At 66.0% G+C, this 55179-nt stretch carries 57 protein-coding genes and 2 pseudogenes (1 of these 59 only partly in view); 32 read left to right on the top strand and 27 right to left on the bottom strand.

Features of this window, described 5'->3' with window-relative positions; translation table 11 throughout:
- The 6 genes and pseudogenes from ASF60_RS26190 to ASF60_RS12655 all read left to right on the top strand — a co-directional run.
- A pseudogene (locus ASF60_RS26190) lies at positions 1–1302 on the top strand (Ig-like domain-containing protein) (its annotated part extends 5078 nt beyond the left edge of the window); the annotation flags it as partial.
- A gap of 3 nt (positions 1303–1305) precedes the next feature.
- The coding region (locus ASF60_RS25290; protein ID WP_210168779.1) for an Ig-like domain-containing protein at positions 1306–3448 on the top strand (2143 nt) is incomplete at its 5' end.
- 201 nt (positions 3449–3649) lie between these two features.
- Positions 3650–4036, top strand: a complete 387-nt coding sequence (locus ASF60_RS12670; RefSeq protein WP_056185088.1) for a hypothetical protein — start codon at positions 3650–3652, stop codon at positions 4034–4036.
- Positions 4037–4098: 62 nt separating this feature from the next.
- A complete protein-coding gene (locus tag ASF60_RS12665; protein WP_082507932.1) occupies positions 4099–4635 on the top strand; it encodes a TadE/TadG family type IV pilus assembly protein in 537 nt (178 codons plus the stop codon).
- A complete protein-coding gene (locus tag ASF60_RS12660; RefSeq protein ID WP_056185082.1) occupies positions 4635–5165 on the top strand; it encodes a TadE/TadG family type IV pilus assembly protein in 531 nt (176 codons plus the stop codon). The genes ASF60_RS12665 and ASF60_RS12660 overlap by 1 nt, the downstream gene beginning before the upstream one ends.
- A 10-nt stretch (positions 5166–5175) precedes the next feature.
- On the top strand, positions 5176–6180 hold the full coding sequence (locus ASF60_RS12655) for a TadE/TadG family type IV pilus assembly protein (protein ID WP_162241314.1): 1005 nt from the start codon (positions 5176–5178) through the stop codon (positions 6178–6180).
- Between the two features lie 117 nt (positions 6181–6297).
- On the opposite strand, the gene ASF60_RS12650 is transcribed toward ASF60_RS12655, so the two are convergent.
- Entirely contained in the window at positions 6298–6906 is a 609-nt protein-coding gene (locus ASF60_RS12650) for a PAS domain-containing protein (protein ID WP_162241313.1), read from the bottom strand.
- 176 nt (positions 6907–7082) lie between these two features.
- Here ASF60_RS12650 and ASF60_RS12645 point away from each other — a divergent pair, with 176 nt between their 5' ends.
- Entirely contained in the window at positions 7083–7433 is a 351-nt protein-coding gene (locus tag ASF60_RS12645) for a hypothetical protein (protein ID WP_056185073.1), read from the top strand.
- A gap of 55 nt (positions 7434–7488) precedes the next feature.
- Here ASF60_RS12645 and ASF60_RS12640 read toward each other — a convergent pair whose 3' ends face one another.
- Both ASF60_RS12640 and ASF60_RS24455 read right to left on the bottom strand, forming a co-directional pair.
- Entirely contained in the window at positions 7489–7692 is a 204-nt protein-coding gene (locus ASF60_RS12640; protein WP_056185071.1) for a hypothetical protein, read from the bottom strand.
- A 186-nt stretch (positions 7693–7878) separates the two neighbouring features.
- Positions 7879–8220, bottom strand: a complete 342-nt coding sequence (locus ASF60_RS24455) for a hypothetical protein (protein WP_156634073.1) — start codon at positions 8218–8220, stop codon at positions 7879–7881.
- Between the two features lie 202 nt (positions 8221–8422).
- Between ASF60_RS24455 and ASF60_RS23720 the strand changes: the two genes are divergently transcribed.
- A complete protein-coding gene (locus ASF60_RS23720) occupies positions 8423–8989 on the top strand; it encodes a PAS domain-containing protein (RefSeq protein WP_210168778.1) in 567 nt (188 codons plus the stop codon).
- Between the two features lie 236 nt (positions 8990–9225).
- Here ASF60_RS23720 and ASF60_RS12635 read toward each other — a convergent pair whose 3' ends face one another.
- A complete protein-coding gene (locus tag ASF60_RS12635) occupies positions 9226–9819 on the bottom strand; it encodes a PAS domain-containing protein (RefSeq protein ID WP_056185068.1) in 594 nt (197 codons plus the stop codon).
- Between the two features lie 194 nt (positions 9820–10013).
- Here ASF60_RS12635 and ASF60_RS24450 point away from each other — a divergent pair, with 194 nt between their 5' ends.
- The 7 genes from ASF60_RS24450 (at position 10014) to ASF60_RS23715 (ending at position 18837) form a co-directional block, all read left to right on the top strand.
- Complete coding sequence (locus ASF60_RS24450; RefSeq protein WP_156634071.1) at positions 10014–10352, top strand: hypothetical protein; 339 nt, start codon at positions 10014–10016, stop codon at positions 10350–10352.
- A 330-nt stretch (positions 10353–10682) separates the two neighbouring features.
- On the top strand, positions 10683–11285 hold the full coding sequence (locus ASF60_RS12630; protein ID WP_056185065.1) for a TetR/AcrR family transcriptional regulator: 603 nt from the start codon (positions 10683–10685) through the stop codon (positions 11283–11285).
- 284 nt (positions 11286–11569) lie between these two features.
- Positions 11570–12253 (top strand): type 1 glutamine amidotransferase domain-containing protein, encoded by a 684-nt coding sequence (locus tag ASF60_RS12625; RefSeq protein WP_056185062.1) that lies wholly within the window; start codon positions 11570–11572, stop codon positions 12251–12253.
- A gap of 577 nt (positions 12254–12830) precedes the next feature.
- Complete coding sequence (locus tag ASF60_RS12620; RefSeq protein ID WP_244478410.1) at positions 12831–14930, top strand: glycosyltransferase; 2100 nt, start codon at positions 12831–12833, stop codon at positions 14928–14930.
- Positions 14931–15007: 77 nt separating this feature from the next.
- Positions 15008–16054 carry a glycosyltransferase gene (locus tag ASF60_RS12615; RefSeq protein ID WP_244478409.1) on the top strand — a complete coding sequence of 349 codons (1047 nt, stop codon included), beginning with the start codon at positions 15008–15010 and terminating at the stop codon, positions 16052–16054.
- A 190-nt stretch (positions 16055–16244) separates the two neighbouring features.
- On the top strand, positions 16245–17852 hold the full coding sequence (locus ASF60_RS12610; RefSeq protein WP_244478408.1) for a GumC family protein: 1608 nt from the start codon (positions 16245–16247) through the stop codon (positions 17850–17852).
- A gap of 136 nt (positions 17853–17988) precedes the next feature.
- On the top strand, positions 17989–18837 hold the full coding sequence (locus ASF60_RS23715) for a WecB/TagA/CpsF family glycosyltransferase (RefSeq protein WP_082507927.1): 849 nt from the start codon (positions 17989–17991) through the stop codon (positions 18835–18837).
- A gap of 24 nt (positions 18838–18861) precedes the next feature.
- Here ASF60_RS23715 and ASF60_RS12605 read toward each other — a convergent pair whose 3' ends face one another.
- The 4 genes from ASF60_RS12605 to ASF60_RS12590 all read right to left on the bottom strand — a co-directional run bounded on the left by ASF60_RS12605 (position 18862) and on the right by ASF60_RS12590 (position 22404).
- Positions 18862–19446: an NUDIX domain-containing protein gene (locus ASF60_RS12605; protein WP_056185050.1), complete on the bottom strand. Its 585-nt coding sequence runs from the start codon at positions 19444–19446 to the stop codon at positions 18862–18864.
- A 72-nt stretch (positions 19447–19518) separates the two neighbouring features.
- Positions 19519–19782, bottom strand: coding sequence for a sulfurtransferase TusA family protein (locus ASF60_RS12600; RefSeq protein WP_056488419.1), 264 nt, complete (start codon positions 19780–19782; stop codon positions 19519–19521).
- 377 nt (positions 19783–20159) lie between these two features.
- A complete protein-coding gene (locus tag ASF60_RS12595; RefSeq protein ID WP_056185043.1) occupies positions 20160–21527 on the bottom strand; it encodes a glutamate--cysteine ligase in 1368 nt (455 codons plus the stop codon).
- A gap of 124 nt (positions 21528–21651) precedes the next feature.
- Complete coding sequence (locus ASF60_RS12590; protein ID WP_056185040.1) at positions 21652–22404, bottom strand: 16S rRNA (uracil(1498)-N(3))-methyltransferase; 753 nt, start codon at positions 22402–22404, stop codon at positions 21652–21654.
- 285 nt (positions 22405–22689) lie between these two features.
- On the opposite strand from ASF60_RS12590, the gene ASF60_RS12585 reads away from it, so the two are divergent.
- The gene (locus tag ASF60_RS12585) at positions 22690–23151 is read left to right on the top strand and encodes a hypothetical protein (RefSeq protein ID WP_056185037.1); all 462 of its coding nucleotides are present in this window, start codon (positions 22690–22692) and stop codon (positions 23149–23151) included.
- Positions 23152–23214: 63 nt separating this feature from the next.
- A complete protein-coding gene (ubiA, locus tag ASF60_RS12580; RefSeq protein ID WP_056185034.1) occupies positions 23215–24171 on the top strand; it encodes a 4-hydroxybenzoate octaprenyltransferase in 957 nt (318 codons plus the stop codon).
- A gap of 24 nt (positions 24172–24195) precedes the next feature.
- Here the strand turns inward: ubiA and ASF60_RS12575 are convergent, their stop codons facing one another.
- Positions 24196–24693: a DUF6101 family protein gene (locus ASF60_RS12575; RefSeq protein WP_056185031.1), complete on the bottom strand. Its 498-nt coding sequence runs from the start codon at positions 24691–24693 to the stop codon at positions 24196–24198.
- A 311-nt stretch (positions 24694–25004) separates the two neighbouring features.
- Here ASF60_RS12575 and ASF60_RS12570 point away from each other — a divergent pair, with 311 nt between their 5' ends.
- Positions 25005–25832 carry a 3'(2'),5'-bisphosphate nucleotidase CysQ gene (locus tag ASF60_RS12570; RefSeq protein WP_056185028.1) on the top strand — a complete coding sequence of 276 codons (828 nt, stop codon included), beginning with the start codon at positions 25005–25007 and terminating at the stop codon, positions 25830–25832.
- Positions 25833–25969: 137 nt separating this feature from the next.
- On the opposite strand, the gene ASF60_RS23710 is transcribed toward ASF60_RS12570, so the two are convergent.
- Both ASF60_RS23710 and ASF60_RS12565 read right to left on the bottom strand, forming a co-directional pair.
- On the bottom strand, positions 25970–26200 hold the full coding sequence (locus tag ASF60_RS23710) for an AsnC family transcriptional regulator (RefSeq protein ID WP_082504390.1): 231 nt from the start codon (positions 26198–26200) through the stop codon (positions 25970–25972).
- 221 nt (positions 26201–26421) lie between these two features.
- On the bottom strand, positions 26422–26631 hold the full coding sequence (locus ASF60_RS12565; RefSeq protein ID WP_055956856.1) for a cold-shock protein: 210 nt from the start codon (positions 26629–26631) through the stop codon (positions 26422–26424).
- Between the two features lie 289 nt (positions 26632–26920).
- Between ASF60_RS12565 and ASF60_RS12560 the strand changes: the two genes are divergently transcribed.
- The gene (locus ASF60_RS12560) at positions 26921–27310 is read left to right on the top strand and encodes a hypothetical protein (protein ID WP_056185026.1); all 390 of its coding nucleotides are present in this window, start codon (positions 26921–26923) and stop codon (positions 27308–27310) included.
- Between the two features lie 6 nt (positions 27311–27316).
- Here the strand turns inward: ASF60_RS12560 and ASF60_RS23705 are convergent, their stop codons facing one another.
- A complete protein-coding gene (locus ASF60_RS23705; RefSeq protein ID WP_082504441.1) occupies positions 27317–27535 on the bottom strand; it encodes a hypothetical protein in 219 nt (72 codons plus the stop codon).
- Positions 27536–27744: 209 nt separating this feature from the next.
- Between ASF60_RS23705 and ASF60_RS12555 the strand changes: the two are divergent.
- Positions 27745–28260, top strand: a pseudogene (locus tag ASF60_RS12555) (DJ-1/PfpI family protein).
- A 60-nt stretch (positions 28261–28320) separates the two neighbouring features.
- Here ASF60_RS12555 and ASF60_RS12550 read toward each other — a convergent pair.
- The 6 genes from ASF60_RS12550 to ASF60_RS12525 form a co-directional block, all read right to left on the bottom strand.
- Positions 28321–28617, bottom strand: coding sequence for a hypothetical protein (locus tag ASF60_RS12550; protein ID WP_056185022.1), 297 nt, complete (start codon positions 28615–28617; stop codon positions 28321–28323).
- Positions 28618–28984: 367 nt separating this feature from the next.
- Positions 28985–29836 (bottom strand): NAD(P)-dependent oxidoreductase, encoded by an 852-nt coding sequence (locus tag ASF60_RS12545; RefSeq protein ID WP_056185019.1) that lies wholly within the window; start codon positions 29834–29836, stop codon positions 28985–28987.
- Between the two features lie 102 nt (positions 29837–29938).
- Entirely contained in the window at positions 29939–31141 is a 1203-nt protein-coding gene (locus ASF60_RS12540; protein WP_056185016.1) for a pyridoxal phosphate-dependent aminotransferase, read from the bottom strand.
- 228 nt (positions 31142–31369) lie between these two features.
- Entirely contained in the window at positions 31370–32770 is a 1401-nt protein-coding gene (gene cysN / locus ASF60_RS12535) for a sulfate adenylyltransferase subunit CysN (RefSeq protein ID WP_056185013.1), read from the bottom strand.
- A 1-nt stretch (position 32771) separates the two neighbouring features.
- Positions 32772–33713, bottom strand: a complete 942-nt coding sequence (cysD, locus tag ASF60_RS12530) for a sulfate adenylyltransferase subunit CysD (RefSeq protein WP_056185009.1) — start codon at positions 33711–33713, stop codon at positions 32772–32774.
- Positions 33710–34507 carry a phosphoadenylyl-sulfate reductase gene (locus ASF60_RS12525; protein WP_056185005.1) on the bottom strand — a complete coding sequence of 266 codons (798 nt, stop codon included), beginning with the start codon at positions 34505–34507 and terminating at the stop codon, positions 33710–33712. Before ASF60_RS12525 ends, cysD begins: the two co-directional genes overlap by 4 nt.
- Positions 34508–34732: 225 nt before the next feature.
- Here ASF60_RS12525 and ASF60_RS12520 point away from each other — a divergent pair, with 225 nt between their 5' ends.
- From ASF60_RS12520 to ASF60_RS12500, 5 genes are all read left to right on the top strand, one after another.
- A complete protein-coding gene (locus ASF60_RS12520; RefSeq protein ID WP_056185002.1) occupies positions 34733–35239 on the top strand; it encodes an Lrp/AsnC family transcriptional regulator in 507 nt (168 codons plus the stop codon).
- A gap of 109 nt (positions 35240–35348) precedes the next feature.
- Positions 35349–37124 carry a diflavin oxidoreductase gene (locus ASF60_RS12515; protein ID WP_056185000.1) on the top strand — a complete coding sequence of 592 codons (1776 nt, stop codon included), beginning with the start codon at positions 35349–35351 and terminating at the stop codon, positions 37122–37124.
- 180 nt (positions 37125–37304) lie between these two features.
- Entirely contained in the window at positions 37305–39101 is a 1797-nt protein-coding gene (locus ASF60_RS12510) for an NADPH-dependent assimilatory sulfite reductase hemoprotein subunit (RefSeq protein WP_056184997.1), read from the top strand.
- Between the two features lie 215 nt (positions 39102–39316).
- Positions 39317–39514 (top strand): hypothetical protein, encoded by a 198-nt coding sequence (locus tag ASF60_RS12505; RefSeq protein WP_056184995.1) that lies wholly within the window; start codon positions 39317–39319, stop codon positions 39512–39514.
- 184 nt (positions 39515–39698) lie between these two features.
- Positions 39699–40319: a TetR/AcrR family transcriptional regulator gene (locus ASF60_RS12500; protein WP_056185176.1), complete on the top strand. Its 621-nt coding sequence runs from the start codon at positions 39699–39701 to the stop codon at positions 40317–40319.
- Positions 40320–40370: 51 nt separating this feature from the next.
- Here the strand turns inward: ASF60_RS12500 and ASF60_RS12495 are convergent, their stop codons facing one another.
- The 3 genes from ASF60_RS12495 to ASF60_RS12485 are packed head-to-tail and all read right to left on the bottom strand — an operon-like array spanning position 40371 to position 42505.
- Positions 40371–41678, bottom strand: coding sequence for an arsenic transporter (locus ASF60_RS12495; RefSeq protein ID WP_056184991.1), 1308 nt, complete (start codon positions 41676–41678; stop codon positions 40371–40373).
- Between the two features lie 34 nt (positions 41679–41712).
- Positions 41713–42150, bottom strand: coding sequence for an arsenate reductase (glutaredoxin) (arsC, locus tag ASF60_RS12490; protein WP_056184988.1), 438 nt, complete (start codon positions 42148–42150; stop codon positions 41713–41715).
- Positions 42151–42160: 10 nt separating this feature from the next.
- Complete coding sequence (locus ASF60_RS12485; RefSeq protein WP_056184986.1) at positions 42161–42505, bottom strand: ArsR/SmtB family transcription factor; 345 nt, start codon at positions 42503–42505, stop codon at positions 42161–42163.
- Between the two features lie 47 nt (positions 42506–42552).
- Here ASF60_RS12485 and arsH point away from each other — a divergent pair, with 47 nt between their 5' ends.
- From arsH to ASF60_RS12470, 3 genes are all read left to right on the top strand, one after another.
- Positions 42553–43299, top strand: coding sequence for an arsenical resistance protein ArsH (gene arsH / locus ASF60_RS12480; RefSeq protein WP_056184982.1), 747 nt, complete (start codon positions 42553–42555; stop codon positions 43297–43299).
- 141 nt (positions 43300–43440) lie between these two features.
- Positions 43441–44502 carry a double zinc ribbon domain-containing protein gene (locus ASF60_RS12475; RefSeq protein WP_056184979.1) on the top strand — a complete coding sequence of 354 codons (1062 nt, stop codon included), beginning with the start codon at positions 43441–43443 and terminating at the stop codon, positions 44500–44502.
- Between the two features lie 219 nt (positions 44503–44721).
- The gene (locus tag ASF60_RS12470; RefSeq protein ID WP_056184976.1) at positions 44722–45774 is read left to right on the top strand and encodes a helix-turn-helix domain-containing protein; all 1053 of its coding nucleotides are present in this window, start codon (positions 44722–44724) and stop codon (positions 45772–45774) included.
- Between the two features lie 12 nt (positions 45775–45786).
- On the opposite strand, the gene pyrF is transcribed toward ASF60_RS12470, so the two are convergent.
- The 4 genes from pyrF to ASF60_RS12450 form a co-directional block, all read right to left on the bottom strand.
- Positions 45787–46482, bottom strand: a complete 696-nt coding sequence (gene pyrF, locus ASF60_RS12465) for an orotidine-5'-phosphate decarboxylase (protein ID WP_056184971.1) — start codon at positions 46480–46482, stop codon at positions 45787–45789.
- A gap of 48 nt (positions 46483–46530) precedes the next feature.
- Positions 46531–47205 (bottom strand): uracil-DNA glycosylase family protein, encoded by a 675-nt coding sequence (locus ASF60_RS12460; protein ID WP_056185174.1) that lies wholly within the window; start codon positions 47203–47205, stop codon positions 46531–46533.
- Between the two features lie 66 nt (positions 47206–47271).
- Positions 47272–49479 (bottom strand): xanthine dehydrogenase family protein molybdopterin-binding subunit, encoded by a 2208-nt coding sequence (locus tag ASF60_RS12455; RefSeq protein ID WP_056184968.1) that lies wholly within the window; start codon positions 49477–49479, stop codon positions 47272–47274.
- Positions 49480–49544: 65 nt separating this feature from the next.
- Positions 49545–50000, bottom strand: a complete 456-nt coding sequence (locus tag ASF60_RS12450; protein ID WP_056184965.1) for a (2Fe-2S)-binding protein — start codon at positions 49998–50000, stop codon at positions 49545–49547.
- A gap of 293 nt (positions 50001–50293) precedes the next feature.
- On the opposite strand from ASF60_RS12450, the gene ASF60_RS12445 reads away from it, so the two are divergent.
- On the top strand, positions 50294–51829 hold the full coding sequence (locus ASF60_RS12445) for a sensor histidine kinase (protein ID WP_056185170.1): 1536 nt from the start codon (positions 50294–50296) through the stop codon (positions 51827–51829).
- 56 nt (positions 51830–51885) lie between these two features.
- Here ASF60_RS12445 and cobT read toward each other — a convergent pair whose 3' ends face one another.
- Positions 51886–52911 (bottom strand): nicotinate-nucleotide--dimethylbenzimidazole phosphoribosyltransferase, encoded by a 1026-nt coding sequence (gene cobT, locus ASF60_RS12440; RefSeq protein ID WP_056184962.1) that lies wholly within the window; start codon positions 52909–52911, stop codon positions 51886–51888.
- A 102-nt stretch (positions 52912–53013) separates the two neighbouring features.
- Between cobT and cobS the strand changes: the two genes are divergently transcribed.
- From cobS to ASF60_RS12425, 3 genes are read left to right on the top strand one after another with little or no spacing between them, the layout of a single operon-like run.
- Positions 53014–53832 (top strand): adenosylcobinamide-GDP ribazoletransferase, encoded by an 819-nt coding sequence (gene cobS, locus ASF60_RS12435; protein ID WP_056184960.1) that lies wholly within the window; start codon positions 53014–53016, stop codon positions 53830–53832.
- Positions 53833–53881: 49 nt separating this feature from the next.
- Positions 53882–54097: a DUF1289 domain-containing protein gene (locus ASF60_RS12430; RefSeq protein ID WP_056184957.1), complete on the top strand. Its 216-nt coding sequence runs from the start codon at positions 53882–53884 to the stop codon at positions 54095–54097.
- Positions 54094–54783 (top strand): retropepsin-like aspartic protease family protein, encoded by a 690-nt coding sequence (locus ASF60_RS12425; protein ID WP_056184954.1) that lies wholly within the window; start codon positions 54094–54096, stop codon positions 54781–54783. Before ASF60_RS12430 ends, ASF60_RS12425 begins: the two co-directional genes overlap by 4 nt.
- Positions 54784–54856: 73 nt before the next feature.
- Here the strand turns inward: ASF60_RS12425 and ASF60_RS12420 are convergent.
- A partial coding sequence (locus ASF60_RS12420; RefSeq protein WP_156634066.1) for an autotransporter domain-containing protein occupies positions 54857–55179 on the bottom strand: 323 nt, incomplete at its 5' end.

Below are 55179 nucleotides of genomic sequence, written 5' to 3'. Positions count from 1 at the left end.
GAACGGCGTGTTCAGCTTCACCCCCACCACCCCGCTCACGGAAGGCAGCAACCTCCTGACCGCCACCGCACGGGGTCCGGCCGGCAACGTCTCCACGCCCTCGGCTTCCGTGGCTCTCACCATCGACAGCCTCGCCCCCGACGCACCGGTCATCACAAGCGCAGCCGGCCTCACCAACGACGCCACCCCGACCATCACGGGCACGGCCGAAGCCGGTTCGACGGTGACCATCTCGGACAACGGCCTTGTTCTGGGCACCGCCGTCGCCGACACCAGCGGCGCGTTCAACTTCACCCCGGCCGCCAACCTTGCTCAGGGCGCCAACAGCGTCACCGTCACCGCACAGGATCTCGCCGGCAACGTCTCGGCGCCTTCGGCCGCGGTCGCTCTCACCATCGACAGCCTCGCCCTGGCTGCGCCGACCCTCACCATCGCACCCGGCCTCACCAACGACGCCACCCCGACCATCACGGGCACGGCCGAGGCCGGTTCGATCGTGACCATCTCGGATAACGGCATCGTGCTGGGCGCCACCGTCGCCGACACGAACGGCGTCTTCAGCTTCACCCCGGCCGCCGATCTGGCTCAGGGTGCCAGCAGCATCACCGTCACGGCGCAGGATCTCGCCGGCAACGTCTCGGCACCGTCGACCGCCGTGGCTCTCACCATCGACAGCGTCGCTCCCGGCGCACCGGTGATCACCACCGCGGCCGGCCTCACCACCGACGCCACCCCGACCATCACGGGCACGGCCGAGGCGGGTTCGACCGTCACCCTCTCGGACAACGGCACCGTTCTGGGCACCGCCACCGCCGGCGCGAACGGCGTGTTCAGCTATACCCCAGTCGCCGACCTGGCTCAGGGCACCAACAGCATCACCGTCACCGCACAGGATCTCGCCGGCAACGTCTCGGCGCCCTCTGCTGCGGTCGCTCTGACCATCGACAGCGTTGCGCCAAACGCTCCAAGCATCACCGCCTTCGTGGCACCGACCAACGACACCACCCCGACCATCACCGGCACGGCCGAGCCGGGTTCGACCGTCATCGTCTCGAACGGCACGACCCAGATCGGCTCGACCGTGACCAACGACACCACCCCGACCATCACCGGCACGGCCGAGCCGGGTTCGACCGTCATCGTCTCGAACGGCACGACCCAGATCGGCTCGACCGTGGCCGCTGCCGATGGCAGCTTCAGCCTGACGCCGGCCGCTCTGCCCGAGGGCACGGCCAGCCTCACGGCGGTCGCCGTGGATGCGGCGGGCAACGCCTCGCCCGCCTCCGCAGCGACCCCCCTGGTNNNCACCAACGACACCACCCCGACCATCACGGGTACGGCCGAGGCCGGCACCACCGTCACCATCTCCGACAACGGCACCGTGCTCGGCACGGCGCTCGCCGGCACCGACGGACGCTTCACCTTCACGCCGACCATCCCGCTGGCGGACGGCAACAACGTCCTGACGGGCAATGCCGCCGATGCGGCCGGCAATGTGGGGGCGGGCTCCACCCCGGTCACCCTCGTGGTCACCGCCACGCCGGGCAACGGGGACACCACGCCTCCCACGGCCCCGGTGCTGGATGCACTGGCACCGACCAACGACACCACCCCGACCATCACCGGCACGGCCGAGCCGGGTTCGACCGTCATCGTCTCGAACGGCACGACCCAGATCGGCTCGACCACCCCGACCATCACCGGCACGGCCGAGCCGGGTTCGACCGTCATCGTCTCGAACGGCACGACCCAGATCGGCTCGACCGTSGCCGCTGCCGATGGCAGCTTCAGCCTGACGCCGGCCGCTCTGCCCGAGGGCACGGCCAGCCTCACGGCGGTCGCCGTGGATGCGGCGGGCAACGCCTCGCCCGCCTCCGCAGCGACCCCCCTGGTCATCGACCTCACGCCGCCGGGCGCACCGGTGTTSGACGCCCTGACGCCCACCAMCGACACCACCCCGACCATCACGGGTACGGCCGAGGCCGGCGCCACCATCACCATCTCGTCTGACGGCACCGTGCTCGGCACGGCGCTGGTCGGGACCGACGGACGCTTCACCTTCACGCCCACCGCCCCGCTGGCGGATGGGAACACCGTATTGACGGCCGACATCATCGATGCGGCTGGCAACGTGGGGCCGAGTACGAGCCGCATCGCTATGACGATCGATGCGACCAGCCCCGGAAATGTCGCCCCGCAGGCGGTGTCGGAGGCGATCTCGACGGTGACGCACGCACCAGCGGTGACCGGCAACGTCCTCGCCAACGACACTGACCCCAATGCTGGCGATGTCCTGCACGTGACGTCAGTGCGCTTTGCAAACGGCGTGACCGCTGAGGTTCCGACGACGGGTACCGCCACGGTCGTGTCCGACCATGGAACTCTCCAGATCTCCGCAGACGGTCACTACAGCTATCAAGCCATCGGAGCCAACAACGTCGGGAACAGCGCGCAAACCAGAACTGAGATCTTCACCTACACGGTCTCGGACGAACAAGGTCTGTCGAACTCGGCGTCCCTCAGCGTCTCTCTTCAAGGGGTCGCTCCAGCTGCCGCGGCAACGTTTGGCTTCGCCTTCGTCGATGCTCACGTCACCTTGGCTGGCGAGTCTCTCGTCCTGACGGACCCGGAGGGCGTGCATCACGACATCAGTGGTATCGGAACGCTCCACTTCACGGATGGTACGATCCAGGAGAACGACGGCCACTCACTCGTGGATGATGTCTGGTACCTGTCGAACAACCTGGATGTGTGGAGGGCCCACGTCGATGCCGACACCCATTACGAGACGTTTGGCTGGCGCGAGGGACGTGATCCGAACGCCTACTTCCATACGCGCGAGTATTTGGCCGAAAATCCCGACGTGGCGGCGGCCGGCGTCAATCCCCTGGAGCATTACTTCAACTACGGCGAACGGGAAGGCCGGAGTCCGGGTTCGGATTTCGCACCTGAGACGTATCTGTCTCTGAATCCGGACGTGAAGGCGGCGGGTGCCAATGCCCTGGAGCATTACCTTCAGCATGGCCAGCGGGAAGGTCGTAGCGTGTACGAAGGTGAAAGTTCTCCGACTCTTGTGGGAGACTTCGATGTTGAGTTCTACCTGGGACACAATCCCGACGTCGCTGCCGCCGCACGGTCAGCGACGGGCGTTCAGCCGGGGGACTACGCCTTCCAGCACTACCTCGACTTCGGTGCCAAGGAAGGGCGAGCCCCCAACGAGCTGTTCGATCCGGCCGCCTACCTGGCCGCGAACCCCGACGTCGCCGCGAATGGGGCCAATCCCTTGATCCATTACCAGGAGTATGGATGGCACGAGGGCCGCGATCCGGGACCCGGCTTTCACACGAACGCCTACCTCGAAGCCAACCCGGATGTCGCCGCCGCCGGCTGGGATCCCCTGCAACACTTCCTTGAGTTCGGCATGAAGGAAGGCCGCCTCCCGGTCTGAGATCCCGCAAGAACGGAGCCCGCGAGAATCGTCGCGGGCTCCACCGGTCATGCTTTGGCCGGACGGGACGAACCCAGCGTTCCGTGACGTCACAAGAACACCGCCCGGGGGCCAAGCCTCATCAGGGCAGCCGTACCGCCTGGCGAGCCCCGCTTCACCGGGTTTGAGAGCCGAACAGCAGCAGATCGAGGTCTTGCCCTCATGATCCCCGCCAACGATTTGATCTCCGTGCCGGATGTGGTGCAGTTCCGGCGAACCATCCAAAGAAGCGTAGAGCAGCTGATGGATGCGCAGGACTACATTGCTGGACAGGTCGCGGCCTTGAAGGCCATCGAACGTCAGGTGCGAACTCTGGCGTTACGGGAGAGCAGCCGTCTCCTCGAAGCGGAGAGCCAGACGGACGATCTCGACCGTTTGAGTGATATGCAGACGGCCACCAACGCGAATTTCCGCCAGATGCAGGACTCCTATGCGGGCTTGCGCGCGCAGATCCTGACGCTGCTGGGGCAGCACGAGCTGCTCTACAGCTCTACGTTTGCCCCGACGCCGTCCGATCCGGCTCCGGCGCGATTCGCCCATTCCGAGTGAACATCGGCACGCGGATCCCGGTCGGTCGCCGCGACGGGGCTTGTCGAGCTGGGAGAGCGCAGATGGATCGCCCATGCGACGCCCCGTCCCGTCGAACACGCTCCGGATCACATCGGTGGTGCCGGCTATGGGCTGACTTCATCCGCGACACGCGCGCGGCGACAGCCGTCGAGGTCGCGATGATCACGCCGTGCTTCCTGGCGATGGTTCTCGCCTGGATCGAGGTTGGTCTGTGCCTGCTGATGCTCAGTACCCTCGACAACGCGGCGCGTGATGCGAGCCGGCTGCTCCGGATCGGGTCGGTGAACGAGGCGACCTTCAAGGCCGCGATCTGCGCGAAGGCGTCTCCCGTCATTCCTTGCGACAAGATCGTCTATTATGTTCAGTCGGGTACGAGCTTTGCCAGCCTCTCGCCCGCGACATCGACCAGCGCCGGGGGATTGAGCAAGACCGGCTTCAATTCCGGCAGCTCCGGGTCCGACGTTATTCTCCAGATCGGCTATAGCAAGGCGCCGCTATCGGGGATGTTGAAGGGCGCAGGCTTCGACACGCATGTTCTGTTGTTGACGACCTTGTCGTTTCAGAACGAGCCCTACTGATGCGCGCCTTGGCGAGGCGGTACCGGTCTGACGAAGCCGGCGTCGGCGCCGTCGAGTTCGCCCTGATCGCTCCGTTCATTTTGATCGCGATGCTCGGGAGTTTCCAGGTCTTCGCACTGGCGCGGGCACGGATGCTCGCCGTTGCTGCCACGCGCAACCTGGCGGATCTCGTTTCGCAGCAGGCGAGCGTCACGGCCTCGGACGTCGCGGATTACTGCAAGGGTGCCAAGCTCTCGCTGCTGCCCCTCGATACCGCGGGCTTTGCGGCATCGGTTGCGAGCGTGAGTTACCTCAACACGGTTCGGAAGGTCGACTGGACGAACACCAGCTGCGGCATCGTCTCGGCGATCGCCACTGCCGCGAGCGATGCCGCGCCCGTCACGACCAGTTCCGGAGACAGCGCGATCGTTGTCAAGGCGAGCTTTCGTTACGCATCACCCCTGACCTTTCCCCTTGCGTTGAACGTGACCTTCTCGGTTTCCGCCCTGGCGCGCCCGCGTTCCGGCACGGCGGTGACCTACGGCAGTTGAGAGCATGCGGATGCCGGTCGCTTCCTCGCCACGCGACACGCCTTGCCGTTTCCTGACGGATTGCAGGGGCACGTTTGCGGTCTGGTTCGGGGTCATGCTCGTTCCCGTTCTGCTGATTGCGGGCGGCGGGCTCGACATGATGCGGGCGGTCCAGCTCCGATCCGAGCTTCAGGCGGCGGCCGACAGCGCCGCCTTGGCGGGCGCGTCCGTCTACGTATCGGCCACGACAAGTTCGACCGCTCAGGCGACCGCGACGCGTTTCATGGCCAACGCCATCGCGCGGATGCCCTCCGCAGCGAATGTGACCTTCACCGCAACGCCGAGCACGGCGAGCGCGGCCGTCTACAGCGTGGCCGTGGCGGCTGAAGCGCGGGTCCCGAATTCCATCCTCTCGATGGTGTCGAGCGAGACTGCCGTCACGGTCCTGTCGGAGGCCCGCAGTGCCGGCTACAAGCTGGCGTTCTCACTGTCGAGCTTCGCCAGCAATTCCGCCGACGCGAACAGTATCTACTGGTACGTCGTGCCAGCCAACAACGGAATTCCAAGCAACAGCGATCTGAACTTACTATTTTCCAACACGGCAGGGAGCAGTTCCAAGGATATTTCCGCCGTCATCGGAACCGGCCAGAAGATCGGGTTCGCTCTGAAGAACGTGACCGGTGGGATCTCGAGCTATGGCCGCAACGGCTATGGCGCCGCTCCGGGGAGCAGCCACATCTTCTATTCGCACCTCGTTCCCCCGTCATCCGCCGCCTATGCGCTGCAGCTGTTCAACTGCAGTCTTCAGACGACGACGCAGGGCGGGTTACTGAGTAACGGCTTCTGCTCGTTGGGCGCCCCGAGCAATGCAACGGTCAACTGCAATCAGACGCCGGGCCGGAAAATCACTTACAAATGGAATGATATGGGCGGGTTGGTCGACGACAAGGACTACAACGATGCCGTGTTCAACGTAACCTGTCCCAGCACCCCTTCGGGCGTGGGCGCCACGAACACCGTGGTCTTGACCCGGTGACGTTTGAGGGTCGGCGGAGGACGGCTTACCGTCCCGACATCCTTTTGAAGAAAGGCGACGCATATCAAACGCCGCGGAGGCGCGCGCTGGTCGGGAGATAGCGGCTCGATCCGACGATCAGTTCATGCGCGCGCGGCGCTGATCACGTTCCAGTTTCGAGAGGCGTCGCCCAAGCTCCAGCAGAAGCATGTTGGTCATGTTCTCCAGGAGAGGATCGGCGAGCTTCTGGACGGCCTGACGGGCCGCGAGGCAATGCTCGGCCGCCTCCTCCAACGGATGCTCTGAGAGATCCGGTAACCCGGCGGAACAAGCGGCTTCATCGGCGTGATGTTCAGTCACGTCGATCAGGAAGCCGGAGCCGCGGCGGGGCTGGCCCGTTTCATCCAACTCGATGCGACCGCGTGCCAAAACCCAGCGCAGGGCGCCGTCGGCTGAATGAATGCGATACTCATGCACGTAGGAGCGCCCCGACAGCGCGCTTCTGGCGATGATCTCGGCCGTTTTCACCCGATCTTCAGGATGAACGGCTTTCAGGAACAGACTCAGCGGAGCTCCACCGCGCGCCACCGAAGGGTCGACACTCGAAAGCAGAGCAACGGTCGCATCGGCAAACAACCGGTCATTGGGAATATCCCATTCCCAGCGCCCGATCATATCCGACGCATCCATGGCGTCTTGTAGCGCGATCTGTGGGGTTTCAGCCGCGCATGTATCCCGCCGCGCCATCAGATGATCCTGGCCTCGTGAATCTCCGACATAACTTGGCACCGAAACTGAAAAACAAAATATTAACATATGAAATCAGGTTCACACCTCGTACTGGTCTTTTTGCACCATCGCGTTCGAGCGTCCGGTCAGCTAAATCGACGGTGCCAAATTTTGTATGCAACTGGGGATGAGCGATGGACCGCAAGCTCGATGCCAGCGAGGGAGCAAGGTCTTTCTCACCCGAGTCAGACGTCGACGGACCAGTCCAAGTCATGTCCGACCTGAGGCAGGACCTTCAGAATCGCATCGCGCAACAGCTCGGAATATCCGCCGCCGAGCTGCGGGACCCAGGCGAAACCCCGAACGCCGTGCACAGCGCGTCCAACCCGTTTCAGTCGACCGACACCGCCTTGAGCCGCGAGTGCCTGGAACTGCTCGACGCGTACATCCGCATCACAGATGTTGAGCAACGCCGTCGATGCCTTCAAGCCGTTCGCGACGTGGCATCTGCCTCGGCAGACGAGGGCCCGGTGGAAGAAGCATGATGGCTCGACGGTAGCCGGTTAAAAGTACGTCGCCGCATTGATCTCACGCTGGCGATCACGCGTCCAGCCGTTCCGCCGATGCCTCATCATAACGGTCCATCATTTTGCGGCGCTCGTCTTTCTGAGCGAGTTCCTGTGCAACCTGCCACAGCAAGGCGCGTGTCATGGCGCGCATCGCCGGGGTACCTGTCTCGGCGACCGCTTCATGAGCTTTGAGGCATGCGTCCGCCATGGCCTCGAAACGTTCGTCGTATTCCATTGAGGATCAAGCCTGCTTCAGCGTGATAACAAAAGACAGAGAACGAAGTTGCACGCTGCCATTCTGTTGCAAGGAAGGGCGTTTCATTGATGTGTCTTAATATGAACGCGATGTAAAATTATATAATCGATCACCAATTTCAATCGCGTGTTTCAAAGGCTTACTTCCGATACCGAATGCTCGACCTCAGAGCTTCCCGTTCTTGTTCCTTTCAACCGCGTCCCGAACCATCCTCAGGAGGCGCTGGCGCTCTTCCGGGTCTTCGACACGCGCGAAAACCGCGACTAGATCGGCACAGTCTCGGCTCAACGCCGTCTCGGCCGGTGGCCCGCCAGGACCGGCGTCTGGAACCTGATTGTCGGGAGCCTCTCGATCGAAAAGGTCTGATACGGACAGACCGAGCGCATCTGCAATGCGGGATTGAAGGGTCGAGCCATACGAGGGTGAAGCCTCCGCCTCCTGATCCGGCAAGCGCGTGATGTTTTTTGTAAACGCATCGGCTTCAGCCGGGCTCAGCTTACGGCCCATGGCGCTTCTCCACCACAACCCAAAACCGCATCTCGAACGCTTTCATGGAGGATACCATACAGCTTTTTATGTCGCATCGAGATTTTGATGAGGATAGCTTTCGCTAGTTTTTTTCTTATTATGCTGCAACATCACATTGTATCCGACCACGGAGATGCGAGTGGGGCGATTTCAAACGCGTGAGACCCTGGTGTCGCAAATCATGCTGCAACAGGCGCTTGACGCATCCGATATTATCGGACGCTGGGAATATGACGTTCCGAATGATCGCGTCTATGCCGACGCCCTCGTAGCACTTGTCTTCAACATCAACCCCGCTGAGACCGAAGCGGGCACCTCTCTCGGTACGTTCCTCGCCGGCGTTCATCCGGAGGACCGCGAGCGGTTTATTCGCGAGATCAAACTGAGCACTGAAACGGGCCTTTGCTGCGCGTTCGAGTACCGAGTTTGCTCGGCCGACGGTGTGGTACGCTGGGTTCTGGATCGTGGACGCATCGCATTAGACGAGGCAGGACGGCCTCAGCGTGGTAGCGGTGTGCTGATCGACATCACACAATCTCGCCTCGGTGATCATGCGAGAGGTACTGATGCGAGTTGTCAGGCTCAGCACCCCTTGGAACGCGCGGCAGAGCATTGCCTTGCGGCCCGTGAAGCGATTCATGAGTATCCCGAGCCCCTCCTACACCGGATGAGCGATATGCTGCTGCTGGAGGTTGGGCGTGCGCTCTCCAAACTCACGGACGAACGACGTCGCGGTGCAATGAATTAGCCCGGAGGTCCTTGAGCCGGTTGCAGCGGGGCGAGATCCTTCGAGCACCGAATCGAGGTCCCTCGCTGGCCGGTCGGTTGTCCCGTCTGCAAACAAGACTTCCGCCCGCCGGAGCAGTTCGCAAAGCGGATGTGGCAGGACCGACCTCGGACGCGCCGGCGCCCTGTTCTCGTGCGTCGCAACCCATTCCGCACAGGTTTTCGATCGCTTTCGGCGCTGGTAGCGCCAGCGGTCGATCAGTTCATGCGCGCACGGCGCTGATCGCCCTCGAGCTTCGCCAGTTGGCTGCCGACTTCCAGCAGGAGTGCGTCGCTCAGCAGGTGGAGAACCGACCGGGGCAATTCATTGATGGCCTTGTGGGCAGCCAAGCAGTGCTCGGCTGCGCGTTCCAGAGGGTGATCGGAATGCAGGACCGCAGCCGAGGCGTGATCTGCCTGGTCAAACCACTTCTGTGTCACGTCGATCAGGATCCCGCTGCCTCGCAGTGGAGCGCCGGTTTGGCTGAGCGCGAATCGACCGCGTGCAAGGACCCAGCGCAGATTTCCGTCGGCCGAACAAACCCGGTATTCCGCCAGATATGAGCGCCCAGCCTTGGCGCATCGTTCGATCAGGCGATGTGTCGGATCGCGATCTTCAGAATGCATTCCGCTCATGAACCGAGCGAGGGGAGTCCCGACTTTTGCCAAAGCGGGGTCGACGCCGAACAGCAGGGCAACGGTCGGATCTGAAAAGGCCCGGTCATTGGGAATATCCCAATCCCAACGGCCGATCACGTCCGTGGCGTCGATCGCATCCTGCAGTCCGACCTGCGAAACCTTCGCGCCACCCAACTGACCTCGTCCCACTCTCGCCTCCAACCCGCGTCAATTCCTCCGTTCACTGAATCATGAGGCATTTTTACGGCTGGTTAACACAGGATAAAGTGTTTCCCGCTCTCCCGACACGATACGGCCACGCGTTTGCATACACTTTGGCCTGTGGCATGTAGGCCTCAAGCTCATGGGCAGACGATTGGGGACAGGACGTGGACCGTAAGCTGAACCTCGTCGACGCCACTTCGTCCGCCTCTTCTGATGCAAGTTCGGAAGGCAAACTTCTTCCATCGAACCGCAAACGGCTGCTTCAGGAGCAGATTGCAGAGAAGCTCGGCATCTCGCCAGACGCGTTCAGCACAGTACCACGTTCGGTTTCTGGCGGGCTGGGAGCGGGTATGCCGGTCGAAGGCTACGACGTCGCCCTCAGCCGTGAATGCCTCGAACTGCTCGACGCCTACTGCCGAATCGCCGATCCCGAGCAGCGCCGTCGATGCCTTCAGATCGTCCGTGATGCGGGCGTCAGCTCGACCGGTCGCCTCGCACCCTAACGCAGTTGTTCGAGGCCGCAGCGCGACGCCGCAAGGGATGCCCTCGGCTCCGGATGCCGCTCGGGGACGAAGCGTGGATCAGGCGCTGCGCACGATGAGGTAACCGATGGTCATTCCGACATCGAGCCCGAGCCGGCAATCGCCCGCCCTGTTCAGACATCGAAACGGGTCTTGCCGATACGATGTGGTCGAAGCAGGCCCCCGCGATGAAACGTTCCGCGATGATCTCCGAACGCCGCAGGATTGTCGGGCATACGCTCCGGTGATGTCCCCGACAAAAAGACCCAATCGCCACTAGACGACCGGTCTAATTCGGACTATCTTACGGTCATGGGACGCGTCACCGCACAGACCGACACCCGTCGGGGGATCCTCGACACCGCCTATGGCCTCGTCGGCGCGAAGGGCTTCTCCGGAGTCGGGCTCAACGAGATCCTGACCTCGGCCGGCGTGCCGAAGGGGTCGTTCTACCACTACTTCGGCTCTAAGGAAGCTTTCGGCGAAGCCCTCCTGGCGGACTACTTCGAAACCTATCTTGCCGACCTCGACATCACACTGGCGGAGCCGGGGCTGAACCATGCCGAGCGCCTGATGAACTATTGGCGGACATGGCAGGCGACACAGGGGAGCATCGACGACCGGCGCAAGTGCCTCGCGGTGAAGCTTGCGGCAGAAGTCTCGGACCTGTCCGAGCCGATGCGCCTCGCCCTGAAGGACGGCACGGCCTCGATCATCGCACGGCTGTCGCAATCCATCGCGGCAGGCGTGGCGGAAGGCTCGCTCACGGTCGAGAGCGAACCGCATACGACCGCCGAGGATCTGTACCACGTCTGGCTCGGTGCGAGCCTGATGGCCAAGATCGTTCGGACCGACGCACCGTTCGGGGCTGCCATGGGGACGACCCGACGCATCCTTGGCCTCGCCTCGCCCTGAGCCATCGCGTTGCAACGAGATCGAGGACACCCCCATTCCCAGGCCCAGGAAAAAGACGACCGGTCTACTGAACTCCGCAGGACCTGGTTCGAGGAGGTGGGCGGCGCGAACCGAGAATCCTGCCCCCGACAAATGGCGCTGACGCGAGATCCAGACGCGGGACGCATCGCAAACGCACGATACGCCGCTCAGCCCTCCCGAACCCGGCGAAGTCCGTCGACCCGGCGACCGACCCGGTATCGAAAACCTTCTTCTCACCCAAGCGAAAGACCCGGAGAACGACGATGAAGATCCTGATGGTCCTGACCTCACACGACCGCCTCGGCGACACGGGTCGGAAGACCGGCTTCTGGCTGGAGGAACTCGCGGCCCCCTATTACGTGTTCAAGGATGCGGGGGCGGAGATCGTCCTGGTGTCGCCCGAGGGCGGCCGCCCGCCGCTCGATCCGAAGAGCGCCGAGCCGAGCTTCCAGACCGACACGACGCGGCGATTCGAAGCCGACGCGGCGGCCATGGCGGTGCTGGCCGAGACGGGCCGGCTCGATGCCGTCGGCCACGAGGGCTTCGACGCCGTCTTCTATCCTGGCGGTCACGGGCCCCTCTGGGACCTCGCCGAGGACCCCGCCTCGATCGGACTGATCGAGACGACGCTCGGGGCCGGCAAACCCGTGGCCCTGGTTTGTCACGCCCCCGGCGTCCTGCGCCACGCCAAGGGTCCCGACGGGAAGCCCCTCGTCGAAGGCCGGACCGTCACCGGCTTCACGAACACCGAGGAGGAGGCCGTCGGCCTCACCCAGGTGGTTCCGTTCCTGGTCGAAGACGAGCTCAAGCGGAACGGAGGCCTCTACGCCAAGGGGGCCGATTGGGGACCCTTCGTCGTGACGGACGGCCTGCTCATCACCGGCCAGAACCCGGCCTCCTCCGGCCCCGCCGCCGAGCGTCTCGTCGCCCACCTCGCACATCGCTGAGGACGCGGGCGCCCTCGTCGGCGCCCGCACCCGACCGTCCGCCCAACCCAGGATCGTCGCCCGGCCGAGCCCGGGCGACGATCCTGCATCGGCGACCTCGCTGAACCCCGAGCCTCTGCACCGACCTCGGCACCGCGGTGCGGGGTCCGGACACCGTGTCCCGGGCAACGACGATCGGCATGGACATCGTGAGGGCGGAAGGCTGACCCGTTCGCGACGTAGGATTTCCACGCCGATATCTTGCCACTCAAACCTGTCGACAATCCGATTCGGCGACGCTGGGCCGACAGCCGAACCCACGGACCGATTCGGCCCTGCCATTGCAGCCGTCCCGCTCGCCAGGTCCGTCAATTCCTGTCGCGGGTCCGATGAAGGTTTTTGCGTCAGACTGCGGCACGCAGCCGGGTGGTATTGTGTATGGCGGGGTGCGTGTCACCGCCGACGCGGTCCTTTCTCCCGCGACCGCGACGCGACCCTGGTGTATACCGAGGCGTGCTCACGGAAGATTCAGGGTTCCCGCACATCCTCGGCTTGGCCCGCAAAGATGCCGTGGGACCGGATGGATGATCGACGCAGCGTGACCGGACGGCCTGACAACGCGGTCGCGAAGACCGACCTGGACGCCGCTGCCGCTCGCTTCGGGCCGGCCGCCCACGGGGTTGCGGACTGGCCGTTCCGGACGTCGCAGCCTGCCGATCGTGTTCCCCTGCCGGACGGCCGCCCGTGGCCGCGCCTTCGCATCATCACCCTCGGCCAAGCTGCCGGCCCCGCTTGGCTCGCCACCCAAGCCTCTGTCAACGCTCAGGATTATCCGGACTGGTGCCACGACGTGGTCTCGCCGGACGAGGCGGCGGCGCGGCTGCCGGGCCTCGTATCCGATGCCTCTGCCGAGGCCCTGCTGCTGCTCCGTCCCGGTGACCTGCTGGCGCCGGGCGCCCTGCTCGCCCTGGGCCTGCACCTCGCCCTGACCGGCGCCGACGTGGTCGCCGGCCTGCGGATCGTCTTCGACGAAGCCCCCCTCGGGCTCGATGCCCTCGCGGCGGCACCCGGCCCCCTCGCCGACCCCAATCCTCCGGAAGGCCCCCTGGCGCCCTTCCGCGGCGGCGAGGTCCTGCTCTCCCGAACTCTGGTCCACCGCGCCGGCGGCCTCGAACCGGCCGCCCCCGACCCCGTCGTGGCGCTCTGGCCCCATCTGGTCCGCCACGGCGCCCGCTTCGACCGCATCGGCCGCCCGGTCCTGTTGCAATGCGAACCGGACCATGTTCCGCCACCGATGGCGCCTGGCCTCTCCGTGGCGATCCTGACCGACCAGGGCTATAGCGGCGGAGCCGGCATCGCCCACAGGCGCCTCGCCGACGCGCTCGCCCTCGCAGGTCACCGTGTCAGCGACCACCAACTGACGGCGGAATCGCCTCCCGCTGCCGCGGAATGGGTCGAGGCCTTCCCCAACACGGAGCGCCGGCTGCTCACGGGCGGCTACGATCTGATCCTGGCCGGCAACCTCCACGGCGCGACCCGGCGCACCACGATCCTGCGCCGCCTGGGACAGCGAATCCCGGTCGCTCTCGTGCTCCACGACCTGTTTCCGCTCTCAGGGCGATGCGCCTCGCCCTCCGGCTGCCCCATCCTTCCGGAGGGTTGCGATGCTCGCTGTCCCTCCCCCACCGCCTATCCGCAACTGGCGCGGAGCCGGATCGCCGGGGTCTATGCCGAGAAACACGCGATCCTCGCCGAAGCCTCAGCGCCCCTCCTCCTCGCCGCCTCGGACTGGACCGAGGCGGCCGCCCGTGACCTCGCCCCGGAGACCACACCGATCGCACGGATCGATCTCGCCTTCCCGACCGGCGTTTTCCGGCCGCAGGATCGCCAAGGACTCCGCCGTCAGCTCAGGCTGCCGCTCGAGAACGTGCTGGTGATGTTCGCAGCCGCCATCGCCGATGCACCCGGCAAGGGGACCTCCGAACTCGCCGCGCTCCTGCGACGGATCGCACGGCCGGGGCTCAGCTTCGTCGCCGTCGGCCGCCTCGACGACCCGGCATCTCTCGACATTCCGAACCTCATCGTGGCCGGCCCGATCAACGAAGAGACGGTGCTGGCGCGCTGGTACGGGGCGTGCGACCTCTACATCACCGCGAGCCGGCAGGAGACTTTCGGGCAGACGGCCGTCGAAGCCGGTCTCTGTGGCACTCCGACAGTCAGCTACGATGCGACCGGCCTCGCGACGGCCGTGATCGACCGCATATCCGGACGTCTGGCTCCGGTGGCACCCATCGCCTTGGAAGCCGCGCTCCGCGATCTGATCGCCGATGTACCGGCGCGCCGGCAACTCGGGTTCCTCGGACGCATCGCCCTGGAAAGCCGAAACAGCCACGCCGCGGCAGCTATGCGATTGAACGACATCCTTGTCGCGCGTCATATCCTGCCGCCTTCGGCTGGCGCAGCGCGTCTTCGGTTTACCCTTCAAACGCTATCGCAGTTCGCAATGGCCGAGATCCCTGCGATGGGGCGGGTGGGGACGATCCCGGCGCTCTCATCCCCACTCGTTCGGTTCGTGCGACGCATGAAACAGGCTGTGCTGGGACGCGAGATGCCGCTCTGGCTACGCTGGGTCCTCTATATCGCGGCGATTCTGCGCATGGCCCTCGACCATCGCGGATCCAGGCCGGCGTCACGATGACTCCGCCGTTGGACGCACCGCCAATGGACGATTCAGCATGCCGGATTTACGTGGATCACACGCATCTCCGTGGGCACGTGACCGGCATCGAGCGCGTCGCCATCGACCTGTTCCGTCCAGAGACGCTGCAGCCACATCCCGTCACATTGATCCGCTCCACCGGCCTGGCCGGGATGATCGCCGCCCAGCAACTCGGATTTCCGATCCGGATGCTTCGCGACCGCTCCGCGCTGTTCATCTTCCCAGGTTTCCCGCCAAGCCCCTTCGTCGCGCTGCACCGGCAGCGCTGCATCACCTATGTCCACGACACCTTCCTGCTCACCCGACCCGAGGATCTAAGCTGGAAAAGCCGGCTCTACATGGCACCGAGCTTCGCGTTCGCCCTGCGGTTCGGACGCACCTTCCTGGTCAATTCACGGACCACGGGCGAAGCGGTACGAGCGGTCTGCTCGCGCCGAGCCCTGGTCGCCCTCCTGAGACCTCCCGTTCACGACGTCTTCGGGTTGAGCGACCTGTTCGCGCGGCCACCCTATGAAGCCGGCTCCCCGATTAGGATTCTTGCGATCGGCACGATCGAACCGCGCAAGGATTACCCCGCGGCCATCGCCATCACGGCGGCGCTGAATGCATCCGGCATACCAGCCGAACTCCACGTGGTCGGCCGGGTCGGGTGGGGGGACCATGCCTTCCTGGGAGCGCGACCGCCATTCCTCACGTTACATGGATACTGCGACGACGCCGAGGTCCGGCGCGTGGCGGCTCAATGCCACCTGCTTCTCTCGACCTCAAAAGCAGAGGGGCTCGGACTGCCATTGCTCGAAGTACAGCACGGTGGCCTGCCGATCGCCGCACCCTCGGGACCCGTCTTCTCCGAGGTGTTGGGACGTTCCGGCCTTCTGATCGACACAACTCAACCCGAAAAAGCTGCCTCGGCGATTCTGAGCTGGATCAGCTCCAAAGACTTTGCTGCCGTCCCATCGATATCGCGTGCGAACGTCGCGAGCTGGAACGGCCTTGCCGCCCAGGACGCGGTTCACTTCTCAGCCTTCCTCAAACAGGGAGCCACCGCCTATCAGAATGCCAGAGACGCGCTCATTCAGCACGGCAGAAAGGGTCTGACATGAGGCAACACTTTGTACACAGGCACTAGGCTTAAGTTATACCGCGGCCATAAGCGACAACACGCCGTAGGATTTTTCTTCATCAAGCTTGGTCCGCTAAAATCAACCATCTTTGGGAAACGATGATTCAGAATGGTTCGGGTGTTCCGTCGATAGTAGGGCTCCTTGTGGCATGCGATCTGCGGAACCTCGGGTGTTCGTCGTTTCTCGCGTCGCGATCGTCTCATTCCGGAACGGCACCGATCGGAAATGGGACGAATGCAGTTTGAACGGCAGGTCGGACTTTGCGCTTCAGGAGCGGCCAAGTCGGGAGACGGAACAGATGTTCGACTTCGGAAGCCAGGTTCGCGGGGAGCCGGTGATCGTCGAGACAACACCAAAGAGCAGCTTCGATGGCCGTCTGGCGCTGCGGCGCCTCTGGCGCGGGAAAATCTTGATCCTGCTGAGCGGACTCATGACGGTGATCATCGCCGTGGCACTGCTGAATACGATGACACCAACCTATACAGCCGTCACACAAATCCTGGTCGATCCGGCCGACCTGCCGGTTATTGCGAACGACCTCAGCAATCGCCAGCCGCAAGCCGACAGCGGCGTGTCGATTGCCGAGAGCCAGACTCGCGTCATTCAATCGGACAATGTGTTACGCCGGGTCATCGAGAACCTTGATCTGACGCACGACGAGGAATTCGTTTCGCCTGCCTCGACCAACCCTCTGATGATCCGGGTGAAAGCGATCCTCGGCATGGAAACGCCGCCGGCGAGCCGAGACCCCGTTAATCTCGCGCTGGACAACCTGCGCCTCAAGCTGGGCGTTCGCCGCGCCGAGCGGACTTTCGTGATCGATGTCTACGTGCAGACCCGGGATCCGGAAAAATCGGCGCGGATCGCCAACGGGATTGCAGATGCTTATTTCGCCGAGGAAGCTTCGGCTCGTACCGATGTTGCGCGTCGAGCTTCGGAAGCACTGACGAGCCGTTTGACGGCTTTGCGCCAAGCGGTTGAGGAGGCAGAGCGCAAGGTTCTGCAATATCGCGAGACGAACAAGCTCGTGACATCGAGCGGACGATTACTGAGCGATCAGCAGCTCAGCGATCTGAACCAGCAACTTGTAGCCGCAACTCTCAGGTTGGCAGACGCCAAGTCTCGGCTGGATCAGGCGCGGCGAATGCGGACGGGGGAAGCTGGCACAGCCCTTCCGGAAATGCTGCAGTCGACAGAGATGCAGAACCTAAGGCAGCAATACGCCACCCTTTCGCGGAGTACGGCCGAACTCGCGGCGCGGCTGGGCGATCGCCATCCGGCCATGGCTGATCAGTACGCGCAACAGCGTGATCTTCAGCGACTGATCCAACGTGAGAAGGAGCGGATCATCGATACGTCGCAGAAGGAGCATGATCGCGCCGCCGCCAACGAAGCAGCGGTTCGACGGAGTCTTGAGAGGGCCAAGGTGGAAACCGCCGGGAACGATCGGGCCAACGTGGGTTTGCGCGAGCTTGATCGCGAACTGGATGCCCGTCGGTCGATTTACGAAGCCTTCCTGCGCCGCTCGCGCGAGACAAGCGAGCAAGAGCGCCTGAACAGTTCGAATGTACGGGTTATTTCGTCGGCGACGCCTCCACGCAGCCGCACCTGGCCTCCTTCGCCGAAGGTGGTCTTGCCGTTTGCCCTGCTGGTCGGACTTGCTGTTGGCTCAGGTCTGGCTCTGCTGTCCGGGGCACGGCGCGACCGGCGTTTGGCTTGGCCGGCTACCCAAAAATCGATGTCAGGTGCGCGCAGCTTCCGCGCCGTTGATGCGTGAGAACGTCCGTGAGTGTTCTCGTCCGCGCCACCAAGCCATGGGGAGGTTGGCGCGTTGGATCGCACCATGAGGTAGTGAACGGAGTTGTTCTACGCGGGGTGGATCAAACCGACCATTTAGATGGGCAGGGCATCTTTTGACCAACAGCGACGGCAGGAGAAATCAGGGGAGTTGCTCAGGCGACGACAGGCGTGTTCGCCTGTTCGACATCACGTTCACGCCCGGATCGGCCGTCGAAATCCTCTCTGTCGCCCGCGACCAATCTGTCACGGGTCCGCGCTTGATCGTGACGGCAAACCTCGATCACATCGTTACGCTTTCCGAAAACGTAGCATTCAGGAAAGCTTATGATCGGGCCGTTGCAAGAACGCTCGACGGAATGCCGCTGGTCTGGCTAGCACGGCTCTCCGGTGCGACAACGGCTCGAAGGGTCACTGGACATGACCTCGTGGAGGCAGCCTTCGCCGAGCCATGGCCGGCCGGCCAACGGATCTTCCTTATCTGTGCATCGGAAATCGTCGGCACGCGCCTGACGGAGCGTCTTCTTGCGAAGGGCCTTCCGCGCCACGCCATCGCCGTCACGGTCCCTCCTTACGGATTCGAGGCCGACGAAGCCTACGGGACACAACTCGCGGCGGCAGTGCGCGCGCATGGTACAACGCTGCTGGTGTTCGGGGTTGGCGCTCCCCGATCCGAAATCTGGGTCGATCGCCAGGGTGAAGCCCTCGGGGGCCCAATGGTGCTCGCCGTAGGAGAAGCTTTAAACGTTGCGGCTGGTTTGGTCCCTCGCGCACCCGTGATTCTTCAACGTGCCGGCCTCGAGTGGCTTTTCCGCTTCCTGAACGCGCCACACCGTCTGTTCCGTCGGTATTTTGTCCGATCCTGGCGCTTGGTGGGATTGGTCCTTCGAAGGTTTTTCGTCAGACACAATCCTCAAAGAGCCACGACAGCATCCACACCAAGCGGTGCACGCGATACACCTTGATCCGGGTTCAGACACCGGGAATTTTCAGGAAACGACCTTGTCGGGGATAAAAAGATCCGGATGACGTAGTCGGAGGGAGAGGATCAACGTCATGGTCTTAAGATCGGTGATCTCACCTCGGTCGGTCATGGCGGCAAGCTCGTTCAGTGCCAATTCTCGGACAATGATGTCCTCGTGCTCCCCGGCGAGACCCCCTCCTGGGCCAACACGATCGACAGCGTCGTAAGCCCCCAGAAACAGATCGATCTGCTCGGTCGATATTCCTGGCATGCTCCAGGCGCAGGTAACGAATTCCAGCTTTCCGAGACGTACGCCGGTCTCCTCAAAGGCTTCGCGTCGCGCGCCATCGTCCGCTTCGGCCTCATCGAGGAGGCCGGCAGGGACCTCAAGAACGGATGTCGCGCCGGCAGCGTAGAAGGCAGGGGCACGAAATTGCTCGACCAGCAGTGCGACGCGGCGAAGTGGGTCATAGGGGAGGACCGCGGCGGCGCGTCCGTGATCCTCGATCTCGCGCGCGAGACGGGTACCATCGCCCATCGTTACCTCTGCGACGAGGAACCGGCTCCAGCCGTCGTGCACAATCCGGGTGCCGCGGATATTTGGCGCCATTCTGCTCTCCCCGTTCAGATCACCGCGGTCAGGGCGATCGGATGTTTCGGGGCCTAGCAGGAGCTTGGCGCATCATTGAGGCGAGCCCGGCGTGATTTCCGTCGCGCTTCTGCGGATTGTGAATGACACATGGGTGGCCGTCGCATCCTGGCTCAAGAGGATGTCGCCCTCTTGGCGGACCAGATGCGGGATATCGATCGCCGACATCGGATCAGTACAGGTCACAACTAGAATTGTGCCTGGCGAGAGCCTCCGCAGCGCCTTTCGGGTGCGAAGCGTGGGCAAGGGGCATTTCAGGCCGCTGAGATCAAGGCGCAGGGTTGAATCATCCGCCATCCGCATCCCCTAACCCGCTCATATGCTCAACTCCAGGCGGATCGCTTAAACATAGCAAAACCCCGGCAAACAGGAACGACTGCCCACCGGAACCTCGGGGTTAGGTTAAGGTTCTGACGTGTCCGGATCTTAAAATCAGTGACCGTAAGCCGGGTATCCATAGTCATAAGCGTATCACGGTCCGCTGTGGCCGTACGCCCCATATCCAGCGCCGACATAGCCCCGGTCATAATGCGTGCGGCCTCCAAAGGTGAAAAATCGCTCAAGTGAACGGAGGGTTCGGCGATTCATCTCCCTCAGGATCAGTGAAGCGAACCGGTGCGTGTTCCCTCCTACATTCCGGCGGAGATGGGGCCCACGATCCGGTCCCGAGACAGTCAGAAGATGCACTGGGTGAAAGCTGGCTCAACCGAGCGCTGCCAAGGCCCCTCGTAATCCGCAAGGCGGTCCTCAGCGAGAGACCGTCCAGCAGCGACGATTGCTTCGAGTGGCTGCAGAAAGTGGGATTCGTCCCGCCCGTGGCCATCCTTTCGAGCACGGGCGACAAGCCCCGCTCGAGCGATCATCAGCGCTTCGGCAGCAACAGCCCCAAGAGGGCGACCGACGATGCGGGCGGCGAGCCCGAGACGCGGCACCGTCGCGCGCAGGCATTCTCGATCGCTGGCGGACCAGTCCTTGACGATATCCCAGGCAGCTGCCAGCGCCGCTTCATCGTAGAGCAACCCGACCCAGAAAGCGGCCTGTGCGGCAATCATCGCGGGTCCACCGACATCGGCACCCCGCATTTCGATGAAGCGCTTGAGGCGGACCTCCGGAAAGGCGGTCGAGGCATGGTTGGCCCAGTCCGACACCGTTGCGCGCTCACCCGGCAGGGCAGCCAGACGGCCGGCCATCAGGTCGCGGAACGAGGCGCCGGACACGTCGTGGTAGGTCTCACCACGCTTGACGAAATACATCGGCATGTCGAGGAGCCAATCGACGTAGGATTCGTATCCGAACCCTGCCTCGAAAGCGCGCGGCAGCATGCCGGTCCGATCGCCATCGGTATCGCGCCAGATCTCCGACCGCCGCGAAAGATATCCGTTCGGACGTCCATCGGTGAACGGGGAATTGGCGAAGAGCGCCGTCGCCACGGGTTGAAGAGCCAGCGCCACGCGCATCTTGGCCACCATATCGGCCTCGGAGGCGAAATCGAGATTCACCTGTACGGTGGCGGTCCGCAGCATCATGTCGAGACCGAGGCTGCCGACCTTCGGCATATACGACGCCATGATCTTGTAGCGGCTCTTCGGCATCACAGGGGTTTCCTCCCGTGTCCACTTGGGACTCATCCCGAGATCGAGGAATCCGATGCCGAGGCCGTCGGCCACCCGGGAAGTGGCATCCAAATGCGCCTGCAGTTCGGCGGTAGTCGCATGGACATCCGGGAGCGGGGCACCAGACAATTCGAACTGTCCGCCCGGCTCCAGGGAGATCGCTCCCCCCTCCGCACCCGCGAGGCCGATCAGATGCCCAGCATCCTCGATCGCCTCCCAGCCGGTTTCCTGCGCGACCCCCTGCAACAGCGCATGAATGCCGTTTGGCCCTTCGTAGGGAACCGGACGATTACCGTCGCGATAGAAGGGGACCTTCTCGTGCTCCGTGCCGATGGCGAAGCGATCCCGCGGCTTCTCGCCCTCGGCAAACCAAGCGATGAGTTCGTCACGCGTGGTCAGGGGCGTCGTATCGGACGTATCGCGCGCCATGCGCAGCCTCTTCAGAAGGTCGTTCAAGGGAGAGGCGCGCCGGACCGCAGCAGCGTGGCCTCTATCTGGTCAACTCGCCTCATAGGCCAGGGGACCCCGGCGAACAACGCGGGACCAGACTGCCTCAGCGTGCGTCACCGAGGACAGACTGGACGAGCGCGAGCACCGCCACAGCTGCTGTGTCGCCCCTCAGGATGCGAGGACCGAGCGATAAGGCAACCGTATTCGGACGCTCCAGGATAAGGGCGCGCTCCTCGGGTGCGAAGCCGCCCTCCGGGCCGACCAATACTGCGAGGGGCGGCGGCGCGGCAGGATTGGCCACCTGACGCAGCGCGAGAATTGGATCTGACACCGAGGCGTCCTCGTCGCAGAACACCAACAGACGCAAAGGGTTGAGGTCGGCAAGCGCAGCAGGAAGCTTGGCGACGTCCTGGATGACAGGGATCTCGAGGATGCCGCATTGTTCGGCGGCTTCGATCGTGTTGGAGCGCAAGCGATCGATATTGAGCCGCTCGTTTTGGGTGTAGCGAGTCAGAACCGGCCTGAGCGTTCCAACTCCCATCTCGACCGCTTTCTGGGCCATGTAATCGAGACGTGCCGTCTTCAGGGGGGCAAAAAGGTAGTGCAGGTCTGCACGCTCCGGCTGTTGGCGTGTGCGCTCTCGCACGATCAGGTCAGCGCTCTTGCGGCCGGTCGGCGCGATCTCGGCACTCCACTCGCCGTCCCGCCCATTGAACAACAGCACCGGATCCGTCGGTCCTCGCCGCAGGACATTCAGGAGATAGTTGGCCTGCGCCCGGTCCAACGGGAGCGTGGCCCCGGGCAAGAGTTGGGCTTCGACATAGAGACGCGGTGCGGTGAAGTCATAAGCGGCCATGACCGGTGTGGTCGCGTGGGGTGTTTCAGCTGTCAACGGCTCAGGCTCAACCGGGCCGCCCTGATGCTGATCCGCAACACGCCGAAACATTGCGCCGCGAATCCACATTCGATCCGGGTGTAGCGTTTGCAGCTTGAAAGACGCCACATTCCTATGCCGAAACAATGTGAAGAACGGAGTGCGCTCAGAAGCAGGCGCGTCCCAACGCGAAACAGGCCATTCCGCAGCCGGCGACTGGGCTGAGCCAGCCGGATCCACGCGTGGTGGGAGAAGGGATTTCGAATCATGTCGTTCAAAACCATCGCCGCCGCTGCTGTCGCCGGTGCGGTCCTGTTCAGCGGGCAGGCTTTCGCACAGGCTGCCGAATGCGGCGAAATCCAGCAGACGCTTCAGGCCCGAAAGGACCTCATCGGCAAGGCGAACGCCGCTTCGAACTCGAAGAAGAAGATGACGCCCGCCGAAGCCTGCACGCTCTTCGGGAAGCTCCAGGCCAACGGCGTCGCCGGGTTGAAGTGGATCACCGCCAACAAGGAGTGGTGCTCGATCCCGGACTCCTTCGCCGAGGGCTTCAAGGCCGATCATACCAAGGTGTCCGGCATCCGGACGCAGGTCTGCGGCGTCGCCGCCAAGGCCGCTAAGATGGAGGCTCAGGCCCGGGCACAAGCCCAGAACGGTGGTGGCGGCGGCGGTTTGCTCGGCGGTCCGGGGCTGACCGGAAGCTTGAAGATGCCGCAGGGCGCCCTCTGACCCGGTGCCATCGCATTCGTTGACAGGCCTGGTCGCGTCGACTTGCAGGCACCGAGCGGGCCGATGACCGATGCGGGCTCCCACGGGGCGGACCACCGCGTCGCCGACGCCGTAGCCGGCCATTGGGTCGACCGGGTGGCGCCGCAGCGGGCACGCCCTTACCTCCGGCTTGCCCGGATCGATCGGCCGATTGGCTGGTGGCTGCTGTTGCTACCGTGCTTGTGGTCGTCCGCGCTCGCAGCCATCGCGAGCGGGGCAGCCGCTCCCAGCCCTCTCCACCTGGTGCTGTTCTTCATCGGGTCGGTAGCCATGCGCGGCGCCGGTTCGACCTACAATGACATCGCCGACCGCGATCTTGATGCGCAGGTGGAGCGGACTCGCTCCCGTCCGCTTCCTTCGGGCCAGATCCGGGCGCGCCACGCCGCGCTGTTCCTCGTGGTCCAGTCCTTGGTCGGCCTTGCCGTCCTGCTGCAATTCAATGCTGTGGCAATCGCCGTCGGAATCGCTTCCCTGATACCCGTCGCCATCTATCCGTTCATGAAACGGATCATGCCGGTGCCGCAGGCGGTTCTCGGTCTCGCCTTCGCCTGGGGCGCACTGATGGGGTGGGTGGCGGTGTTCGGGCAGCTCAATGCGCCTGCCCTGCTGCTCTACGCCGGCACCATCGCCTGGGTGATCGGCTACGATACGATCTACGCGGTCCAGGATATCGAGGACGACGAGATCGCCGGAATCCGCTCGTCGGCACGCTTCTTCGGCCGTCGGATGCGGGGGGCGATCGGGCTTTGCTATGGAGCCAGCGTCGGCTTCATCGCAGCAGCTGCACTCCTGGCTGGTGCTGGTGCCGTTGGTCTCTTCGGCGTCATCCTGTTCGCTGCTCATCTCGGTTCGCAGGTGCTGCGCCTCGACACGCGCGACGGACGCGGGGCGCTCATGCTGTTCCGATCAAATCGACAGGCGGGTCTGATCCTGTTTCTTAGTCTCGCGGCAGATGCTGCTTTGAAGCAGATTGTCGGCTGACGCCGACTCAATCTGTGAAGTTGATCAGCAGCGGGCGCCGGAGATGATTTCGCTCTCACCGCGATGGATCAGGGGGCGGACCGGAAGAGCACCGGTCTTGCGCCTGACGAGGAAGCGCGGGCGGCGACCGTTTAGCAGACCGTGACGGCGACGAGTGCGGGTCCGACCGAGAGCAACCGGACCGAGCTGGTTCGACACACTCGCCAGTTCGCCATCCTCCTTGACGATCATACGCGGCAATCCGGACTTGGCTGCGAAGTCCCGCCAGTGCGCCACCACCTCATTCTCACAGAATGGCCCGAGCCGGGTCACCACTCCGCCGGCAGCGTCGACGAGCAAGAGGTCAAAACGATCCTCGCCACAGGCATCCGAATCATCCTCAGCGAAGGCTAGAGCGATACCGGCCGGGCGACGCGCTCCGCTGTGCGTGATCACCGGCAGATCGGATGCAGCGAATGCGGCGAAAAGCTCTTCAAAGGAGCCCGCCGGGGACATCCCATTCATGTTCGCGAAAGTCTTCATGGCTCGTACACCCTGTTGGTCCCGGCAACCTCTGTGGGCCACCCGTCTATGACAAGCAGAATTGCGTCTAACCTCCTCAGACCACCTTAAGAGTGAGCGTTAAGCGAGTATGGACAAGGGAGAAGCAGCCAGAATGCTCAACGTTTCCTTGCCGGGTTCAACGACATTCGTGCGTATCGAGATCTGCGGAGCTCCGCTTGTGACAATCCGCTCAGCACCTTAGAACAGGCGAGGCGCTTCCCGGCACACGCGAATGACGAGCGAACGGGCCTCGGCGCCAAGCCCAATTCCCATTACCTATCTGGAGACGCATGTCCCACCCGATCGCCTCAGACGCCGTGCATGCCCTCCTCCCCGCCTTGCGCGCTACGATCCGAGAGGCGGCAGCCCTCGCCCTGCCGTTCTTCAAAGCTGGTGGACAGACGGGCGCACGTGTCTGGTCCAAATCCGGCGGCTCCCCGGTAACGGAGGCCGACGTGGCCGTTGACACGTTCCTGAAGGTACGGCTCAGCGCGATGCTACCCCGGGCGGCGTGGCTTTCAGAGGAAACCAGCGACAATCCCGTCCGGCTTGAAGCCGATCTTGTCTGGATCGTCGACCCGATCGACGGAACGCGAGCATTCATGTCGGGACACCCGGACTGGTCCATCGCCGTGGCCCTGCTGTCGGGCGGGCAGCCGGTCCTCGGTTTCGTGCATGCCCCCGTAACGGACACCTTCTACGAGGCGGCCGCGGGGTTGGGGGCGACGCGGAACGGCCAGACCATCGCAGCCTCAGACCATGCCGGTGTCGATGGTGCCCGGGTGACCGGCCCGAAACCGATGATGGATCGGCTGGCACGCGGCGCCGGCTCGGCGGGGACCCGAGCCGACCTCGTTGCTGTGGAACGCGTTCCGTCCCTGGCTCTGAGGGTCGTTCGGGTCGCTGAAGGCTCCATCGATGTCGGCTTGGTTTCTCCCAATGCCCGAGATTGGGATCTCGCCGGTGCCGACCTGATCCTCCGCGAAGCAGGGGGAACCGTCTGCGATCTCAAGGGGCATCCCACGACCTACAATCGTCCGGACCCCGTCCATGGCGAGCTCGTCGCGGTGTCGCGCGGCCTTCGAGATGGCGTCGTGGCAGCCATGGGTCAGCTCTGATCCGATCCACGACACCCCACTCGGATGCCAAATAGCAAAGCCCGACACCATGGTGCCGGGCTCGACGTCACTTCGTTTGACTTTCCAGGACTGAAGCGCCGATCACGCCTCCAAACGGAACTTGGTGGCTACTTTGATCAGTGATGCTCGCGCAACGCGATAGCTTCAGGCGCCATACCAAAGCGCTCAGCAAGATGCCAACGCAATTCGCGTGCCGAATGGTAGTTGTAAGAAGTATCGATAAGGTGGCTGAGATCAATGGTCTTAGCTTCATGTGCCATCGACTGCTTCAGACGATCCACCTTGAAGGTCGCCGCATCAGTAACGGGCGAACGGGCGCCACGGCGCCGGGTGTATTCAAACAACATATTTTTCTTGTGTGCTTTCAAAAACGTGCAGGTTTTGCTTGCCGTATCTCGGACGTTTCAGCCCAAAACGAGCTTGGTACGTCGTTGGTGCTAAAGTTTTACCGAAGTCCGATCCGATTCACGCCACAAATCCTGTGGGGAACCGTCATGACCATCGGCAGCGGAAGCCTCGTCAGAGGCCCTGGAGGGTGACGCCAGCCCAAGGGCTGGCGCCGGGAGCGTCAGGCCGCCTGGAGGTTACCAGCCGAGTCCTTGCCGCTGCGCTTGTCGGTCTGAATCTCGTAGGAGATCTTCTGACCTTCGATCAGATTGCGCATGCCAGCGCGCTCGACTGCGGAGATGTGAACGAACACATCCTTGCCGCCGTCGTCAGGCTGAATGAAGCCGTAGCCCTTGGTCTCGTTGAACCACTTTACAGTACCGGTATTCACGAAATAGATCCTCGTATCGTTCGTCGATCAACAGCCTGCGTCTACTCGACGCAAGCAGCGGATCCTCTTCGGTAGGCCTGACGGAATCAGCAGGACGTGAGACGCTTGACGGTACAAGATCTCAGCTCACCGATACCCGCTACAACTCATGTAGTCCGATCATGCGGCCGCAACAAGGCATTCGATCCGACCTAAGAGCACTCTGGCGGGGCGGGCGGGGGCGCAGCCCCTGTGTTAATTGCCCCCCCGACCGCATATAAAAGTTCCCGAGCAGGCAGTTAGGCGATTCATGGCGGGCATCTCAGTTTCCCTCGAAGGGGCGAACATTCAGCTTTCATTCCAGAAGGACGATCAAGCGACAGCGGTCGTTATGGACGCGCGGGCTGCGCGCGCGCTCGTCCGCGCAGTGGGCCAACTTTTGACCGCCATCGACGAGCCTGATGACGGAGATATTCCGGATGACCTGAGCGACGAAGACATCGCAATGCTCGATGTCACATCGTCAGCCATCGAAGTCGGGACTGACGAACAGGGCCAAGCTGTCGTAGCGTTGCAAGCGGGTGCCCTACCCCCCTTTCAGCTGCGCCTAACCGACGAAGAGGCCCGTCACGTTGCGACGAGCCTCTCCGAAATTCTCAGCGCACCGCGCGATGTGCGCGCTTCACACGGGGATCATTGACGAGGATCACATCCTGACGCCGGGGTCGGTCGGGCCGCCCGGCAGATAATCCGGCTCGGAGCCCGGGCCGGCCGGCTCGCCAATCCCGGGATCGTTAACCGGATACGGCGTTCGAGGACCGGTCGGTCCGATGTCGGGTTCTTCGTCAGGCGTAGGCGGGGTGGGCAGATCACCGGGAATCCCACCCGGCAAAGGCTCGGGAATCGGCAGGCCGGGATTGGCCATTTCATGGTTGGCCATGCGAAGCCTCCTGTTCTTGTCTGCGAGATGCCTGAACCAACACGGTCGAGCAGGGCGGGGTTCCGCCGGGAACCCGCATCCGATCGGACCCGTTCAGTTCCACATCCTCACCCAGGTCCGGAGAGTTCTGAATGGTTGATATCAGGCAGGCTAATGTCTCGATCATCGCAACCGCCGGCTTTGAAGAGACATAGCTGACGGTTCCGCAAAGCAAGCTGAATCAAGCCGGCGCGATTGTTCACATTGCTGCCCCAAAGTCTCGGAGTGGATCGGAATCTATTCGTGGACGGGACAGGGCGGACTGGAGAAAGAACGTCGGCTACGATCAGAACATCGAAACTATAAACCAGAACGGCTACGATGCGCTGATACTTCCTGGCGGACAGATCAACCGGGACAAGTTGCGCCTTAAGCCAAGCGCTTTGGATCTCATTTGAAGGTTTGTGGAGTCCGGCAGGGACGTGGCCGCCATCTGTCACGCGCCCTGGCTTCTCATCGAGGTCGGGGCGGCGAAGGGTCGTCGGATGACCTCATTCGCGTCGATCCACACGGATGTCGTCAACGCCGGCGCGGAGCGGCAAGATCCGCCGGTGGTTGCCGATCAAGGCATCGTCACGAGCCGTAACCTGGGCGAGCTCGATGCTTTCAGTGCCAAGATCATCGAGGAGATCGAACAATGGAATCACGGCGTTCGACGGCTTGCCGCCTAGGGGCCTCCCATATCAGCAGCCCGTGAGCGGTCAGAGATCGCGCGCGGTCCGTCGGCGGGATCAGTGCTTGATGACCGTTTTCTGAATCTTTGCTTGATCCGGGACGGCGCCGGCGAAGAGCTCAGACAGCCGACGCTGATCAAGAGTCCTGGCGAAGTCGGAAGCCGCCTCAACGCGGGCCGTCCCTTCCGAGGAGCGCGATGTGATCGACCCGGTGGTGAGGGGATCAGCGGCATCCGCCGGAACTCGGACAGAAGAGGCAGGCTCGCGCTGCAGGCGCAAGGTCCAGTGGGCGGCGGTGGAGAGCGCAGCGACCGCGAGGATCGCCTTGATGCCACCCGTCAGGAGGCGTCTCATGTGGTCAGGCCCGAAACTACGCGTTGGCACCCGGCCGGTTCCCCGACCGATTCCTACAGTTGCCGAAGAGCATTAACGACCACCCTCCTGGCGAACAGGCTACGCGTTTCAATTCGGTGCGCTTTATCGATGTGGGCCTTGCGCCACGGCAGCGGTTCCTGTTCCCCGCGTCCGTGACACGCCTGTCGCTACCCGGCCCACAAGGCCTCACAGGAACGCCGCAGAGAACTGGTCCGCATCGCCCCGTCACGACAGACCCCGCCGCCATGCCAAGCCCGAGAGGGTTCGCGAAACCGTCGAGCGCCTCAGCAGCAGGGATCGCCGATGTAGGTGGCGGGAGCGAGGGCGGCAACCGGGAACAGCCGCGTCATTCCGGCTGCGACGATCCGCACGCCGTCGCGAAGGCCTGCAAGGTCGCGCGCTCATTGTCGGACGAGGGGTCCGACAACCGGGCGTAAAGGCCTGCGGCACCTGAGAAAACCTGACGGCCATCTGAATCGTCGCCGAGGAACGCGGCGATTTCATGCATCTCGGCGACCCAGCGTCGGGCCTTCGGGATCATATCGGGGAGATTGCGGGCAAAGCGTGAGAACAGCTCCGGCTCGTTCTCGGCGAGTTCGGCCCGCAGGGCGTCGCCGGCCCCGGCACGATCGGCAGCGAGCACCATGATGGACGCGAGGGCGGTGAGCCCCTTGTTGATGCCGGCATAGGACATTTTCAGGGCCGAAGCGGCGCCGATTCCACCCTCAACGACGCGGAGGTCGACACCGAGGTCGCGTAGAGGTCGCGCGGTTTCCGGAGCCTCACCGGACACATGGACGCGCGGACCCCGCGTGCCGGGCTTCGGCGGCAGGCCGATGATCGCGGCATCCAGGAAGGTCGCACCGGTCGGCCGGATCAGGTCGGCGATCCGCCGGACCGTCACGACGTTGACCGCGTTGCAATCGACATAGACCGGCTTGCGCGTCGCGGTGGCCAGGATCGGGGCGAGCTGTTCGGCCAGCGGCTCGGCCTCGGCGGGGGGTACGATCGAGAGCAGGAGGTCCGCACCCATCAGGCCGACGAGGTCGGTCCCGATCATGCCGGCGGCGCGCGCCCGCGATTGGGTGGCGGAACTCCGTCCGTCGAGGACCGTCAGCACCGTGGCGCCGTTCTCGGTGAGACGGGCCGCGAGGGCGCTGCCCATGGCGCCTGCGGCGAGGATGGCGATGGTCGGCATGGGGCGGGCTTCCTCCGAAACGGGAACGACCACGCCGCGGCTCAGGGCCGCGGCGTGGTCGTCATTCAGGATGCAAGGCGTACGCCTGTCCAGCCGATGCCGTCAGGTGAGCGAGCCGCAGAAGCGCTGGATGCGGGTGCAGGCTTCCTCGAGCGCCGCGTTCGAGGTGGCGTAGGAGATGCGCAGGTTGGGGCCGAGGCCGAAGGCGGAGCCATGGACGGCGGCGACGCCCTCGGCCTGAAGCAGCTCGACCACGAAATCCTCGTCGGTCGCGATGGTCTTGCCGGACGGAGTTTTGCGCCCGATGGTCTCGGCGCAGGACGGATAGACGTAGAACGCGCCCTCGGGCGTCGGGCACTTCAGGCCCTTGGTCTGGTTCAGCATCGACACCACGAGGTCGCGACGGGTGTGGAAGGCCTTGCGGAACTCGCCGAGATGCGCCTGCGTGCCCTCCAGGGCCGCCACCGCCGCCCACTGGGAGATCGACGACGCGCCCGAGGTCTGCTGACCCTGCACGAAATCCATCGCCTTGATCAGGTGCTCCGGCCCGGCGGCGTAGCCGATGCGCCAGCCCGTCATGGCGTAGGCCTTGGAGACGCCGTTCATGGTCAGCGTGCGGTCGTAAAGGCCGGGCTCGATCTGCGCCGGGGTGACGAATTCGAAATCGCCGTAGGTCAGGTGCTCATACATGTCGTCGGTGAGCACCCACACCTGGGGGTGACGCATCAGCACGTCGGTGATCTTCTTCAGCTCGTCGCGGGCATAGGCCGCCCCGGACGGGTTCGACGGCGAGTTGAGGATGATCCACTTGGTCTTCGGGGTGATCACCCGCTCCAGCTCCTCTGGCTGAAGCTTGAAATCATGCGCCATGTCGGTCTCGGCGAAGACCGGCGTCCCGCCGCAGAGCACCACCATCTCGGGGTAGGACACCCAGTAGGGACGCGGGATGACGACCTCGTCACCGGGGTTCAGGGTCGCGAGCAGCGCGTTGTAGATGACGTGCTTGCCGCCGGTGCCGACGATGGTCTGCGACGGCTTGTAGTCGAGCCCGTTCTCGCGCTTGAACTTCTTGGCGATGGCCTCGCGCAGCGGCACGATGCCGGAGACCGGGGGATACTTGGTCTCGCCCCGCCGGATCGCCTCGACGGCCGCATCCTTGATGTGCTGGGGCGTATCGAAATCGGGCTCTCCGACCGAGAGGCTGATTACGTCCATCCCCTGCGCTTTCAGCTCACGGGCCTTCTGCGTCATCGCGATGGTCGCGGACGGCTTCACGCGGGACAAGGCGTCGGCCAGAAAGCCCATGGGTGGTCACTCCCGTACATTTTACGAAGGTCGGATCGAGCGGCGCGGACCGTAGTCGCGCCGCAGCGCACGGGCAAGGGAGACCTGCCGTTGCTGCGGCGTTCCCTCCTGCAACCCAGCGAAGGCTTGAGACGAACGAAAAAACCGCCGCGACTCCGGGAGAGCCGCGGCGGTGAGGCCGTCGATGGGGGGCTGCTGCCCGGCGCCGGCGGGCCGGGTCCGGACTCGTCAGATCCCGCCGAAAACCCAGCGCAGCTTCGACAGGAAGCCACCGCCAGAGCGCTTCTCGCGGATTTCGGCCGGCTCGTCCTTCACCGGGGTCGCAGTCGCGTCGGCCTGGATCAGCCCGAGAGCGGCGGTATCGGTGGTCTCGCGATCGATCAGGATGAAGCCGCCGGTGTCGCGGTTTGCCGTGTAGGCATCGACCGCCACCGCCCGGTCGAGGGTCAGGGTCACGTCGGCGATGTCGTTGGCGGTCAGGCGCGCCGCCGGCTCCGCCTTGCCCGTCTCGGGGTCGATGCGGGTGCGGATCGTGGTGACGACGGCGTTCACCGTCACGGTGCCGATCTTCGCCAGCAGCGTGGCGCCGGGCAGCAACTCGGTCTCGGCGGCCCAGAACAGGCGGGCGTCGAGGCTGTCGGTGACGCGCATCGGCGCATCGGCCGTGACGATCACCGATCCGCGCGAGGCGTCGATCTCGTCGGCGAGCACCAGGGTGACGGACTGGCCCTCCACCGCATGCGGCAGGTCGCCATCGGCGGTGACGATGCGGGCGATGGTCGAGGTCCGGCCCGAGGGCTCCACGATCACGGCGTCGCCAGGCGCCACGCGCCCGCTGGCGATCAGGCCGGCGAACCCGCGGAAATCAGAGTTCGGGCGGTTCACCCACTGCACCGCCATGCGGAAGGGCGCGGCCTGCTCCTCGATGCGCACCGGCACCTCTTCGAGGTATTGCAGCAGCGGTGTGCCGGTGTACCAGGGCGCGGCGGCACCCGGCAGCACGACGTTGTCGCCGTTCTTGGCCGAGAGCGGGATCGCCCGGATCTCGGTGAAGCCGAGCGGCGCCGCAAAGTCCTGAAACGCCGCCAGAAGCTCCTCGAAGCGGGTCTCGGACCAGCCGACGAGGTCCATCTTGTTCACCGCGAGCGCGACCCGCCGGATGCCCAGCAGCGACACCAGCAGCGCATGGCGCCGGGTCTGCCGGGTCAGACCCTGGCGGGCATCCACCAGGATCACGGCCACATCCGCCGTCGAGGCGCCGGTCGCCATGTTGCGGGTGTACTGTTCGTGGCCGGGGGTGTCGGCCACGATGAAGGAGCGCTTGTCGGTAGAGAAGAAGCGGTAGGCAACATCGATGGTGATGCCCTGCTCGCGCTCGGCCTGGAGGCCGTCGACCAAGAGGGCCAGATCGATCTCCGCGCCCTGGGTGCCATGCTTGCGCGAATCGCGCTGCAGCGCCGTCACCTGGTCGTCGAAGATCTGCTTGGTGTCGTGCAGGAGGCGGCCGATCAGCGTCGACTTGCCGTCATCGACGGAGCCGCAGGTGATGAAGCGCAGGACTTCCTTGTTCTGGTGCGCGGTCAGGAAGTCGTCGTAGCCGAAAGCCTGGGGTGCCTGATGGATCGTCATCTTAGAAATAGCCCTCCTGCTTCTTGCGCTCCATGGCGCCGGCTCCGTCCTTGTCGATCACGCGGCCCTGGCGCTCCGAGGTGCGGGCGGCCAGAGTCTCGCCGATGATCTCCGGCAGCGTCGCGGCGTCGCTCTCGACGGCCCCGGTCAGCGGGTAATCGCCGAGGGTGCGGAAACGGACGGAAACCTCCTTCGGCGTCTCGCCGGGCTCGAGCGGCAGGCGCTCGTCATCGACCATGATGAGCTGGCCGTCGCGCTCTACCACCGGTCGGGGCTTGGCAAAGTACAGCGGCACGATCGGGATCTGCTCCTGCTCGATGTAGAGCCAGACGTCGAGTTCGGTCCAATTGGAGAGCGGGAACACCCGCAGCGACTCGCCGCGCTTCTTCTTCATATTGTAGAGGTGCCAGGGTTCGGCGCGCTGGCGCTTGGGGTCCCAGCGATGCTGGGCCGTGCGCAGGCTGACGATGCGCTCCTTGGCGCGGGACGCCTCCTCGTCGCGACGCGCCCCGCCGAAGGCCGCATCGAACTTGTGCTTGTCGAGGGCCTGACGCAGCGCCTGCGTCTTCATCACGTCGGTATGGACTTCCGAACCGTGGCTGACCGGGCCGATGCCGCGGGCCAAGCCATCCTGGTTGGTGTGGACGAGGAGATCCAGGCCGAGTTCCTGGGCGCGCCGATCACGGAACGCGATCATCTCCTTGAACTTCCACGTGGTGTCGATGTGCATCAGGGGGAACGGCAGGCGGCCGGGCGCGAAAGCCTTCAGCGCCAGATGCAGCAGCACCGACGAATCCTTGCCGATGGAATAGAGCATCACCGGGTTCTCGGTCTCGGCGACCGTCTCCCGCATGATGTGGATGCTCTCGGCCTCCAGGCGCTGCAGGTGCGTCAGCCGCGCGGACCGGCTCGCCGCCTGGGTGGTGAGGGGTGCGGCGCTCATCGGGCCATCTCCAGAGGTTTGGTGTGAAGGGTGGTTTCGAAGGCGGCCGCCTCCTGACCGGGTGCGACGTCTTCTTCGGGCGCGTGGACATGCAGGCCACACTCCTTCTTGGAGGCCTGCTCCCACCACCAGCGGCCGGCGCGCTCATCCTCTCCGACCCGGATCGCGCGGGTGCAAGGGGCGCACCCGATCGACGGGAAGCCGCGATCATGCAGCACATTGTAGGGCACGTAGTTTTCCGAGACGAAGCGCTCGACGTTGGCACGGGTCCAATCGGCGAGCGGATTGATCTTGATCAGGCCCCGCCCTTCATCCGCCTCGGCCAGGGGCGTCTCGGCCCGGTTCGCCGACTGTCCGGCGCGAAGGCCGGTGAGCCAGCCGGCGGCTCCCGCCAGCGCTCGACCCAGGGGCTCGACCTTGCGGAAGCCGCAGCAGGCCTGCCGCGCGGCGACCGAATGGCGGAACCCGTTGATACCGGACTCGGCCACGAAGCGCTCCTCGGCCTCGCGCTCGGGCGCATAGGCGCGGATGCGGATGCCGTAGGCCGATTCGGTCTCGGTCCATGTGTCGTAGGTCTCAGGGTAGAGCCGTCCGGTGTCGAGGGTGACGATCTCTGTCCGGCCCTTGTGCATCGCCACCGCGTGGGTGAGCGCCTGATCCTCGATCCCGAGGCTCGTGGTGAAGACCAGACGGCCCGGTACCGTCGACTCGATGAGTGCGATCCGGCCCTTGAGGTCGAGTCCCGCCAGGGCGGAGGCGAGGTCGCGCGCCGTGTTTTCCAGTTGAGAGGTCATCAGAGACTTTGCGATGCTGGCTTGTCTGAAGTGTGAAATGTTCGCTATAACGAACGCTGTCAAGGCATGGCGGCTATCTCCAGGGGGCAAACCCCACCGGCGATGCTCCTTGCGGCAACGGGCTCGGACGTATTCTGTTGCCCAACGAGGAAACTTCCTTCTCCATCGGACAGCGTTGCGTGCCGTCCCGCACGCCAACGCCGCTCACGAACCCGCGAGGCCAGCTTGGATTCGATCGATCTAAAGATCCTGGCGCTGCTCCAGCACGACGCCACCCTGTCCATCGCCACCATCGGCGAAAAGGTCGGCCTGTCGCAGACGCCGTGCTGGAAGCGCATCCAGCGCCTCGAGGCGGATGGCGTCATCGACCGGCGCGTGGCCGTACTCGATCCGGTGAAGCTCGGCCTCGGGCTGACTGTGTTCGTCTCCATCGAGACGGCGGATCACTCGCGCGAATGGCTCGAACGCTTCGCCGAGACCGTCTCGGCGATGCCCGAGGTGCTGGAATTCTACCGCATGGCAGGGGACGTGGATTACATGCTCCGCGTCGTCGTCGCCGATATGCGCGCCTACGATACGTTCTATAAGCATCTCATCGCGACTCTGCCGCTCAAGAACGTGACCTCCCGCTTCGCGATGGAGAAGGTCAAATCCACCACCGCGCTGCCCCTCCCGGCCCCGCCTGCCAACGGTCGCTTCACCCCGACCCTGTCGGTGGTGGCCGGAGAATAGAATTCTCTTTTGCCCTGCTCGCGCAGGCAGCTCCTTCTACCGTGACGTCGTTCTGTAAAACGGACAACCCCGTTGACAGCCGGCCTCTCAGGACGACATGGCTTTCCTTATGGCACGACACGCGATCCTTCCCCGCACGGCTCCCTTCGGCGACACCGAACGCGCGAGCCTCGACGCCGTCCTCGGCGCCGCCACCCCGATACAGCGCGCCTGGCTGGCTGGCTTTCTGGCCGGCCTCGACGCCGGCGGAGCGCCGCAGGCCGCTGCCGTCCCGGCCGCGCCGCCAAAGGCGGCCGAGCCCCTGACCATCCTGTTCGCCAGTGAATCCGGAAATTCCGAGACGCTCGCCAACAACATGGCCAAGCTCGCCCGCAAGAACGGCTTCAAGCCGAAGGTGGTCGATTTCGCCGATCTCGAGATCGCCAGCCTCGCCAAGGAGAAGCGCATCGTCGCCATCGCGGCGACCTGGGGCGAGGGCGAGCCGCCGGCCCGCGCGACGCGCGCCTACAACGAGCTGATGGGCGACGGCGCCCCGCGGCTGGACGGCGTCTCGTTCGGCGTGCTCTCGCTGGGCGACACCTCCTATGCCGAGTTCTGCGCCATCGGAAAGGCGCTCGACGCCCGCTTCGAAGCCCTGGGCGGCATCCGCGCCCACGAGCGCGCCGACCTCGACCTCGACTTCGAGACCCCCGCAGCGGCCTGGATCAAGGACACCCTGAAGGCGCTCACCCCCCCGCCGAGCGCCGACAACGTGGTAGCCGTCGATTTCGCCGCGCGGGTCGCGGGCGACGAGGACGACGACGTCGAGCCGAGCCGCGAGCCCAAGGTGGTCGAGGTCGTCGACCATGTGAACCTGAACTCATCGCGCTCCGACAAGGAGACCATCCACCTCGCCCTCGAATTTGAGGACGGAGCCCCCGCCTACGAGCCGGGTGATTCGCTGGAGATCTATCCGGAGAACGACCCGGCCCTGGTCGACGAGATCCTCGCCGCCACCGGCCTGTCCGGCGACGCGGCGCTGCGCCAGGCCCTGCTGGCGGAGCGGGACATCACCACCCTGTCGGCGACGACCGTGGAGCGCTTCGTCAAGGCCACCGGCCATGCCGAGGCGCAGAAGCTCATCGATAGCGGCGAGGCCAAGGCCTGGATCGAGGGGCGCCACCTCATCGATCTCATCCAGAGCTTCCCGGCCACGCTCACGGCCGAGCACCTCGGCACCATCACCCGGCCGCTGCCGCCGCGGGCCTATTCCATCGCCTCATCACGGAAGGAGGTGGGCGACGAGGTCCACCTCGTGATCGCGGCGGTGCGCTACGAGACCCATGGCCGGGCGCGCTCGGGTGTGGCCTCGACCCATGTGGCCGACCGCATCCGCAACGGTGCCAAGCTGCGGGTGAAGCTGAAGCCGAACCGGCACTTCCGCCTGCCGCAGGACCCCGCCACCGACATCATCATGGTGGGCCCGGGCACCGGCGTCGCCCCGTTCCGCGCCTTCGTGCAGGAGCGCCGGGCCGTCGCGGCCCCGGGCCGTTCCTGGCTGTTCTTCGGCGACCGCCACTTCACCCACGACTTCCTGTACCAGCTCGAATGGCAGGAGGCCCTGGAGGACACGTCGCTGACCCAGATCGACGTGGCCTTCTCGCGCGACCAGCCGGAGAAGATCTACGTGCAGGACCGCATCGCCCAGCACGCGAAGGAGGTCGTCGCCTGGCTCGACGGCGGCGCCAGCTTCTACGTCTGCGGCGACGCCACCCGGATGGCCAAGGACGTCCGCAACGCCGTGGTGAAGGCCTTTCAGGACGTGAAGGCGCTCAGCCCCGCCGACGCGGAAGCGGCGGTGGCCGCCCTGGAGAAGGCGCACCGCTACCAGCAGGACGTTTACTAGGACGCGAGCATGAACCTCCCCCCTCCGCGGGGAGGGTGCCTGCGGAGCAGGCGGGAGAGGGGCAACCTCTCCGGATAGGGCGCTCCCCTCACCCGACCCGCTTCGCGGGCCACCCTCTCCCGCAGAGGAGAGAGGGAAGAGCCCGCACCGCTGAACTTCGAAAAGACCGGAAAGCCCGCCATGGCCGACAAGACCACCATCCGCACCTACGAGACCCCGCCCACCGACCGCCCGATCTCGGACGCGGAAGCGGCGCGCGCGGCCGGTCTGGCCGCCAACGAACACATCAAGATCGCCAGCGGCTACCTGCGCGGGACCCTCGCTGACGGCCTGCTGAAGCACGCCACCGGCGCCATCTCGGAGGATGACGGGCAGCTCGTGAAGTTCCACGGGATGTACCTGCAGGACGACCGCGACATCCGGGCCGAGCGCACCAAGAAGAAGCTCGAGAAGGCCTACAGCTTCATGATCCGCCTGCGCATCGCCGGCGGCGTCGTCACCCCGAAGCAGTGGCTGGCCTTGGACGAGATCGCCACGACCTACGCGGGCGGCGCGCTGCGCGCGACCACGCGCCAGACCTTCCAGTATCACGGCGTCATCAAGTCGAACCTGAAGCGCACGATGGCGGCCATCGACGCGACGCTCCTCGACACCATCGCGGCCTGCGGCGACGTCAACCGCAACGTCATGGCGGCGACCAACCCGGCCCAGACCGGCGCCCACAAGGCCGCCTACCAGCTCGCCAAGGACATCTCCGACTCGCTCCTGCCCAAGACCAGCGCCTGGCGCGAGATCTGGCTCGATGGCGAGCGCGTGGTCGGCGGCGAGGAGGTGGCCGAAGTCGAGCCGGTCTACGGCAAGACCTACCTGCCGCGGAAGTTCAAGACCGTGGTGGCGGTGCCCCCGTCCAACGAGGTGGACATCTTCGCCCACGATCTCGGCTTCATCGCCATCCTGGACGAGACGGGCAAAGTCACCGGCTGGAACGTCACGGTGGGCGGCGGCATGGGCATGACCCATGGCGAGACCGACACCTTCCCGCGCACCGCCGACGTGATGTGCTTCGTCGAACCGGCGGACGCCCTGAAGGTCGCCGAGGCCGTGATGACGGTGCAGCGCGACTGGGGCAACCGCAAGGTCCGCAAGAACGCCCGCCTGAAATACACCATCGAGCGTTACGGCCTCGCAGCCTTCCGGGCCGAGGTCGAGACGCGCGTCGGCAAGCCGCTCGCCGATCCGAAGCCTTTCGCTTTCACCGGCAACGGCGACCGCTACGGCTGGACCGAGGGCGACGACGGGCGCCATCACCTGACGCTCTACGTCGCCTCGGGCCGGATCAAGGATTACGACAACGGTCCGCAGTTGCTCACCGGCCTGCGCCGGATCGCCGAGATCCATCAGGGCGATTTCCGCCTCACCGGCAACCAGAACGTCATCATCGCCAACGTGCCGGCCGAGAAGCGCGCCGAGATCGAGGCGTTGGTGGACCAGTACGGCATGCTGAAGGGCGCGAGCGCGCTGCGCCGCAACTCGATGGCCTGCGTCGCCCTGCCGACCTGCGGCCTGGCGCTGGCTGAGAGCGAGCGTTACCTGCCGGACCTGATGACCGAGCTGGAGACCAGCCTGGCGTCGCACGGGCTCCAGGACGACGAGATCACCATCCGGATGACCGGCTGCCCCAACGGCTGCGCCCGGCCGTTCATCGCCGAGATCGGGCTCGTCGGCCGCGGCCCCGAGCGCTACCACCTCTATCTCGGGGCGGCCTTCGACGGTTCGCGCCTGGGCAAGCTCTTCGCGGAAGACGTCACCGCCTCGGAGATCAAGACGATCCTAGACCCGCTCTTCGCGGCTTATGCCCGGCACAAGCAGGCTGGCGAGCGCTTCGGCGACTACCTCATCCGCGACGGTTACGTGACCCGGACGATCAACGGACCCGACTTCCACGACCACACCGGCGCCCTCAAGAGCGCGGCCTGACCCGGCCTCATCGGTCCGGAGGGTCGAGGCCCTCCGGACGGCTCTCTGCTCCCAGAGAGGGAGGGCCCGCAAGCAGGAAATCGTTGCGATGCAGCATCGGGCCAACGTGCTGCGGCATCCCGCAAGACTAAAGATTCGCCGCGAACTTCGTTAACCCACCGCGCAACCGTTCCGGCCCATCCCCGTTGTCCGTCGAGACAGCCGGGGAGGCCCCAATGGCCAAGCATGAAATTTTGAGCTTCTTCGAACATCGTCGCGATGGCGCCTGGATCTGCGTCAAGCCCTTCACGCTGACGACGAAGGAGAGCCGCGTCGACATTCAGCAGGGTATGCGCTTCGATTACGGCAAGCGCGTCGGCGGCGTCGATCTGGCCGAATACTTGGAGCAATTGGGTTCCCAGTTCGGCTCCTAAGCATCGAAACCTCCGCAACGGCCCGTCGCATCCTCGTACGCATGGGCCGGGCGTCGCCTGGGCCTGACTCGCCGCAGGGTTCCCGTCGCTGTACCCGGCGCCATCCATTCGGGACCGTCACGACGCGTCGGGAGATTTGTGATTTTTTGACGTTGCGGTCGCAACGGCCTAGTTTACCCGGATGATGCGTTCCGCGGTCATCGACCGTACGATCCCCGAAGAGGCTGCCCCCACCACCCGTTGCCGGATCCTGGCGACGGCCGAAGAGGCGTTCCGCGTCGTCGGCTATCAGAAGACCACCGTCGCCGACATCGCCAAGACGCTGCGGATGAGCCCAGCCAACGTGTACCGCTTCTTCGACTCGAAGAAGGCGATCCACGAAGCCGTCATCAAGCGGCTGATGGACGACACCGAGCTCAGAGTCACCGAGGTCGTGGAGACGCCCGGCCTGAGTGCCGTGGATCGCATCGCCCGCACGATCACGGTCATGCATACGGCTTGCGTCGAGCGCTGCGAGGCCAACCCGCGCCTGCACGAGATGGTCGAAGCGGCGATCACCGAGAGCTGGAACGTGTGCCGGGCGCATGTCGATCAGATCGGCTCGCTGTTCGAGCGCCTGGTCCGCGAGGGCGCCGAAGCGGGTGAGTTCGTGGTGGCCGATCCCGCCCTCGCCGCGGCCTGCATCCACACGGCGATCATCCGTTACTGTCATCCCGCACTCGTCAGCCACTACCCGGATGCCGGGGCCCCGCCCTTGGCGGCCATGATCGAGTTCCTGATCGGAAGCCTGCGGCCTCGCACCTGAGGGTCGTTCGTCCGGACATCCCGGGGTCGAAACGGGTTGCGCCGGTCCACCTTACGGGACGATCGGCTGCGTCCCGAGCAGCGGCAGCCAGGCTGCGAGCGCCAGAAGCGTCACCGCCAGTACGGGTGGGGTGATGACGAGCCCGACCCGCATGTACTGCCCCCACGTGATGGTCTGGCCTTTCGACGCCAGGACATGCAGCCAGAGCAGGGTCGCCAGACTGCCGATGGGCGTAAGTTTCGGCCCGAGATCGCAGCCGATCAGGTTGGCGTAGATCATCAGCTCACGGGTCAGCGGTGTCAGGGCCGGGGCCTGCTGGATCGACAGCGCGCCGACCAGCACGCTCGGCATGTTGTTCATCACCGAGGACAGGATCGCGGCGGCAAACCCGGTGCCAAGCGTCGCAACCCAGGGGCCATGCCCCGCCAGCCACACGAGGCCCTTGGCCAGCGCGTCGATCAGGCCGGCATTCCGCAGGCCATAGACCACGAGGTACATGCCGAGGCTGAACAGCACGATCTGCCAGGGCGCACCGGTGAGCACCTTGCGAATGGGAATGACCCGGCTGCGCAGCGCCAGACCGAGCAGCACCGCAGCGCCCGCACAGGTGACGACGGAGACCGGGACGCCGAGCGGTGCGGTGATGAAATAGGCGAGCAGGAGCAGGCCAAGCAGCGGAAAGGCGGCCTTGAACACGACCGGATCATGGATCGCGTCCCGAGGCGGTTCCAGTTCATCGACCGGGTACGTCGCTGGCAGGTCGCGCCGGTAATAGGCCCACAGCACCACCAAGGTGGCGGCCAGCGACACCAGGTTCACCGGGACCATCACGGCAGCGTAGCGGCCGAAGGTCACATCGAAGAAGTTCGCCGAGACGATGTTGACGAGGTTCGAGATCACCAGCGGCAGGCTGGTGCTGTCCGCCACGAACCCGCAGGCGACGATGAAGGCCAGCGCCGCCGCCGGCTTGAAGTTCAGCCGGAGCAGGATGGCCAGCACGATCGGCGTCAGGAGCAGGGCCGCGCCATCGTTGGCGAACACCGCCGCGATGGCGGCACCGAGCAGAATGACCAGCGGGAACAGCAGCCGGCCCCGGCCACCGCCCCAGCGGGCGATGTGCAGCGCCGCCCAGTGGAAGAAGCCGGCCTCGTCCAGCAGCAGCGAGATGATGATGAGTGCCACGAAGGTGAACGTGGCATCCCAGACGATCTGCCAGACCACCGGAATATCACCCGGCTGGATCACCCCCGTGGCGAGGGCGACCGCGGCACCGATCAGGGCGCTCCATCCGATCCCGAAGCCCCTGGGCTGCCAGATGACGAACACGAGGGTGACGAGGAAAATCGCAAGCGCGAGCATCGGCGAGGTTTCTTGTTGTGGTTGCAGGTGAGGCTCAGGCCGTCGCGATGCGCCGGCCGTGCTCGTCCACTACCCGCTCGCCGTCTTCCTTGACGAATTCGCCGTGCTGGACCGGCAGGAGATCCAGCACGGCCTCGGACGGTCGGCACAGGGCGACGCCGCGCGGCGTGATCACCAGCGGGCGGTTGAGCAGGATCGGATGCGCCTCGACGGCATCCAGCAACTGCGCATCGGTCAGCGCCAAGTCGCCCAGATTTAATTCCGCGTAGGGCGTGCCCGTCTCGCGCAGGACGTCACGGACCGACAGGCCGGCACGGGAGAGCAGTTGCACCAGGAGCGCCCGTGCGGGCGGCGTCTTCAGGTACTCGATCACGTGCGGTTCGATGCCGGCGTTGCGGATCATCGCCAGGGTATTGCGGGACGTGCCGCAATCCGGGTTGTGGTAGATCACGACATCGAACGGGTCAGGCATCGTCGGCCTCTCAAGGTTGGCAGGGACAGGCGGCCAGCGCTTCGGTGATCTGGCCGCAGACTTCGGGGCGACCCTGGCAGCAGTCGCGCATGAGGAATTCGATCAGCCCCGAGAGGCCCGGATAGGCAGCGCTGTAGAGGATCGATCGCCCGTCCCGCCTGGCCTGGATCAGGCCGGCATGGAGAAGCTCCTTCACATGGAAGGACAGGTTGGTGCCCGAAACTCCGACCGCCCCGGCAAGCGCCCCCGCCGACAGACCGGCCGGACCCGCGATGACCAACGCCCGCACGATGCGCAGGCGATGTTCCTGACCCAGAGCCGCGAAGGCCGCGAGGGCTTGCCGTTCCTCGATCATTCACACAATATCTCAACGATCATTGAAATGTAGAGGAGAGTCGTACCGTGGACAAGCCCGAACAGCCGTTCGCCGATGGTTTGCCGAACGTGAGCCCTGCGCATTTCGCGGTGCCGGTCCCGGCCGATCTTGCGGTGGCTCGGCCGTTCGCGCACGCCCCTCGGTTCCTGATCCTCTACGGCTCGCTGCGTCCGCGCTCGTTCAGCCGGTTCCTGGCCTACGAGGCGGCCCGGCTTCTGGAAGCGATGGGCGGTGAGGTGCGCCTCTACCATGCGCACGGGCTCCCCCTTCCCGACGATGGCACCGTCGATCACCCGAAGGTGCAGGAACTGCGGCAGCTCTCGATCTGGTCCGAAGGCCACGTCTGGGTGACGCCCGAGCGGCACGGCAGCATGACCGGCGTCATGAAGAGCCAGATCGACTGGCTTCCCTTGAGCGAGGGCAGCGTGCGACCGACGCAGGGGCGCACCCTGGCGGTGATGCAGGTCTCAGGGGGGTCGCAATCGTTCAACGCGGTCAACAACCTGCGAATCCTCGGGCGCTGGATGCGGATGATCACCATCCCCAACCAGTCGTCGGTGCCGATGGCCTACACGGCGTTCGACGACGACGGCCGCATGAAGCCGGGGCCGCTCTACGAGCGGGTGGTCGATGTGTGCGAAGAGTTGATGAAGTTCACGCTCCTGACCCGGGAGCGCGCCGATTACCTGGTGGACCGCTACAGCGAGCGGAAGGACCGGGAGCCGGAGCGCCTGAGGGCAGTGGCGGCGGATGTCGGCTTCGGGAAGCGCTAGGGCCATGCCCCGGTAAACCCGATCGGTTGCACGGGCAGGCCCGGGCTCGAACCGGATGGTCCCGGACCTCGACCTTGGATTAAGAGACCGGCGGCCGAGCCGCGCGGGACGCGGGCGCCTCGCGCCGAACAAGGGACTGACATGGCATCCGGTCGCAGGCTTTCCGAACGCTGGTTCACGCTGTTCCTTTGGCTGGTCGCGCTCCTCTTCGCCTGGTTCCTGATCGGCCTCGGCTCCCTGGTGGTCGGCAACATGCCCCAGGTCGAGCATCGCTACACCCTGCAGCAGTTCCTCGACACCGAGGACGCGCGGCCGGCAGACGAGGCCCTGAAACAGATCCGCCGCGAGCAGGCCGACACCCTGCGGCAGGACGAGCAGGACCAGCTCGCGCTGGAAGCCGCCCGCTCCGCCTCTCTCTCCGCACAGGAGACCTTCACCAACTGGCTCAAGACCCGCGATGCGACCCAGCGCGTCGACCAGGATCCCGGCCTCGTCGCCCGCACGCAGCAGCTCGATGCCCTGAAGGCGGCGGAGCGCGCCATCGAGGAGCGCCTGGAAGCCCGGGCCAGCGCGCGACTGACCCTGTCCGACCGGGAGGAAGCCCAGGAGAAGGTCGTCGGCGACCTGCGCGATGCGGCCCAGGCCCGGCTCGATGCCGCCGAGCGCGAGCAGGAGCTGCGTGTGTTCGGCTACCGGCTCGCCGTGACGCTGCCCCTGCTGATCCTCGCCGGATGGCTGATGCTGAAGCGCCGGCGCACCCGCAACTGGCCCTTCGTCTGGGGCTTCGCGCTCGCGGCGATCTTCGGGTTCTTCGTCGAACTGGTGCCCTACCTGCCGAGCTATGGCGGCTATGTGCAGTACGGGGTCGGGGTGGTGCTCACCCTCGTGGCGGGCCGCGCCGCGATCACCGCGCTCCACGCCTACAACGAGCGCCAGAAGGCCGCCGAGCTGCGGCCGAATGCCGAGCGCCGGACCGAGATCGTCACCGATCAGGCTCTGCTGCGCCTCGCCAAGAAGGCCTGCCCCGGATGCGAGCGGCCGATCGACCTCGCCAACCCAGAGGCGAATTTCTGTCCGCATTGCGGGATCGGCGTGTTCGAGCGCTGCCCCGCCTGCAGCCATCGAAAGAGCACCTTCGAGCGCTTCTGCTCGGCCTGCGGGACGCCGGCCGCCGAACCCGCCGGCGCGCCGGTCGGCGCCTGACGAGCGCACTTGCGGGCGCGGCGCCCTCGGCGACAGTTGGGGACGGCCGGCGGAGGACGTCAAACAGGCTCTGACCGCAACCTTCCCAAGCCTCGACCGGAAGGCAATTTCGACAACTCCCGGATACGGCGCTAAGCAGTCTGGAATGAGCCGCTGATTCTGGTCCAGGTCATTGATTTTGCAACATGCTGTGTTGCCCACTCCCGCCGTGACCCCCGCATGAGTTCGCTTGGCGACCCAAACAGCGCGACCGCGATACCGACCTTCAGGATCGATGGCTCCGCCCTTGGGGCGGATGTGGCGCTGAAGCAGTTCCAGGTCGCCGTCGAAGACGTGTTTTCGGTGGAGCGGACAGGCGACGACGACCCCGTCGTCGTGGATCTGCTGAGCTGGCACCTCGGAAAAATGATGCTCGGCGTGTTTCGTGGCCCGCCCCTGATCTTCAGGCGATCGGCGGCGCTCGTGGCGACCAGTGGACTCGACCACATTCTCATTCAACTTTATCTCGAGGGCGGTTTCGTTGGCGCTACGCGCACGCGTTCGATCCGGGTCGCGGCGGGAGACATCTGCGTCTTCGATCTGAGCGACACGCTTGAGACCCGCAGTAGCTGTTTCGCCAACGTCAGCCTCCTGTTTCCACGCGACGAGTTTCGGCCCTTCCTGCAGGATTTCGGTCGATTGCATGGGGTCGTTCTCGCCGCCGGCGATCCGCTGACGGACCTCCTCGGGGAATACCTCCTGTCTCTGACAAGACGCGCCGCGCTGTTGAGCGTGCGCCAGGCCATGCTCGCGGCGGGGGCGACCGTCGCGCTGGCGGGTGCGGTTCTGGCGGGCCAGCCAGCGGACCATGATCGTCGAATCGCTTGTGGTCAGCCCTCGGATTTACGCCGCATAGGCCACTACGTGGATGCCCATATCGCCGATCCCGACTTGAACGCGGCCCAGATCGCCAGCCACCTGGGCATCTCCCGCTCAGCTTTGTACCGGGCCTGCGAGTCTGCGGGCGGCGTAGCCAATCTGATTCGGGGCCGGAGGCTGACGGGCGCGGCGTTACAATTGGCGGATCCGATCAAACGCGAGCGGATCAGCGAGGTCGCCTGTCAGTGGGGCTTCGCCAGCGCCGCGGCCTTCGCGCGTGCGTTCCGAGAGGCGTTCGGCATTTCCCCGCGAAATGCGCGTGAGCGCGGAAACGCGCTGGTCGCAGCCCATACGGACGGCTTGGTTGACGCTCAGGGTTTCGCCAACTGGATGCGGTTCTTGCGCACGACCTGACAGCTTTCGGGTCTAGCGCATCTCGGCGACGATGGCCTCCGCCACCGCGCGCGGGTCCGCCGCCTGGGTGATGGGGCGGCCGACCACCACGTGGTCGATGCCGATGCGGCGCGCCTCTCCGGGCGTCATCACGCGCTTCTGGTCGCCGGCCTCGGCCCCCGCCGGCCGGATGCCCGGGGTGACGATGGCGCGGTCCGGCCCGATCGGCGTCCGCACCGCCGGCGCCTCGGCGGCGCTGCAGACGATGCCGTCGATGCCGATCTCGGCCGCCTGCGCGGCGCGGCGGGCGACGAGGTCGGCCACCGGCAGGGCATAGCCCGCCTCCGCCGCATCGGCATCGTCGTAGGAGGTCAGGACCGTGACGGCGAGAATCCGGGGGCCGCTCGCGCCCCGGCCCCGGATCGCCGCCCGCATGGTCTGCGGATAGGCGTGAACGGTAAGGAAGGTGGCGCCGAGGTCGGTGAGGGCGCGCACCCCCTCCTCCACGGTGTTGCCGATGTCGTGGAGCTTCAGGTCGAGGAACACCTTGCGGCCGCTGGCGGCGAGGCGCGGCACCAGGGCGAGACCGCCCGCATAGGCGAGCCGGTAGCCGATCTTGTAGAAGGTCGCCGCATCGCCGATCCGGTCGACGAGGCGCTCGGCCTCGTCCACGCTTGCCACGTCGAGGGCGACGATCAGGCGGTCGCGCGGGTCCAGCAGGGCGGTCATGGGTCTCTCCGGTTTCGCAGCGAGCGATCCCGCGCGCCGGCCCTCGTGTCAACGGGGCGCCATCGCGCGCGCCACCTCCGCCTTCAGCACGGGCAGCAGCTCCGTTTCGAACCACGGATTGGCCTTGAGCCAGCCGCTGTTGCGCCAGGACGGATGGGGCAGCGGCAGCACCCGCGGCGTGCCCGGGCTTCCCAGAACTTCGCGCCAGCGCCGGACGGTGTCGGTGAGGCCGGCCTTCGATCGGCCGAGATGCCAGGCTTGGGCGTATTGGCCGATCACCAGGATCAGTTCGAGCTTCGGCAGCCCGGCGAACAGCTCTGTCCGCCAGCGTTCCGCGCATTCGCGGCGCGGCGGCTTGTCCCCACCCTTGGCGTCGTAGCCCGGAAAGCATGCGCCCATGGGCACGATGGCGAGGCGGCGCGCATCGTAGAATGCCGCCTCGTCGAGGCCGAGCCAATCGCGCAGGCGGGTGCCCGACGGGTCCATGAACGGGATGCCGCTCTGGTCCGCGCGGTTGCCCGGCGCCTGACTCGCGACGCAGAGCCGGGCCGAGGCGAGCCCCTGCACGATGGGACGCGGCTCCTGCGGCAGAGGAGCGCCGTAGAGGGGAGCGTCACGGCAGATCCGGCAGGCCCGCAGGCGCGCCACCGTGACGTCGAAGGCGGTTTCGGCGGGGGCGATCTCGGAGGCGGCGATCTCGGCGCAATCGGTTTCGGGAAGCATGATGCCCACCGAGATAGGCGGCCCCTCCCCCGGCGGCGAGGGGCCGTGTCGTCGCTCCGGCTCGGCTCAGGCGCCCTTGAGGCCGCTGAGGTCGAGGGGCAGCGAGCGTAGGCGCTGGCCGGTGGCGGCGAAGATCGCGTTCGAGATCGCCGGGGCGATCACTGGTACGCCGGGCTCGCCGATGCCGGTGGGCGCGGCTGTCGAGGGCACGATATGGACCTCGACCACCGGCATCTCGCTCATGCGGGTCGGCTCGTAGGCGTCGTAGTTCTTCTCCTGCACCACGCCGTCCTTGAGCGTGATCCTGTTGCGCAGGACCGACGACAGGGCGAAGCCGACCGCGCCCTCGACCTGAGCGCGGATCACGTCCGGGTTGACCGCGACGCCCACATCGACCGCCGCCACGATGCGGTTGACCTTCACCTTGGCATCCTCCGCCGTGACATCGGCCACCATGGCGACGTAGGAGCCGAAGGATTCGTGCGCCGCGACGCCGAGGCCGCGGTTCTTGTCGGTCGTCTTCTTCGGGTCCCAGCCGGCCTTCTCGGCTGCCAGCTTCAGGGTGGCGGAAAGGCGCGGGGCGCCACCCAGCAACCCGAGGCGGTAAGCCACCGGATCGGCGCCGGCCGCGTGAGCGAGCTCGTCGATGAACACCTCCATCGCCTGGGCAGTGTGGGTGTGACCGACCGAGCGCCACCACAGCACCGGCACGCCCTCGCGGGCGTTGTGGACCTCGAAGCGGTAGGCCGGCAGCGCATAGGGCGTATCGGAGGCGCCCTCGACGGTGGTTGCGTCGATACCGTCCTTGACGATCATGGTCTCGAAGGCGGTGCCGATCATGATCGACTTGCCGATGGTCCGGTGCTCCCAGCCGGTGATCCCGCCCTTGGCGTCGAGGCCGGCGCGCAGGCGATGAACCACCATCGGCCGGTAGAAGCCGCCGGCCATGTCGTCCTCGCGGGTCCAGACCAGGTGGACCGGCGCCTTGCCGCCCGTCGCCCGGACGATCGAAGCCGTCTCGGCGAAGTAGTCGGCGCTCGGCGTGGCGCGCCGGCCGAACGAACCGCCGGCCCACTGGGTGTGCAGCCGGACCTTGTCGGTGGTCACTCCGAGATTGGCCGCCACCACGGCCTGCTCGATGGTCTGGAGCTGGCAACCGGCGAAAACGTCGTAGGTGCCGTCCGAGGCTTTCTCGATGGTGGCGTTGAGGGGCTCGAGCGCCGCATGGGCGAGATACGGGAAGGTGAACTCGGCCTCCAGCACCTTGGCCGAGCCCGCGATGGCGCCGGCGGCATCGCCCTTCTGCGAGGCGACGAGGCCCGGCGTGTCGAGGCGCTTGCGGTGATCGGCCAGGATCGCGTCGGAGGAGCGGGTCTCGGCGGCGCTGTCGTCCCAGGTGAGCTTGAGGGCGTCGCGGCCCTTCATCGCCGACCAGGTATCCTTGGCGAGCACGGCGACGCCGGTGGGAATCGTCACCACGTCGACCACGCCCGCCACCGCACGGGCAGCCGTGTCGTCGACGGTCTTCACGGTGCCGCCGAAGCGCGGCGAATGGGCGACCACCGCCGTGAGCTGGCCGGGGCGACGGATGTCGAGGGAATAGATTGCCGTGCCGTCGGTCTTGGCCGTCGAATCGAGGCGCGCCACCTTCTTGCCGATGAGGGTGAACTGGCTCGCCTCCTTGAGGCGGGGCTCCTTCGGCACCAGCTGGGCGGCGGCGGCTTCCGCCAATTCGCCGAAGCGGGCCTGCCGGTTCGACGCAGCGTGGCGCACGGTGCCGGACGCGACCGTGATCTCCGAGGCCGGGACCTTCCAGCGCTCGGCCGCCGCGGCCACCAGCATGGCCCGGGCGGCCGCACCCGCCTTGCGGAGCTGGACCCAGGAATTGGCGATGGCGGTGGAGCCGCCGGTGCCCTGGACCGGGCCGAAAGCGAAGTTGTTGTAGAGCGTGGCATCGGCCGGCGCGAAGGTGGTGCGGATGGTGGCCCAATCCGCGTCGAGCTCGTCCGCCAGGATGGTGGCGAGGCCGGTGGTGTTGCCCTGGCCCATGTCGAGGTGCTTGATCACCACCGTCACGGTGTCGTCGGCGGCGATGCGCACGAAGGCGTTGGGTTGGGCCGGCAGGCCCGACAGGTCGGGACCGGCGGCGGCCTTGGCGAACTTCGCCGGATCGAGGGTGAAGCCGATGACGAGGGCACCGGCGGCCACGGCGCCCCCGCCGAGGAATGCGCGGCGGGAGGGCACGGGCGGCGTGGCCTGACGGACCTTCAGCATGGGGGGCTCCAGTTCAGACGCGGGATCGAGAGAGAATCGGACGGATCGAAGGCTTGAACCCCCGCTCAGGCGAGGGTGCGGGCCGCTTCGTGAATGGCCGCGCGGATGCGCTGGTAGGTGCCGCAGCGGCAGACGTTGCCGTCCATGGCGCCGTCGATGTCGGCATCCGTCGGCTTCGCGTTCTCGGACAGGAGGCCGATCGCCGACATGATCTGGCCGGACTGGCAATAGCCGCACTGGACCACGTCGAGGCCGCGCCAGGCGGTGCGTACCGCCTCAGCGACCTTGCCGGAGACACCCTCGATCGTGGTGATCTTCGCCTCGCCGATATCGCCGATGCGGGTCTGACAGGCGCGAACCGGTTGTCCGTCGAGATGGACCGTACAGGCGCCGCATTGCGCGATGCCACAACCGTACTTCGTGCCGGTCTGATTCAGATGATCGCGCAAAGCCCAGAGGAGCGGCATGTCGGGATCGGCATCAACCTGATGGGCGACCCCGTTGACGGTGAGTTTCAGCATCCCGACCTCCCGATGCACAGTTTGGAATGAGGCTAATCCTTGCCGCGGCGTAACCATGTGCGCCAGCACACGATCGCGAAGTCGATCCTGTGCGGCTCGATCCTGGATCAAGGTCGTGAGGCGCCGCCGACGTCCCCCCCGAACAACAGTGGACGGCCGGAAAATTCCGACAATTCGGCCGGTTCCGGCAGGCCCTTCTTAACACATGCCCAGCAGTCTCGGACGTCGCGTATCCCGGCCTCTCGGCGGTCCCGACATCGACCGCGATGCCTCCCCGAATCCTCAAGACGGTGATGACCGACCTGACTGCGGAAATGATCCAGCGTGGCCGCGGGCCCTCCACACAGGAGGTGGCCCGTCGTCGCGAAGTCGCGCGCGATATGCGCTCGGCCCGGGAGAAGCTCACCTCGACGAGTGGGTTGGAACGCGCCTTCGATTACGAACTGATCCGGGTCTATGCGCAGTACCGTTCGGGAGCGGTGATCCCGTTGGCGCTGCTGGGCCTCCTGGTCGCCGGCGTCGCGTCGATCTGGGTGCAGCCGATCGTGGCGGGAGCCTGGGGCCTGTGCCTTCTGGCGACGGTGGTGCTCTCCAAGCTGCTGACGCGCCGTTTTCTGGCGCAGGACCCGGCCACGGTCTCCGTGCGGCGCTGGCGCCGGGCGTTCATGACGGCGGAATTCCTGCAGAGCACCGCCTGGGCGATGATGGTCCTGGTCGGCGCCCTGGGCGCACGCACCTTCGTGCTGTTCGGCCTCGTCATCGTGGCCGCCAAAGCGACCATGCTGGCCGCGACCCTGCCGGCCGCCGCCTGCGCGGCGCTGGTGCCGCTCTGCATCGCCGCGCTGTCGCTCCTGGCGGTGTCGCAGGACATGAACACCATGCTGCTGGTGACCATGGTGGTCGTGGCGCAGCTGTTCTTCCTGGGGCTCGGACGCCGCGTCTACGCCTCGACGGTCGAGGCCCTGCAATCGCACGCCGAAAAGGACTCGATCTTCGGCGAGCTGGAACAGGCCAAGGCCAATTCCGACGAGGCTCGGCGCCGCGCGGAGGAGGCCAATCTGGCCAAATCGCGCTTCCTCGCCACCATGAGCCACGAGCTGCGCACGCCGCTCAACGCCATCCTGGGCTTCTCGGAGGTGATGAAGAACGAGGTGTTCGGCGCCCATGTGGCCGCCTCGTACAAGGAATACGCCTCCGACATTCACGACAGCGGCCTGCACCTCCTCAACCTCATCAACGAGATCCTCGACCTCTCGCGCATCGAGGCCGGACGCTACGAACTCAACGAGGAAGCGGTCCAGCTCGGCCATGCGGTCGAGGAGTGCCGCCACATGATGGGCCTGCGCGCGCGCGGCAAGCACCAGATGATCCAGGAGTTCATCGATGATAGCCTGCCCCGGCTCTGGGCCGACGAGCGGGCGTTGCGCCAGATCGTGCTGAACCTCCTGTCGAACGCGGTGAAATTCACGCCCCCGGGCGGCGAGATCACCATCAAGGTCGGCTGGACCTCGTCGGGCGGCCAGTATGTCAGCGTCAAGGACAGTGGACCCGGCATCCCCGAGGACGAGATCGGCACCGTGATGTCGTCGTTCGGACGCGGATCGCTGGCGATCAAGACGGCCGAACAGGGCTCGGGCCTCGGTCTGCCCATCGTGAAGGGCCTGATCGACCTGCACGGCGGCAACTTCCAGCTCAAGTCGAAGCCGCGCGAAGGCACCGAGGTCATCGTGATCTTCCCGGCGAGCCGGGTGATGGAGACCCTGCCGGCCCTGGAAGTGCCCGGCGAATCCCCGGCGCCTCCCGCCGAGAAGCGGGCCCGTGCCGCCTGAAGGCGGTGCCGCCTGAAGCCGGCGCCGTTCAGAGCCGGCGCGGCCCTGGAAGCGGCTCAGCCGGCGCTACGCTCCGACACCCCGGCCTGGGCGAACGTCGCCATGTCGCGGTGGCAGGCGAGCGCGCCCTTGAGGAGACCGAGGGCAAGGGCCGCGCCAGAGGCCTCGCCGAGGCGCATGCCGAGCGCCAGCAGCGGCACGAGGCCGAGACGCTCGAGCACGTCCGCATGCGCGCCCTCGGCCGAGACGTGGCCGGCGAGGCAGTGGTCGAGGAGCGACGAGTCGAGGGCGTGCAGGATGGCGGCGGCGGCGGTCGCCACGTAGCCGTCGAGGATGACCGGCACCCGCTGCAGGCGTGCGGCCAGGATCGCCCCCGCGATGGCGGCGATCTCGCGACCTCCGAGACGGGCCAGGATCTCCAGCGGATCGTCGAGATGGCCGGCATGATGGGCGAGTGCGGCCTCCACCGCCGCGACCTTGCGGGCGAGCCCGGCCGCGTCGACGCCGGTACCGCGCCCGACCCAATGCGCCGCCTCGCCGCCGTAGAGGGCCGCGTAGATCGCCGCCGCCACGGTGGTGTTGCCGATGCCCATCTCGCCGAGCGCGAGGCAATCGGTGCCGGCGGCCACCGCCTCCATGCCGAACGCCATGGTGGCGACGCAGGCCTTCTCGTCGAAGGCGGCCTGCGTGGTGATGTCCCCGGTGGGCATGTCGATGGCGAGGTCGAACACCTTGAAGCCGAGGCCGTAGGCGGCGCAGATCTGGTTGATCGCCGCACCGCCGGCGGCGAAATTGTCGAGCATCTGGCGGTTCACCGCGTCCGGAAAGGCCGAGACGCCCCGGGCGGTGACGCCGTGGCTGCCGGCGAAGACGCAGACCAGCGGGCGGTCGAGAGTCGGCTGGCCCTTGGCCTGCCAGGCAGCCAGCCAGGACACGAGGTGCTCCAGGCGTCCGAGGGCGCCGGCCGGCTTCGTCAGGGTGGCGTCGCGCTCGGCCACCATCGCCACCGCGTCCCGGTCCGGCCCCGGCAGGGTCTCGACGAGGCGGCGGATATCGCTGAACGGGGTGGTGGCGTCGGTCATGAGGCAATTCCGGTGGCCGGCCCCGGCGCCAGGATGGCGGGCCGCCCGTTGCGGCAGCTATAACGGGCGCGACGCGGGTGGTGAAGGCAAGGCAGGATCGCGATGAACGAGGAGGCCGAACCCGCTTTTCCGGGGGCCCGCCTGGCCTACGACCTCGCCGGGTGCCTGCGCTTCTATTCCCGCCTGCCGGTGCCGCGGCTGCCCGGCGAGGGCGACCCGCACGCGGTGCCGGATTTCCGCTCCCTGCCCCGGATGCTGCCGCTCGCCGGCCTGATCCTCGGCCTGCCCGGTGCCGGGGTTCTGCTCGGGGCCTGGGGGCTCGGCCTCGGGCCGTTCCTGGCGGCAAGTCTGGCGGTGACGGCGGGCGTCCTCGTGACGGGCGCGCTGCACGAGGATGGGCTGGCGGATGTCGCCGACGGCTTCGGCGGCGGAGCGAATCCGGCCCGCCGCCTGGAGATCATGCGCGACAGCCGCATCGGCGCCTATGGGGGCGTCGCCCTGATGCTGTCGCTCGCCCTGCGCATCGGCGCGTTGGCGACGCTCCTCGATCGGGTCGGGTCTCTGGCCGCTCTCGCCCTGGTGCTGGCCGCCGCCCTGTCGCGCAGCGCCGCCTTGGCGCCCCTGGCGCTCCTGGCGCCGGCCCGGCCGGGGGGCGCCGGCGCCTCCGTCGGCCGTCCGAGCCGGGAAACCCTGGCCACCGCGACGGCCCTCGCGCTCGCGCTCACGCTGGCGGCTCTCGCCCTCGGGCTGCCGCCCTGGGGCGGCGGCCTGATGATCGGCCTCGGCCTCGCCGCCGCCCTGGGCGTCACCGCCCTGGCGCAGCGCCAGATCGGCGGCCAGACCGGGGATGTGGTCGGGGCTGCCCAGCAGGCGGCGGAGATCGCGGCGCTGCTCGGGCTGCTGGCGGCGATCCCCGCCTGACGGCGACCGGGCTTGATCGCGTGGCCCCGGCCCGTCATGGACAGGGGCGATGACCCAGACCCGTCCCAAACCCTCCAGTCCCTGCACCAAGCTCTGCCTTCTCGATGCCGCGACCGGCCTGTGCGAGGGCTGTGGCCGCACGCGCGACGAGATCGCCCTGTGGGGCTCCCTCTCCGAGATGCAGCGGCGGGCCGTGATGGCCACCCTGGAGGCGCGGCTGCGCGCCGCCTTCCCGGCGCGTGTCCCCTCCCCGGCCGCCTCATGATGGCCCTCGGCCTGATTCTCCTGGGCGGTGCCCTCGCGGTCCTACTGTTCTCGGACGACACCCAGCGCATCGTCGGCATGGAGCCCGACCAGTTCGCCCAATTGGCCATGAGCGCCGGGCTCCTTGCCGTGGTGGCGGCCGGCTTCTGGCACCAGTTCCGGGGCCGCATGGGCGCCAACCTCACGGCCCTCCTGATCTGGGGCGCCCTCGGCGCGGCACTGGTGGCCGGCTACGCCTATCGCGACGAGGCCCGGGTCATCGGCGGCCGGATGCTCGGGGCGGTACGGCCCGGCAGCGCCGTCACGGGCCCGAACGGCACCGTGACGATCACCCGGCGCTCGGACGGCAATTTTCACGTCCGGGCCGAGGTGAACGGCCAGCCTCAGGGATTCCAGTTCGACACCGGGGCGAGTTCCGTCGTCCTCACCGCCGAGAGTGCGGCCGCCCTCGGCCTCCGGCCGGCGGAATCGGAGTTCAGCGTCCGGGTCTCGACGGCCAACGGCGTCACGGTCGCGGCGCCGGCCTTCCTCGACAGCCTCCGGGTCGGCGCCATCGTCGAGCGCCGCGTCCCGGCCCTGATCAGCCGCCCGGGCGCCCTGCGCGAAAATCTCCTGGGCATGAGTTTCCTCGACCGGCTGGCCTCGTTCGAGGTCCGAGGCGACCGGTTGGTGCTGCGCGGCCGCTGACGTTTTCGCGAACCGAGGACGCCGCCCGGCCGAGCGGGCGGCGTCCTGTCTCTCAGAGCCGGTGGGTCGCCTGTCAGAACCGGTAGGTGAAGTTGCCCTTGACGGCGTGGTCCTGGGCGCGTTCGCCGACCTGGCCGGTATAGGCCACGCCCAGGGTGGTGGCGCGGCCCACCCGCACGTCGAGGCCGGCCTGCGCCACCAGGGCGTCGCGGCTGATCGGCGTGCCCGTCGTCAGGAAACCCGGACCGGCGCCGAAGCTGAGGAGCGCCTTCGGCACCACCTCGCCGTAGGCCCGGCGGTAGCCCACCAGCCCGTGCAGGGACACCGGCGCCCCGGCGCCCAGATCCAGGCTGGTCTGGCCGCGCACGCCCACCGTCGAGGTCGCCACCTCGGTGG

Source organism: Methylobacterium sp. Leaf113, from assembly GCF_001423325.1.
In the GTDB taxonomy this organism is placed as follows: Bacteria; Pseudomonadota; Alphaproteobacteria; order Rhizobiales; family Beijerinckiaceae; genus Methylobacterium.
This window is presented reverse-complemented; position numbering and strand designations above follow the sequence as displayed.

What these genes read in the sequence shown, in the direction of transcription:
- ASF60_RS12670 (WP_056185088.1), top strand. Translation starts at nt 3,650, where the DNA reads ATGATCCCCGCCAACGATTTGATCTCCGTGCCGGATGTGGTGCAGTTC.
- ASF60_RS12665 (WP_082507932.1), top strand. Translation starts at nt 4,099, where the DNA reads ATGGATCGCCCATGCGACGCCCCGTCCCGTCGAACACGCTCCGGATCA.
- ASF60_RS12660 (WP_056185082.1), top strand. Translation starts at nt 4,635, where the DNA reads ATGCGCGCCTTGGCGAGGCGGTACCGGTCTGACGAAGCCGGCGTCGGC.
- ASF60_RS12655 (WP_162241314.1), top strand. Translation starts at nt 5,176, where the DNA reads ATGCCGGTCGCTTCCTCGCCACGCGACACGCCTTGCCGTTTCCTGACG.
- ASF60_RS12650 (WP_162241313.1), bottom strand. Translation starts at nt 6,906, where the DNA reads ATGGCGCGGCGGGATACATGCGCGGCTGAAACCCCACAGATCGCGCTA.
- ASF60_RS12645 (WP_056185073.1), top strand. Translation starts at nt 7,083, where the DNA reads ATGGACCGCAAGCTCGATGCCAGCGAGGGAGCAAGGTCTTTCTCACCC.
- ASF60_RS12640 (WP_056185071.1), bottom strand. Translation starts at nt 7,692, where the DNA reads ATGGAATACGACGAACGTTTCGAGGCCATGGCGGACGCATGCCTCAAA.
- ASF60_RS24455 (WP_156634073.1), bottom strand. Translation starts at nt 8,220, where the DNA reads ATGGGCCGTAAGCTGAGCCCGGCTGAAGCCGATGCGTTTACAAAAAAC.
- ASF60_RS23720 (WP_210168778.1), top strand. Translation starts at nt 8,423, where the DNA reads ATGCTGCAACAGGCGCTTGACGCATCCGATATTATCGGACGCTGGGAA.
- ASF60_RS12630 (WP_056185065.1), top strand. Translation starts at nt 10,683, where the DNA reads ATGGGACGCGTCACCGCACAGACCGACACCCGTCGGGGGATCCTCGAC.
- ASF60_RS12625 (WP_056185062.1), top strand. Translation starts at nt 11,570, where the DNA reads ATGAAGATCCTGATGGTCCTGACCTCACACGACCGCCTCGGCGACACG.
- ASF60_RS12605 (WP_056185050.1), bottom strand. Translation starts at nt 19,446, where the DNA reads ATGGCGCCAAATATCCGCGGCACCCGGATTGTGCACGACGGCTGGAGC.
- ASF60_RS12600 (WP_056488419.1), bottom strand. Translation starts at nt 19,782, where the DNA reads ATGGCGGATGATTCAACCCTGCGCCTTGATCTCAGCGGCCTGAAATGC.
- ASF60_RS12595 (WP_056185043.1), bottom strand. Translation starts at nt 21,527, where the DNA reads ATGGCGCGCGATACGTCCGATACGACGCCCCTGACCACGCGTGACGAA.
- ASF60_RS12590 (WP_056185040.1), bottom strand. Translation starts at nt 22,404, where the DNA reads ATGGCCGCTTATGACTTCACCGCACCGCGTCTCTATGTCGAAGCCCAA.
- ASF60_RS12585 (WP_056185037.1), top strand. Translation starts at nt 22,690, where the DNA reads ATGTCGTTCAAAACCATCGCCGCCGCTGCTGTCGCCGGTGCGGTCCTG.
- ubiA (WP_056185034.1), top strand. Translation starts at nt 23,215, where the DNA reads ATGACCGATGCGGGCTCCCACGGGGCGGACCACCGCGTCGCCGACGCC.
- ASF60_RS12575 (WP_056185031.1), bottom strand. Translation starts at nt 24,693, where the DNA reads ATGAAGACTTTCGCGAACATGAATGGGATGTCCCCGGCGGGCTCCTTT.
- ASF60_RS12570 (WP_056185028.1), top strand. Translation starts at nt 25,005, where the DNA reads ATGTCCCACCCGATCGCCTCAGACGCCGTGCATGCCCTCCTCCCCGCC.
- ASF60_RS23710 (WP_082504390.1), bottom strand. Translation starts at nt 26,200, where the DNA reads ATGTTGTTTGAATACACCCGGCGCCGTGGCGCCCGTTCGCCCGTTACT.
- ASF60_RS12560 (WP_056185026.1), top strand. Translation starts at nt 26,921, where the DNA reads ATGGCGGGCATCTCAGTTTCCCTCGAAGGGGCGAACATTCAGCTTTCA.
- ASF60_RS23705 (WP_082504441.1), bottom strand. Translation starts at nt 27,535, where the DNA reads ATGGCCAATCCCGGCCTGCCGATTCCCGAGCCTTTGCCGGGTGGGATT.
- ASF60_RS12550 (WP_056185022.1), bottom strand. Translation starts at nt 28,617, where the DNA reads ATGAGACGCCTCCTGACGGGTGGCATCAAGGCGATCCTCGCGGTCGCT.
- ASF60_RS12545 (WP_056185019.1), bottom strand. Translation starts at nt 29,836, where the DNA reads ATGCCGACCATCGCCATCCTCGCCGCAGGCGCCATGGGCAGCGCCCTC.
- ASF60_RS12540 (WP_056185016.1), bottom strand. Translation starts at nt 31,141, where the DNA reads ATGGGCTTTCTGGCCGACGCCTTGTCCCGCGTGAAGCCGTCCGCGACC.
- cysN (WP_056185013.1), bottom strand. Translation starts at nt 32,770, where the DNA reads ATGACGATCCATCAGGCACCCCAGGCTTTCGGCTACGACGACTTCCTG.
- cysD (WP_056185009.1), bottom strand. Translation starts at nt 33,713, where the DNA reads ATGAGCGCCGCACCCCTCACCACCCAGGCGGCGAGCCGGTCCGCGCGG.
- ASF60_RS12525 (WP_056185005.1), bottom strand. Translation starts at nt 34,507, where the DNA reads ATGACCTCTCAACTGGAAAACACGGCGCGCGACCTCGCCTCCGCCCTG.
- ASF60_RS12515 (WP_056185000.1), top strand. Translation starts at nt 35,349, where the DNA reads ATGGCACGACACGCGATCCTTCCCCGCACGGCTCCCTTCGGCGACACC.
- ASF60_RS12510 (WP_056184997.1), top strand. Translation starts at nt 37,305, where the DNA reads ATGGCCGACAAGACCACCATCCGCACCTACGAGACCCCGCCCACCGAC.
- ASF60_RS12505 (WP_056184995.1), top strand. Translation starts at nt 39,317, where the DNA reads ATGGCCAAGCATGAAATTTTGAGCTTCTTCGAACATCGTCGCGATGGC.
- ASF60_RS12500 (WP_056185176.1), top strand. Translation starts at nt 39,699, where the DNA reads ATGCGTTCCGCGGTCATCGACCGTACGATCCCCGAAGAGGCTGCCCCC.
- ASF60_RS12495 (WP_056184991.1), bottom strand. Translation starts at nt 41,678, where the DNA reads ATGCTCGCGCTTGCGATTTTCCTCGTCACCCTCGTGTTCGTCATCTGG.
- arsC (WP_056184988.1), bottom strand. Translation starts at nt 42,150, where the DNA reads ATGCCTGACCCGTTCGATGTCGTGATCTACCACAACCCGGATTGCGGC.
- ASF60_RS12485 (WP_056184986.1), bottom strand. Translation starts at nt 42,505, where the DNA reads ATGATCGAGGAACGGCAAGCCCTCGCGGCCTTCGCGGCTCTGGGTCAG.
- ASF60_RS12475 (WP_056184979.1), top strand. Translation starts at nt 43,441, where the DNA reads ATGGCATCCGGTCGCAGGCTTTCCGAACGCTGGTTCACGCTGTTCCTT.
- ASF60_RS12470 (WP_056184976.1), top strand. Translation starts at nt 44,722, where the DNA reads ATGAGTTCGCTTGGCGACCCAAACAGCGCGACCGCGATACCGACCTTC.
- pyrF (WP_056184971.1), bottom strand. Translation starts at nt 46,482, where the DNA reads ATGACCGCCCTGCTGGACCCGCGCGACCGCCTGATCGTCGCCCTCGAC.
- ASF60_RS12460 (WP_056185174.1), bottom strand. Translation starts at nt 47,205, where the DNA reads ATGCTTCCCGAAACCGATTGCGCCGAGATCGCCGCCTCCGAGATCGCC.
- ASF60_RS12455 (WP_056184968.1), bottom strand. Translation starts at nt 49,479, where the DNA reads ATGCTGAAGGTCCGTCAGGCCACGCCGCCCGTGCCCTCCCGCCGCGCA.
- ASF60_RS12450 (WP_056184965.1), bottom strand. Translation starts at nt 50,000, where the DNA reads ATGCTGAAACTCACCGTCAACGGGGTCGCCCATCAGGTTGATGCCGAT.
- ASF60_RS12445 (WP_056185170.1), top strand. Translation starts at nt 50,294, where the DNA reads ATGACCGACCTGACTGCGGAAATGATCCAGCGTGGCCGCGGGCCCTCC.
- cobT (WP_056184962.1), bottom strand. Translation starts at nt 52,911, where the DNA reads ATGACCGACGCCACCACCCCGTTCAGCGATATCCGCCGCCTCGTCGAG.
- cobS (WP_056184960.1), top strand. Translation starts at nt 53,014, where the DNA reads ATGAACGAGGAGGCCGAACCCGCTTTTCCGGGGGCCCGCCTGGCCTAC.
- ASF60_RS12430 (WP_056184957.1), top strand. Translation starts at nt 53,882, where the DNA reads ATGACCCAGACCCGTCCCAAACCCTCCAGTCCCTGCACCAAGCTCTGC.
- ASF60_RS12425 (WP_056184954.1), top strand. Translation starts at nt 54,094, where the DNA reads ATGATGGCCCTCGGCCTGATTCTCCTGGGCGGTGCCCTCGCGGTCCTA.